Below are 57,671 nucleotides of genomic sequence, written 5' to 3'. Positions count from 1 at the left end.
GCTTTATCTGGGCGGCGCTGATCCTGTTCACCCTCGACGCGCTCTATACCCAGCGCAAGCTGCGCTGAGCCCGGCGCCGCCGGGTTACAGCCAGTTCTTGCGCTTGAAGTACAGGTAAGGGGCCAGGCCCGCCAGGATCATCAAGGTGATGGCGCCCGGGTAGCCGAACGACCATTTCAGTTCCGGCATGAATTCAAAGTTCATGCCGTAGCTGGAGGCCACCAGCGTAGGCGGCAGGAATACCACCGACACCACCGAGAAGATCTTGATGATGCGGTTCTGTTCGATGTTGATGAAACCCATCGCCGCCTGCATCAGGAAGTTCACCTTCTGGAACAGCGATTCGTTGTGCGGCAGCAGGGATTCGATGTCGCGCAGCACTTCACGCGCCTGCTCCAGCTGGCCGGTCGGCAAACGCGCCTTGCGCACCAGGAAGTTGAGCGCGCGCTGGGTATCCATCAGACACAAACGCACCTTCCAGCCGATATCTTCCAGCTCCGCCAGCGTCGACAGCGCGGCGTCGTATTCGTCGCCCTGATGCCCTTCCATGATCACCCGGCTAAGCTGTTCCAGATCGCTGTAGATGTTCTCTATCTCATCCGCCAGCTGTTCAATCTTGGTTTCGAACAAATCCAGCAGCAGTTCGTAGGCGTTGCCTTCGAGCATGGTCTGGTTGCGGGCGCGCATGCGGTACAGGCGAAACGCCGGCAGTTCGCGCTCGCGCAGGGTATACAGGCGGCCGTCGCGGATGGTGAAGGCCACCGTGGAGTTGCCGGCGTGGTCTTCCGCATCTTCGAAATAGAAGAAGGAGTGGATATGCAGACCGTCTTCGTCTTCGAAGAAACGGGCGGAGGCTTCGATGTCGTCCAGTTCGGGACGCGTCGCCAGGCTTTGTCCCAGCTCATTCTGCACGCGCTCACGCTCGCCCTCTTCCGGCTCGACCAGATCAACCCACAGCGATGACGTGAGATCATCCGAGTCGTCCAGTTCCAGACGGGACAAGCGGCGGTTATCTAATTTAAAAGCGCTCAGCATGTGCCAAAACTCCGTGAAGGTAACGGGTGCGGACAACGCGTTGAAGCACAGAAACAGAGGGGATGCGTATCACCGATTTGTTTCAGACCATGAAGAGATCTGACTCATAGCGACGCTTTGCGGGGTCGCCGACAACCACGAAGGCTATCAGCAAAAACGGAGAGCCTTAGAAGTTATACCTGCGGCGCAGGTCAGTGAGCCAGTATCTACTGGGTGTGTCCAAGGCGTCTGTCCTCAATGATAATAGTGCGCGCATGTTACGCCGAGAAGAAAAAGCCTGTCAACACGTTAGGCGGGATAATTGCGCAACAAATCATCACGATGATCAATGGCAGAAATGGCGCTTAAACCGTACTGAAAAAGTCGCGGCGATCGCTTACCACCTCCCAGAATGTTGCTAAGATGGCATCACCCTAATGGTACGACAAGCATGCGGATTTAAACGATGAAACAGATTACCGCCCATGAACTGACCGCGATGAGCGAACAGGCCGCCAGCGTGGCTCGCCTGCGCGCGCACCGCACCCTACATGAAGAGCTGAGCGACCCGGTGCAACGCCTGGCGATCGCCATGGAACCCGGCACCTATATCCGCCCGCACCGCCACCCGCAAACCTGGGAGCTGCTGACGCCGCTGCGCGGCCGTTTTGTCGTGCTGCAGTTCAATGATGACGGCGTCGTGACGCAGCGCACCCTGCTCGGCGAAGAAACCAAAGTGCTGGAGATGCCGGCCTTTACCTGGCATGCGGTGCTGTCGGTCGATGCCGGCGGCGTGGTGTTCGAAGTGAAGCAGGGGCCGTATCAGGCGCTGACCGAAGAAGACTGCATGCCGTGGGCGCCGCAGGAAGGCGGCGAAGGCACCGAAGCGGTGATGCGCTGGTACGCCACCGCACAGGTCGGCGACCGCTACCCTCACTGATGGTGAACGATTGCAGGGGCTTGCCCCTGCAACGCCTCTCTCGTTAGACCGTTTCCAAACGCGCGTAGGCCGCCACCAGCCATTTGATGCCCTCGCCCGGGAAGGCGATCTGCAGCCGGCTGTGCTCGCCGCTGCCCTCCAGATTGACGATGGTGCCTTCACCAAACTTGGGATGGCGCACGCGCTGGCCCAGCTTATAGCCGGTATCGTTCTCGCTGATCGGCGTACCCATGCGGCGGTGATTGACCGGGCGCGATACGCTGGCGCGCAGGCGCACTTCTTCCACGCACTCCTCCGGCAGTTCGCCGATAAAGCGCGACGGCCGATGGTAAACCTCTTTGCCGTACAGACGGCGCGTTTCGGCATAGGTCAGCGTCAGCTTCTGCATGGCGCGCGTTACGCCCACATAGGCCAGACGGCGCTCCTCCTCCAGACGGCCGCCTTCATCCAGCGACATCTGGCTCGGGAACATGCCCTCTTCCATGCCGACGATAAACACCAGCGGGAACTCCAGCCCCTTGGCCGAGTGCAGAGTCATCAGCTGCACCGCGTCCTGATAGGCGTCGGCCTGGCCTTCGCCCGCTTCCAGCGCCGCATGCGACAGGAACGCCTGCAGCGGCATCAGATCCTGATCTTCGTCCTGATAGCTGAACTGGCGCGTCGCCGTCACCAGTTCCTCGAGGTTTTCGATACGCGCCTGCCCCTTCTCGCCCTTCTCCTGTTCATACATGATGAACAGCCCGGAGTCGCGGATCACCCGGTCGGTCTGCACGTGCAGCGGCATGTCGGCGGTTTCATGGGCCAACGATTCCACCAGTTCGATGAAACGCTGCAGCGCCGACGCGGCGCGGCCGGCCAACACCTTGTCCTGCATCAGCTCGCGCGTCGCCTGCCACAGCGTCAGCTGGCGATCGCGCGCCGCCTGGCGCACCACGTCGAGGGTGCGATCGCCGATGCCGCGCGTCGGGGTGTTGACCACGCGCTCGAAGGCTGCGTCGTCGTTGCGGTTGGAAATGAGGCGCAGGTAAGCCAGCGCATCCTTGATTTCCTGGCGTTCGAAGAAACGCTGGCCGCCGTAGATGCGGTACGGCATCGCCGTCTGCAGCAGCGCCTCTTCCAGCACCCGCGACTGGGCGTTGCTGCGGTACAGGATGGCGCAGTCGTTCAGCGCGCCGCCGTTGTCTTGCCAGGTCTTGATGCGGTTGACCACGAAGCGCGCTTCGTCGAGTTCGTTGAAGGCGCAGTAGAGGGAAATCGGCTCGCCTTCACCGCCTTCGGTCCACAGGTTTTTGCCCATGCGCCCGTCGTTGTTGGCGATCAGGGTGTTGGCCGCTTTCAGGATGTTGCTGGTGGAACGGTAGTTCTGCTCCAGGCGGATGGTTTCCGCGCCGGGGAAATCCTTCAGGAAACGCTGGATGTTTTCCACCTGCGCGCCGCGCCAACCGTAGATTGACTGGTCATCGTCGCCGACGATCATCACGCTGCTGTTGCCGCCCGCCAGCAAGCGGATCCAGGCGTACTGGATGCTGTTGGTATCCTGGAATTCATCCACCAGCACGTTGGTGAAACGTTCGCGGTAGTGGTTGAGGATATGCGGCTTGTTCAGCCACAGCTCGTGCGCGCGCAGCAGCAGCTCGGCGAAATCCACCAGCCCCGCGCGATCGCAGGCTTCCTGATAGGCCTGGTAGATGCGCAGCCAGGTGGCCTCCACCGGGTTGTTGTAAGTTTCGACGTGCTGCGGGCGCAGGCCCTCATCTTTCTTGCCGTTGATGTACCACATCGCCTGACGCGGCGGCCACTGCTTCTCGTCAACGTTCAGCGCCTTGATGATGCGCTTGAGCAACCGCAGCTGGTCATCGCTGTCGAGGATCTGGAAATCCTGCGGCAGGTTGGCCTCCAGGTGATGGGCGCGCAACAGACGATGCGCCAGGCCGTGGAAGGTGCCGATCCACATGCCGCCCTGGCTGGTGCCGATCAGATGTTCGATACGGTGACGCATTTCCGCCGCCGCCTTGTTGGTGAAGGTCACCGCCATGATCGAATACGGCGAGCAGTTCTCCACCGACAGCAGCCAGGCGATGCGATGCACCAGCACCCGCGTCTTGCCGCTGCCCGCTCCGGCCAGAACCAACAGGTTGCTGCGCGGCGCCGCCACGGCTTCACGTTGTTTTTCATTCAGGCTGTCGAGCAGATCGGAGACGTCCATAGGCACCACTAATGGTTAAGGGAAAACCCGCCGGTGACGGGTTTTTCACTGGAAATTTATACAGAGTTCTGGCAGGGATTATAACAATGCTGTCAGCGATGCCAACTGCGAAATCTCAATATGCGGCAGCAGGCGGCTGTCGGCGGCCTGCATCAGGCTGCGTTGCCGATCGTTGATCCAACAGGCCTGTAGCCCCGCGCGCAGCGCACCGGCGACGTCGGTAGTCAGATCGTCGCCCACGTGCAGGATCTGCCCGGGCGCCACGCCCAGCCGTTCGACGGCCAGGTGATACATGTCCTGGTACGGTTTGGCGCGCCCGTCCGGCCCGGAGCGCAACACGAACTGGAAGTAACCGTCCAGGCCGCACTGCGCCGGATCGGCGTTGCCGTTGGTGATCGCCACCAGCGGGTAGCGCGCGGCCAGCGCCTTCAGCGTGGCGTGGGTCGCTTCCGGCACCTCGATGCGGCTGCGCCACAGCGCGAAGTTCTGCATCGCCGCATCGGCCCCGATTGCCGCTTCAGCGTCGCGCAGCCCCTGCCGGCTCAGCGCCAGATGAATGGCGCGCCAGCGCCACTGGGTGACGTCGTGGTAGATCTCCGGATCCTGCTCGCGCAGCTCCTGGCGCAGGCGGTGGAAATCCGCCGACTGGAAGCTGTTCAGACCGGGATGGTAGCTCTGCAGGAAGGCCACCGACTGCTGCTCGGTTTGCCGGATCACCGGACGGTTGTCATACAGCGTGTCGTCCAGATCGAAAGTCAGCGCCGCCAGCGGGCGCAGCGGGCGATAAAAATGCATCAGGATTTCCCCCGTTTGGCGCGCGGATGCGCGGCATCGTACACGTTCGCCAGATGTTGAAAGTCGAGGTGGGTATAAATCTGCGTGGTGGTCAGGTTGGCGTGGCCGAGCAGCTCTTGCACCGCGCGCAGATCGCCGCTGGACTCCAGCATATGGGTGGCGAAGGAGTGGCGCAGCTTGTGCGGGTGGATATGGCTGTTGACGCCCTGCTTCACGCCCCATTCGGCGAAGCGCTTTTGCACGTTGCGCGTCGAGATGCGTCGCCCCTGATTGGACAGAAACATCGCGTCATCCTGCGGCCCAAACAGATCGCGCATCGCCAGCCAATGTTCCAGCCAGGTGACGGCGGTGCGTCCGATCGGCAGTTTGCGTTCTTTGCTGCCTTTCCCCATCACCCACACCTCGCCGGCCGCCATATCGACATGGCGGCAATCCAGCCCCACCAGCTCGGAGAGGCGCAGGCCGGCGCCATACATCACCTCCAGCATGGCGCGATCGCGCACCGCCAGCGGATCGTTGAGATCGATCTCCAGCAGTTGGTTCATTTCATCGACGTCGATATTTTTCGGCAGATGGCGACCGCTGCGCGGCGTGCGGATGCCTTTGGCGGGGTTGGCGTGCAGCACGCCCTGGCTGACCAGCCAGTCGAGGAAACTGCGCAATGAAGAGAGCCGCAGCGCCAGGCTGGCGGACTGCAGACCGGCACGTTTGCTGCGCGCCGCCAGCATGCGCACCCGGGCGGCGTCCAGCGCCGCCCAGTCGGTGACGCCGATCTCCTGCGCCAGGAGCATCAGCGCCGTCAGCTGGCGTGAATAGCTGAGCTGCGTCAGCGGGCTGAGTTGCCGTTCTACCTTGAGATAACGCAGAAAAGCGTCCACCGGCTGCTGCAGGCTGGGCGCAATCGGCGTCATGCGCGTTCGATCCAGCGTTCCAGCAGTTCCGGCAGCATGCGCGCCAGTTGATTGAGCATTACCGTGCCCATGCCCTGCTGATAGTGTTGCGTATCGCGGCTGCTGAAGATCACCATGCCCAGCTCGCCATCGTCGCCCAGCATCGACAGCGCTACCGAACCAATCTGGCCGATCTGTTTGGCCTGCGGCAACAGCAGCAGCAGTTCGGGGCCGTTCAGGCCGCCGAGGTAGTGTTGTTCGCTGCCCAGCCGCTGGATGCGGAACGGCTCGAACGCCGAACGCGTCAGCGCCAGATGGGTGAAATCGGAAGGCGCGCCGATATTCCAGCGCTCGGCGAACAGACGCACCGTGGCGCCGGCCAAACCGAAGCCGCGCGCCCAGCGCTGCAGCCGGTTGAGCATGTCCTGCAAGCTGTCGGCGGTGGCCAGATCGGCCTGCAGGTGCAGCAGCCTGGCGAACAGCCCTTCGTTGGCGCTGGCCTGCTCCATCAGCAGCGTGATCTCTTCTTCCAGCCGTTCGATATGATTGCGCTGGCGGGCCAGATGCCATTCCACCAGCGAAACGGTGCCGCGCACCGGGTGAGGCACGCGCATCTGCTCAACCTGGCGCGCGTTGCGAATAAAGAAATCCGGGTTCTGCAGCAGGTACTGCATCACGGTGTCGTCATCCAGCGCCAGGCCGGCGACGCTCTGTTCTTCTACGCTTTTCATAGATGAATAAATCCGTCATAGACATGGGTTGCCGGACCGGTCATAAACAGCGGGTTGCCCGGCCCTTTCCAGCGAATATGCAGGCTGCCGCCCGGCAGCTCTACATGCACTTCTTCTGACAGCAATTCCTGTTGGATCCCCACCGCCACCGCCGCACAGGCGCCGCTGCCGCAGGCCTGCGTTTCACCGGCGCCGCGCTCATAAACGCGCAGCTTGATATGATCGCGGCTGACCACCTGCATAAAGCCGATGTTGGCCCGTTCCGGGAAGCGTTCATGCCCTTCCAGCACCGGCCCGAGCAGCTCCACCTTGGCGGTTTTTACGTCGTCCACCTGCAAAACACAATGCGGGTTGCCCATCGACACCACGCCGCACAACACGGTATGTTCCGCCGCGCGCATGATGTAGGTCTTTTCAGCCTTGGCGGCGCGGAACGGCACCGCCTGCGGGTCGAAATTCGGCTCACCCATGTTGACGCACACCAGATCGTCGTCGGTGACGCTGAGCACCATGCGCCCGGTTTGGGTGCTGACGCGGATATCGCGCTTGTTGGTCAGCCCTTTCAGCCGCACGAAACGCGCGAAGCAACGCGCGCCGTTGCCGCACTGCGCCACTTCGCTGCCGTCGGCGTTAAAAATTCGGTAGTGAAAATCCAGTTCGGGATCGTAAGGCGGTTCTACCACCAGCATCTGGTCAAAGCCGACGCCCAGGTGCCGATCGGCCAGCCGGCGGATCAGCTCAGGTGAAAAATAGACATTCTGTGTAACGGCATCGACCACCATAAAGTCGTTGCCCAGACCGTGCATTTTGGAGAACTGCATATCATACTCCGCTATCTGGACGCGCTATCCGTCTTGATTTTACGGCGGCGCTCGCCACCGCAAACAGGGTGTTACTGGTCAACCATCGACGGTTTTTGCTGAGAGCCAGACTGCTCCTGCTGGTTCTTTTGCACCTGATCGCCCGTTTGCACCGGCGGCTTGGCCGGTTTCTGGCCGGCGGAGTCGGCAGGCGGGAAGTAAAGCGGGCCTTTCAGACCACAGCCGGCGAGGCCGGTAACCAGAACTGCCATCAGCGCATAGCGTAGTTGTTTTTTCATTTGCATTAATGCCTGTAATTCATGCGTCCAAGGTCTCTATAATCGCAGGTGGATCATGAAAAGCAATAGGAATTGAATATGAACGACAGCGAGTTTCACCAGTTGGCCGACCAGCTGATGCTGAATATTGAAGAGACACTGGACGATTTTGACGGCGATGCGGACATCGATTACGAAACCCATGGCGGCGTGATGACGCTGAGCTTCGAAAACGGCACCAAAATCGTCATCAACCGCCAGGAGCCGCTGCACCAGGTGTGGCTCGCCACCAAGGCCGGCGGTTACCACTTCAACTACCGCGACGGAGTTTGGCTATGCGATCGCAGCGGGCAGCCGTTTTACCAACTGCTCAGCGAAGCGGCCAGCGCGCAGGCCGGCGAGGAACTGAGTTTTTCCTGAGGTTAAGCAGGGCTCGGCAACCGAGCCCTTGCGGCGTCAATGCAGCTGGAACTGCTGCTTCAGCGGCTGAGCGGCGCCGTCGGCCACCGTCACGCACAGGCTGGACAGCACGTTGCTGCGGAACGGGATCACCTGCGTGCGCCCGTCGAGCTGCACGATTTGATAGAACTGCGGCAGATTGAAGTTGATGAAGCTGGAGCCGTAGGTAAAGCGGTCGTGCGACGAGGAATAGAAGCGACTGACGTCGCGCACCAGCTCTTCTTTGCTGCCCTCGCAGTGGTGATACACCTCTACCCGGTTCGACTCATCCAGAATATAGATGTTGAAACCCTTGTCGTCCGAGGTGTCTTCGAAGAAGAACTGGATGATCCCCTCGCTGGCGAAACCATCCACCACCGGCGGCAGATGCACCTGATCGGTTTCCACCTTGATAGACAGGCCGTGCAGCTTGTTGTTGGAGATGGCGCCGTAAAACTCCACCGCATTCTCCAGCTTTTGCACCGACACGCTCAGGCGCTCGAAGAACAACCCCCAGGTCTGCCCGGCGACACGCACCGCCTTGAAGCGGCCGGGTTCCAGCCGGGTGCTGGACAGGCGCAGCTCGATGCACTCCGACACCAACTGCTGGATACGGGTGCGGATAAGGCCGCGCAGGTGCTGACTGTAGCAGAACACTTCCACCGACTCCGGCGGCGCGGCGTCCTGGTGCATTTTGCCGAGAATGGTTTTCAATGCTTCCAGCACCGACTGCTCGCCGCTGAAATGCAGGGTACGCACTTCGTTCCAGGAGTTGCGGTACAGCAGATCGATGCTGCCCACCAAACACTGCTGCTGCTGGCCGAAGCTGAACACGTCCAGCTTGCGGAAATCGAAGTGCACCACCTGATTGCGGAAGGCGGCGGTCGGATCGTTTTCCAGATTGACGATGATCGCCAGATGGCGGATCTCACACGGGCTGTACAGCGCTTTCGGCGTCGGCGCCGGCAGGCGCAGCGGGAAGTGATGGGAAACGTCGGCCACCAGCTCCTGCAGCTTGGCGGTGTCGCACAGGTTGCCGCTTTTAATGTGCAGGCGGGTCTGCGGCGTCAGCAGGCCGTTGAAATAGGCCCAGGCCACCAGCTTGTTCAGGTAGCGGTTATATTCCAGCGGCTGATGGCTGACGATCGAATCCATGGCCGGCGCCTGATTGTACAGGTACCAGCCGGTGCGGTTGGCGCGGCCAACCGGCACGTGAATAAAGGTTAAATCGTTTTCCGACAGGTCCGGTGAAATCTGCGGGTTCACCAGCGTCACCTTGCCGGGCAGCGCTTCGAACGCCGCATACAGTTTGCGGGTCAGCACGCCGATATCCTGCGGGCTGGCGCTGACGCTGAGGTTATTGCGGCGGGCGAAACGGATCAGGTTGCGGTAGCTCTGCATCATCGCATCGAGCAACTCGTTATGCGCTTCGCGCACCCGCTCGATCTTCCAGTTGGCGCGGTTGTCCAGCATCGCCAGACGCTCGTCGCTCCAGCCCCACTCGCTGACCAACTGGCTGAGGATCTCGCGCCGCCAGCCGACGCAGGCCTTGGCCAGCGACAGCTTTTCACACACTTTCAGGTAGAAACAGCGGCGGGCCAGATCGAGGCGGGTGGTGTCGTTGATGTCGGTCAGATAGCGAGTGACGCGCTCGAGCATCATGCAGTAGGCATCGAGCCCGAAGCTGACGATCTCGCCCTGGTGCAGGCGATGTTTGATGTCCGTCGCCAGCAGCTGGGTATTGGGGTATTCCCAGGAATAGGCTTCCAGCAGCAGGGTCTTCAGCACCGCCTTGTAAGGCGAATCGATGCTCTTGTACAGCTGCCACAGGCTGGCGCCGAAGTACTCTTCCGCCGACAGCGAACTCAGGCCGCCGAGATCCAGCCACTCGTTCGGCGTCAGCGCGCCCTGCGCGTACAGCGACAACACGTATTCATCGTAGTGCGCTTCTTCTTCGCCCGGCACCATGTTCCACAGGATACGTTTGCCGGCCAGGCGCACCGCGGTGCGGTAGAACTCGTCGAGCAACAGGATGTGCTGCGTCGAGCCGCAGTCTTCGCCGCCCAGGCTGCCACTTTCATTATGGCGGAAACGGTTTTCGTCGATCAGGAAGAAGCTGACTTCCACCCCCATCGAGGCGGCCCACTTCTCAAGCAGGCTGCATTTTTGCTGCAGGCGGGTGCGTTCTTCGTTGTCCAGCCAGGACTGGTGGCAGACCCAGATGTCGAGATCCGAGCTGCAGCTTTGGCCGATAGACGAGGTGCTGCCCATCGAATAGACGCCGGTGATCGGCAGCTCGCCGCTGGCCGGTTTGTCAAACGGGCTGCCCCATTTGTCTTCTAAATCGTTCAGGTATTCTTGTTGAGTTTCATCAGGCGTGTAGAGGCAAATGCCGTGGGGAACGTTACCGTTCAGGTAACCCGGCATCAGCGGGTGGTGGTGGTGCAGTAAGGTGGGCAGCAGACTGTATACCCGTTGAAACGCGGGCTTCATAGCCGCCAGGGCGCGATCGACGCGTAGCTGATTGATCGCATCCAGTCTCTGCTTCAATGTCTCGATGTAGAGGTACAAGACGTCTCGCCTGATTATCCCGGTGTTTAGAAAAAAACCCGTATTCCATAAGCGCCGTTAGTGTAAGAAGAATATTTGGCGACTTATTGCTGGAAACGTGATCAATTTAACACCTTGCTGATTGACCGTAAAGGAGGTAACGCTTCACAATTATTGTAGCGCTTCCCTAAACGATTTACCCGCAGTGTTAACTGCCCCAAAGCACATCACATGTCCCTTTGATTCCGTTGTCCTTTTTCCGCCTCCGGCTTCTTGCACTGACAGTATTGACTCTCAGTGGTAGGATGGATGGCGAAATATAAAAACGGTAACAAGCATGTTAGACAAAATTATTCGAATTGCCACCCGACAAAGCCCGCTTGCACTTTGGCAAGCACATTATGTGCAGCAACGTCTGATGGCCTGCCATCCCGGCCTGCAGGTCGAGTTGGTGCCGATGGTCACCCGCGGCGACGTTATTCTGGATACGCCGTTGGCGAAAGTCGGCGGTAAAGGCCTGTTTGTTAAAGAACTCGAGCTCGCGCTGCTGGAAGGCCGCGCCGACATCGCCGTGCATTCGATGAAAGACGTGCCGGTCGATTTTCCTGCCGGGCTCGGTTTGACCACCATTTGCGAACGCGAAGATCCGCGCGACGCTTTTGTTTCCAATCGTTTCGCCTCGCTCGATCAGCTGCCGCTGGGCAGCGTGGTCGGCACCTCCAGCCTGCGCCGTCAGTGCCAGCTGCGTGAACGCCGCCCGGATCTGATCGTGCGCGACCTGCGCGGCAACGTCGGCACTCGCCTGGCCAAGCTGGACAACGGCGACTACGACGCGATTATCCTGGCGGTGGCCGGCCTGAAGCGTTTAGGTCTGGAGCAACGCATCCGCAGCCCGCTGAGCGCCGAAGAGTGTCTGCCGGCGGTCGGCCAGGGTGCAGTCGGCATTGAATGCCGTCTCGACGACAGCGTCACCCGCGCGCTGCTGGCGCCGCTGAACCATGCGGCCACCGAAACCCGCGTGCGCGCCGAGCGGGCGATGAATACCCGCCTGGAAGGCGGCTGCCAGGTGCCGATCGGCAGTTATGCCGAACTGGATGGCGACAGCCTGTGGCTGCGCGCCCTGGTCGGCGCGCCGGACGGCAGCCAGATGGTGCGCGGCGAACGCCGCGGCCCGGCCGCCGAAGCCGAACGGATGGGCGTTGAGCTGGCGGAAGAGCTGCTGGCGCGCGGCGCGCGCGAGATCCTGCGCGAGGTTTATCAGGGAAATCCGCCGGCATGACGATCCTGGTAACCCGCCCATCGCCTTCGGGAGAGCAGTTAGTGAGCCGGCTGCGCGCACTCGGCCGGGTTGCCTATCATGCGCCGCTGATCGACTTCGCCCCCGGCGGCGATCTGCCGCAGCTGCCGCAGGCGTTGCAGCAGCTTAGCGCCGGCGATCTGGTGTTCGTGCTGTCGCAGCATTCGGTGAACTATGCCGATTCGGTTATCGGCCGCGCCGGGCTGAGCTGGCCCGCTCACCTGGCTTATTACGCCATCGGCCGCACCACCGGGCTGGCGCTGCACCGCATCAGCAGTTTGCCGGTGGAGTACCCGCGCGAACGCGAGATCAGCGAAACGCTGCTGCTGCTGCCGGCGCTGCAAAAGCTGGCGGGCAAACGCGCGCTGATTTTACGCGGCAACGGCGGCCGCGAACTGTTGGGGTCGACGCTGAGCGAGCGCGGCGCCGACGTCAGCTATTATGAATGCTATCAACGCAGCCCGGTGCACTATGACGGCAGCGAGCAAAGCGCCCACTGGCAACGCGCCGGTGTGGATACGCTGGTGGTGACCAGCGGTGAAATGTTACAACAGCTCTATACTTTAGTTCCTGATTACTATCGTTCTTCATGGCTGCTGCGTTGCCGCCTGGTAGTAGTGAGCGAACGCCTGGCTACCCTCGCCCGGGATTTGGGCTGGCGTACGATTCGGGTAGCTGACAACGCCGATAATGACGCGCTGATCCGCGCGCTACAATAATCTGACTATGGGATGTGCCACTATGACGGAACAAAATACCCCATCCGCCCCGGTTGAAGAGCCAACCACCGCGGTTGAGAGCTCCCAGCAGCCAGCCGCTGCCAGCCGCAAAGGCAAGAACACCGGCCCGGTGCTCGGCGCGATCGCTATCGTGCTGGTCATCGCCCTCGGCGCGGGCGGCTATTACCACACGCACAAGCAGGCGCAACAGCTGATCGCCGCCAATCAGGCGCTGCAACAGCAGCTTGAAGGCGTAAAGCAGAGCCAACAGCAGGAAAGAAATGCGCTGGAAGGCCTGCTGCAGCAGCAGGGTAAAACCCTGGACGCCGCCGATCGCGAGCAGGCGAATCTGGCGCGCCAACTGAGCGAGCTGCAGGAAAAAGTGGCGACCATCTCCGGCAGCGACGCCAAAACCTGGCTGCTGGCGCAGGCCGATTTCCTGGTGAAAATGGCCGGCCGCAAGCTGTGGAGCGATCAAGACTTGACCAGCGCCGCCGCGCTGCTGAAAAGCGCCGACGCCAGCCTGGCGGACATGAACGATCCGAGCCTGCTCGACGTGCGCCGCGCCATTACCGAAGACATCAGCACACTTTCCACGCTGACCCAGGTCGATTACGACGGCATCATCCTCAAGGTCAATCAGCTGTCCAATCAGGTGGATAACCTGCGCCTGGCGGACAACGACACCGACGAAGCGCCGATGGATCAAAACAGCAGCGAGCTCTCCGGCTCGATCGGCGAATGGCGGCAGAACCTGGCCAAGAGCTGGCGCAATTTCATGGCCGACTTCATCACCATCCGCCGCCGCGACACCAGCGCCGAACCGCTGCTGGCGCCGAACCAGGACATCTACCTGCGCGAGAACATCCGTTCGCGCCTGCTGGTGGCCGCACAGGCCATTCCGCGTCACCAGAACGAGACCTACAAGCAGTCGCTGGAAACCGTCTCCACCTGGGTGCGCGCCTATTTCGACACCACCGACCCGGCGACCAAGGCCTTCCTGGAAGAGCTGGACAACCTGAGCCAACAGTCGATCTCGATGGATGTGCCGGATCAGCTGAAGAGCCAGCCGCTGCTGGAAAAAGTGATGCAGACCCGGGTGCGCAACCTGATGACCCAGTCCCCTGCCGCTCACCAGGAGGGTTAAGCCATGTTACGCGTGCTATTTCTGTTCCTGGTGGTGATCGCCAGCGTGGTGCTCGGGCCGATGTTGGCCGGGCATCAGGGCTATGTGCTGATCCAGACCGATAACTACAATATTGAAACCAGCGTCACCGGCCTGGTGATCATGCTGGTGCTGCTGTTCGTGGTGCTGCTGGCGATCGAGTGGATCCTGCGCCGCATCTTCCGTACCGGCGCCCGCACGCGCGGTTGGTTTATCGGCCGCAAGCGCACCCGCGCGCGCCAGCAAACCAAAGCCGCGCTGATCAAACTGGCGGAAGGCGACTACAAGCAGGTTGAAAAGCTGATGACGCGCAACGCCGCCCACGCCGAACAGCCGGTGGTGAACTACCTGCTGGCCGCCGAGGCCGCACAACAACGCGGCGATGACTTCCGTACCAACCAATATCTGGAGCGCGCCGCTGAAGCCGCCGATACCGATCAGCTGCCGGTGGATATCACCCGGGTTCGCATCCAGCTGGCGCAGGGCGAGAACCATGCCGCGCGCCACGGCGTCGATCGCCTGCTGAACCAGGCGCCGCGCCATCCGGAAGTGTTGCGCCTGGCGGAACAAGCCTATCTGCGCACCGGCGCCTACGCGTCGCTGCTGGAAGTGCTGCCGTCGATGCGTAAAATCGAGCTGCACAGTGAAGAGCAGCTGCAGGCATTGCAGCAACAGGCTTATATCGGGCTGATGAATCAGGCGATGGCGGACGAAGGCAGCGAAGGCCTGAAGCGCTGGTGGAAAGATCAGAGCCGCAAGACGCGTCACGAAGTGCCGCTGCAAATCGCGATGGTGGAGCACCTGATCGAATGCAACGACCACGAACTGGCGCAGGAGATTGTGCTCGACAGCCTGAAGCGCCAATATGACGAGCGCCTGGTGCTGTTGCTGCCGCGGCTGAAGTCCGGCAACCCCGAGCAGTTGGAAAAAGCGCTGCGTCAGCAGATGAAGCAACACGGCGCGACGCCGCTGCTGAACAGCACGCTGGGGCAACTGCTGATGAAGCATGGCGAGTGGCAGCAAGCGGCCGACGCCTTCCGCGAAGCGTTGAAACAGCGCCCGGATGCTTACGACTACGCCTGGTTGGCCGATACGCTGGAAAAACTGCATCGTTCGGATGAAGCGGCGCAGATGCGACGTGAGGGACTGATGTTGACGCTGAAACAGAACGGCGGCGAATAATGCCCTGCCCAAGTGAGAAAAGCGCGGCTCCGATGCCGCGCTTTTTTTTGCCCAGGGTTTTCTGTGGCGCAAAAAAAAACACTTGCCGTATGGCAAGTGTATAAAGAAGCAATCAGGTCTAGGACAACAGGGGCGGTGCCTCACTCAACGTTTTGCCCTGAGCGTGATGACGGGTTAGTCATCGTTCTCGTGGGCGATAGGCACCCTAAATCGGCTCTGCGTCATTCCCAGGGTTTATGAAGCCGAAGGCGAAGGCGAACATAAGAGGTGGAATGAGCATCTACGCTATAGGTATTGCATTTGACGTGCCAACTTTCAGATCCAGGAAAGTCGCCATAAAAAATAGCATTCAATTTATTGAAAATATTGAATTTTTACTTACCCTCTAACTTTCTCTCAGCATGCCGTCCCCTGTCGTTCTTTACCCACGGCCGATCTGATGCTGTCGCCGCAAAACGACGACTTAAACCAAAGCCACTTTTAATGTTTAAAATCAATGGATTATTTGTCTCAAACTGGCGACAACTTCAAACCACATTGTCGCTGAAAACCTACACACGTGCCGGTTGAGACAAAATGCCAATGTTCAGATACGCAAAAACCCGTGTAATGCTGCACGGGTTGGTCGCTATGCGTTTCGTCGCAGCGGGAAGGACTTAACCTCATAAACGGCGGACGTAAAAAAACCGACTTACGTCGGTTTCTTTGAAAATGGTCAGCGAGAGAAAGATTACGCGCCCTGCGGGCCGTTGCTAAAGCAACGTCCTCTCGAACCTCCTGCGGAGGTGCTCATCCTCATAAACTGCAGACGAAAAAAAACCTGCTTTAAAAAGCAGGTTTTTCGAATGTGGTCGGCGAGAGAGGATTCGAACCTCCGACCCACTGGTCCCAAACCAGTTGCGCTACCAAGCTGCGCTACTCGCCGATTTGTGTTGCTCATACTACCCGATTTATCAGACCGTTGTCCATATAAATCTTATATTTATCAGATATTTTGCGTGGTGCGAAGAGAGGGACTTGAACCCTCACGTCCGTAAGAACACTAACACCTGAAGCTAGCGCGTCTACCAATTCCGCCACCTTCGCACTGTCACAAAATACTGCTAAATCTTCACTTCGCTTAGGAAGTGGGGTGGCTAATGGGACTCGAACCCACGACAACTGGAATCACAATCCAGGGCTCTACCAACTGAGCTATAGCCACCATTACTACTTCTTCTTACTCACGCGGTAATATTACCACCGCAGCTCCTGCGCACAAACTTAATGGCGCGCCCGACAGGATTCGAACCTGAGACCTCTGCCTCCGGAGGGCAGCGCTCTATCCAGCTGAGCTACGGGCGCGTAGCGCCGTTGCGGGAGGGGATACTACGGATTTACGCCAATCCTGTCTAGTGCTTTTTCGCAGAAATGTTGCGTTTGATTACGCTTTGCTCACTCCTGCGCAGGAAAGCGCACTCCGTAGCCCCTTTTCACCGTTTATTGCCGTGTTTCTACCCTATTTTCAGCCGGATGATGTTTCTTATGCATGCCGAAAGCGAAGTAGCACAGGCTGACGCCCGCTAAGAAAATCGCCCCGACCAGCAGGGAAATCCGCGTATCCGGGTTGATTCCCATGCCGACCAGCACGCAAACCAGAAAAGCGATGGTCAGATAGTTCACATACGGGAACATGATCGACTTAAAGCTGTGGTTTTTGATCGCTTCCTTATGGGCGCGGCGGAAATAGAGCTGGCTTATCAGCACCACGAACCACGGCACCATGCCCGGCAGCACGCTGGCGCTGTAGACATAGACGAACACCTGCTCCGGATTCGGGATAATGTAGTTCAGCGCGGAGCCCACCAGCAGGCAGCCGATGGTGACGGCGATGCAGTTGACCGGCACGCCGCTGGCGGAAAGCTTGGTCAGCGCCGCCGGCAGTTGGCGATTCTTGGCCAGGGCGTACAGCATGCGGCCACCGCTGTACATGCCGCTGTTGCAACCGGAAAGCGCGGCGGTCAGTACCACGAAGTTGATGATGCCGGCGGCGGCAACGATGCCGATCTTGGCGAAGGTCAGCACGAACGGGCTGCCGGTAGTGCCGATGCCGTTCCAAGGGAAAATGGTGACGATGACGAAGATCGCGCCAACATAGAAGATCAGGATGCGCCACAGGATATTGTTGATCGCGCGTTTCAGCGTCACCTGCGGGTTCTTGGCTTCCCCGGCGGTGATGCCCACCAGTTCAACCCCCTGATAGGACGCCACCACGATGCACAGCGCAAACAAGAAGCCTTTCCAGCCGCCGGCAAAGAAACCGCCGTGCGCCGTCAAATTGGCGAAACCGATAGGTTCACCGCCGTTGCCGAAGCCGAAGAAGATCACCCCCAGTCCCACCAGAATCATCACGATGATGGTGGTGACCTTGATCATGGCGAACCAGAACTCCAGCTCCCCATACAGGCGCACCGCCGCCAGGTTGGCCAGCGCCACCATCGCCACGGCAATCAGCGCCGGCACCCACTGCGGTATTTCCGGGAACCAGAACTGCACATACACCCCGATGGCGGTGATCTCAGAAATGCCGACGGCAATCCACATAAACCAGTAGCCCCAGGCGGTCAGATAACCGAAGTAGGGATTCATGTACTTATGCGCGTAAACGGCAAACGACCCGGCGACCGGCTCAAGGAACAGCATTTCTCCCATCGAACGCATAATGAAGAATACGAACAGCCCGGCGATGATGTAAGCCAGCAGCACCGATGGCCCCGCCCACTTCAGCGTACTGGCCGAGCCCATAAACAGGCCGACGCCGATGGTGCCCCCCAGAGCGATAAGCTCGATGTGCCGGGCCTCAAGACCCCGGTGTAGCCCTTGCGGTTTCTCTTTGTGTGCCATAAATCCTCAATAATTTTTCTCGGGTTGTGTTTGCCTGCCGGCCGCTGCCGGTCGTTATTGTCATTATTAAAAGAATAAGTCATCCCCTGCCGATCGGACTGGCATCAACGGGTAGTCGGAGCGAAGTTACCGTGAGAAGGACATCGTTCAGCGCTGTCGCATCAGGCTTCAGCGGCCAGGGATAATTTCCGGGCGGTATCGTTTCGCATTTCGCCGCTATAAGCAAACCGCAATTTAAAACTTTATGGAATAAATGCGGCGGCGTTTAGGGCCGAGGGTTATAGATATGCGGGAGAAACGCGCAAAAGCAGATTATTGGTACAGCAGTCCGGAGCGGAACAGCACTTTCCACCCCGGATGAGAGGTTACATCTTGCCGCTGTAGTAGTAGCCGACAAACTTCAACAGCTTCAACTGCCGGCCGATGCGGCTGGGTTGGCTGAGCAGGCGGTAGAGCCATTCCAGACCAAGGTTCTGCCACACCTTGGGCGCACGCTTCACATGCCCGGTAAAAACGTCGTAGGTGCCGCCCACGCCCATATACAGCGCCTGCGGATGCACCTTGCGGCAGTCGCGCATCAGGATCTCCTGCTTCGGCGATCCCATCGCCACCGTCACGATAGCGGCGCCGCTGGCACGAATACGCTCGAACAGCGCCTCTCGCTGATCCGGTTTGAAATAGCCGTCCTGGCTGCCCACCAGGTTGACATTCCACTGGCTGCGCAGCTTCTGCTCGGTTTCCGCCAAGACTTCCGGCTTGCCGCCGACCAAGAAGACCGGCGTGCCTTCGCGGCCGGCGCGCTGCATCAACGCTTCCCACAGATCGGCGCCCGCGACGCGCGACACATCCGCCGCCGGGTATTTGCGGCGAATCGAGCGCACCATGCTGATGCCGTCGGCGTACTTGTACTCCGCTTCATCCAGCAACGCATGCAGCGCCGGGTCCTCTTCCGCCTTCAGGATCTTTTCCGCATTCATCGCCACCAGTGTGCCCTGTTTGACCCGGCCGCCGTCGAACAGAAAGTCCATGCAATGCGCCATATCGCGAAAGCCCCACAGGCTGAAACCGCGCAGCTCATACTGCGGCACCGAAATCTTTGTTTCCATCGTTCTCATTACCCTTACAAAAGACCGTTGGCCCGAGGCGGAGACGCCAGCGCGCGGGCACGCGTCACTCTGGCCTTGATCAGCCCGGCGGTATCGAACAGCCAATACAGCAACTTCGCCAGCACCAGACAGGCGCCGAAAATAATGCAGAAGAACACCACGCGCGACACGAATGAGTCCACCCCTTCACGCGCCAACACGATCATGTTGAACACCGCGCCGAAGCAGAACCCCTGCAGAATGGCCGCCTTATAACGGTTCGGCTCTATTTTGCCCAGCTCATACAGCCAGTCGAACCACTTGATGATCATGCCCACCAGAATCGCGCCAAGCGGGATAAACATCGCGCCACCCATCACCACCAGCGAACCGATCAGCGTCGGCGAAATCGCCAGCCCGGAGTGGTTGTTCAGCACTTCCCAGGTGAAATAGTTGGCCGAGTTCAGCACCACGTCCGGCCGGCCCGGCCATAGCCAGGTTGGGATAAAGACGTAGAAATCACGCAAGATCGGCGCCAGACCCTGGAAATCGATCTTGTCGTAATTTTGCAGCAGCAGCGCCAGGTTTTCCCACGGCGAGAAGGTATCGCGGGTCAGGTAGAGGAAGGTATAAAACGCTTCCGCGCCGCTGACGTCCAGGCTATAGCGCTTCAACGCCAGCCAGAACATGCCGACCACGCCGAATATGCCCGCCGCTGCCAGCATCCACAGCGTGATCCAGCCGCGCACGATGCCGATAAACAGGAACAACGCGAAAGCGATGATGATATTGGCACGGGTGCCGCCGACGATCACGTAGGTCAGAATACCGAACGCCACCGTCGCCACCAGGAACAAAAACCAGGCACGCAGATCCTGCCGCAGGAAATAGACCACCAGCATCGCCGGAATGAAGAAGTAGAAGAACCGCTTGAGCGCCACGCCGGACACGTCGCTGGAGAAGATCTGACTGTAGGAATTGAGCTTGAACAGCAGGAAGCCGTTCTGCATGAAGAAGATCCCAACGGTACCGATCGCCACCAGCGCCAGCAGCACCCAGGTCATATGAGTCTCTACCCGGTTCATGGTAAACAGCGCCGCGCGCGGCTGAGTGCGGCGCTTGCGCAGCCGGGTCTTGTAGGTGACGTAATAGATGGCGTAAAACGCCGTCGCCGACAGCAGGGCGTACAGCAGAAACTCCACCGGCACCACCTCGACGTCAAACTGAAACACCAGCAGGCAGGTTAACGGGAAGCCGAAATAGAACGTCAGCAAATACAGCAGCGAGAAGAAGACGTTGAAGTTAAAACGCACGCGCCGAAACTCCTGGTAGGTCAGCGTCAGGATAAACGTCAGGCTGACCAGATAGACGACAAACAGGCCGCCGAATTGCGCCAACGTCATGAGTGCTCTCCCGCCGCCAACGCCAGGGCTTGCTGCCAGCCGTCAACATAGTTCGGATTGAAGAAGGCGATCGCCTGTTTATCCACCGCCGCCAGCTGACGCTGCGCTTCGCGCACCACCGCCTCGTCCAGCGAATCGCCGTAGAACAGCACCGGCAGGTGCTGTTCCGCCAAATCCTGCCAGAACGGGTTCTGCCGGCTGAGCACAAAAGGCACGCCGAACTGAATCAGTAGGCACAGGGTGCCAATCCCCTGCTGGCGATTGAAAATGAAATAGCCCAGATCGCAGGCGCGCAGGATGTTGAGGTAGTCCTCAAACGCTACCTGCTGCGTGAGCAGCTGCAGGTTTTTCTCGCCGAACAGCGGCAACCCGGCGGCGCGCACCTGCTCGATGTAAGCATCGTTGTTGGCCGGATAACCCATCGGCAGGATCACGCGCACGTCGGCGCCGAACTGCTGATGTATCGCCTGCAGCGCTTCGATATGCCGGTTGCTGCGATCGCCGGAGTTGCCCACCAGAATCGTCATCGGTCCGGCCAGGTTTTTCTCGACGTGAACGTCGGTCAGCGCCGGATCCATGCGGGTCGGGAAGTACAGCAGCGAGGCCGGCACCCGCGCATGGCGCTGCTGGTAGTGAATCACGTCGCCGCGAGTGGCAAACACATTCCCTACCCGCCCCTGCGCAATGCGGCGCAGCAGATAGAACAGCCGGAATTTCCAGCTGGTGGCGTCCTCATACAGATCGGCGCCCCAAATATGCCAACTGACCTGACGCGCCTTGATCTTGCCGCTCAGCAGCGCCAGCCATAACCCCGGGTTGAACTGACCGTGCAGGAAGAAGCGCGCATCGCGATCGGCCTGGGCGCGCGCGATCACCGCCGCAGCCAGGCTTTTCTTGTCCGCGTAGGGCTCAATGTTCAGGGCGGGGAAATCTCCCAATGCCGCCACATCCTTGGCCGCCACCATAAAATGCCGCGTCTGCTCAGCCGGCAGACGCGGCGCCAGCACGTCATTGAAGAAGCGCAGCACCGTCTGGTTATGATGCGGGATATCGGATCCCAGAACGTGAATCAGTGTGGTCATACTCGTCTACGATAGATAAGAAACACGCAGCTACAGAGCGTGAAATACACGATGTAGGTTGCCATATAGGCCTGAGCCGCCCCCAGCGCGCCGTGCAGCGGGATCAGCCAGTGTGAGAACAGCGTCAGCAGCAGAAACTGGCTGACTTCCGTCAGGATATAAAAGCGCAGCGACGCTTTGGCGATCACCAAATAGCCGAACACATAGGCCCCGACTTTCAGCACGTCGCCCACCAGTTGCCAGGCAAACAGATCGCGCATGGCGACGAACTTGTCCGAGAACAGCAGCCAGATGGCGAAATCACGCAGCAACCACACCGTAAAGCTCGCCGCCGCTACCGCCGGCAGCACGAATTTCAGCGAGCGCACGATCTCCCGCGAGATGGCGCCCTTGTCCGTCAACCGCGACAGCGTCGGCAGCAGATAGACGGTAAACGAGGCGGTGATGAACTGCAGATAGGCATCGGAAATGCTGCTGACGCCCTGCCAAATCCCCACCTCATCCCAGCCGTAATGCGCGGCCAGCAGGTTACGCATCATCACGTAAGCCACCGGCAACGTCACCGAGGTGATCAACGCCATGAGGGTGAATTTGCCGAGGTTGCCGGCCACGAGTTTGTCCCAACGCGGCGCCAGATAGCGCAGCGGCAGCGTTTTGCGCCGCCACAGCATCAGCCCGGCCGGCAACACCACCAACGCCGGCACCAGCGCCAGCCCCGCCAGCGCGCCTTCATAGCCCCCCAGCTTGAAGCACAGGTAATAAGCCACCACGCCAATCAGGCTGCCGCCGATCACCGCCAGCGCATTGCCCATCGCGTCGCGATAGCCTTTCAGCACCGCCATGAACAGGTTGGCGTAGGCGATGCCCATCTGAATGAAAGCGACGGCGCGCACCACATCGACGTAATCGGCATGCCCGAACAGCCCGATGCTGATCGGTTCGGCGGCGAACAAAAACACCAGCGCCAGCAAGGTCGAAAAACCCAGCACGATGCTCGACGCGGTGCCCACCGCCAGACGCAGACGCTGCGAGTCCTGGTGGTACTCCGCCACGTATTTGGTGATGCCGTTAAAAATGCCCGCGCCGGACAGCACGCCCAGCACGGTGATCAACTGGCGAAAGTTACCCGCCTGCCCCACGCCGCTGGGGCCAAACGCCACCGCTAGCAGTTTCACCACCAATAGTCCCACGCCAATTTTGATCAGCGTGGAGCCGGCGGTCCATATCGACGCTTTTGCCAACGACATATCAGGCGAAGAAGCTCAGGATGGTATTGATTACCGTACGTTGATTAGCATCGGACATATTGTAGAACAGCGGCAAACGCACCAGGCGCGCGCTTTCCTGGCTGGTATAGCGATCTTCACCGGCAAAGCGGCCAAACTGTTCGCCGGCCGGGCACGCATGCAGCGGGATATAGTGAAACACCGTCATGATCTCAGCTTCCTTCAGGTAGTCGATAAAGGCGGTGCGATCGTCGATATCACGCAGCTTAATATAGAACATGTGCGCATTGTGCTCGCAGTCCGCCGGCACAGTCGGCAACTCGATACGGCCGGCCTGCGCCAACGGCAGGAAGCTGTCGTAGTACTTCTGCCACAGAGCCAAACGGCGCTGGTTGATGCGTTCCGCCACTTCCAGCTGGCCCCACAGGTAGGCGGCCTGCAGGTCAGACATCAGATAGCTGGAACCGATGTCGCGCCAGGTATATTTGTCGACCTGGCCACGGAAGAACTGACTGCGGTTGGTGCCCTTCTCGCGGATGACTTCCGCCCGATCGATCAGGGCAGGATCGTTCACCAGCGTCGCGCCGCCTTCGCCGCCGGCGGTGTAGTTTTTGGTTTCATGGAAGCTGAAGCAGCCGATATGGCCGATGGTGCCCAATGCCTTGCCTTTGTAGGTCGACATCACGCCCTGCGCGGCGTCTTCCACCACGAAGAGGTTATATTTCTTCGCCAGCGCCATGATGGTATCCATCTCGCAGGCAACGCCAGCATAGTGCACCGGTACAATCGCGCGGGTTTTATCGGTGATCGCCGCTTCGATTTTGGTTTCGTCGATGTTCATGGTGTCCGGACGCAGGTCGACGAACACCACTTTAGCACCGCGCAGCACAAAGGCGTTGGCGGTGGAAACGAAGGTAAAGCTCGGCATGATCACTTCGTCACCCGGCTGGATATCCAGCAGGATGGCGGCCATTTCCAACGACGCGGTGCAGGAAGGCGTCAACAGCACTTTCGCGCTGCCGAAACGCTGTTCCATCCACTGCTGGCAGCGACGGGTAAAACCGCCGTCGCCGCACAACTTGCCGCTGCTCATCGCAGCCTGCATATATTCCAGTTCAGTGCCAACAACCGGTGGAGCGTTAAATGGAATCATGTCTACCTCTGTATAACCAGTACGCGGTGCTTTCAATCACGGCACCCTGTCGTTGATAGAGTCGTAATGCGGCGATATTGCCTACCTGGGTCGCAACCCGCAGGCGTTGCATCCCCTGCCGCCGACATTCGGCCAGCGCCGCCGCCATCAGTCTGGAGCCAATGCCCCGGCCTGATGCGCCGGGGTAGGCCGCCAGCAAGCCGATACGCATTTCCTGGCCGCCAATGTCGCGCAGGCTGACAAAGCCTTCAGGTTGCCCCTGGTTACCCAATACCAGCAAGCATTGATGATCGAAGGTGCCCAGCACCGCTTTTTCGATCCAGGCCGCATAGAATCGCCCGCTATCGGTGCGCTCGTACCACGGTGCGCGAAATCGGCTGGCGGCGAACACGTCACCGGCGGCAGCCCGCAACGACGGGATGTCCTCAGGCACGGCCATGCGCACCCCGGCCGCAGCGGTATCGACCGTCTCGTGTCCAGTTGCAATGTTCACGGCCAGATCCACTTCGCCTTCGACCAGCTGGAAGCCCAGCGCCGACAGTGCATCGGCCCACTCCAATCGGTAAGCGGGAATTTTAGCCTGCACCAACGCATAAGCGTCCAAATCAGCGTGGCTGACGGGGGCCGCAGAGTCATCGAAATGCAACTTGGCGCTTTTCAATTGGAAGAAGTCGCTCTCCCAATTCAGCGGTTCAATACTGGCGTGGACGCGCATGCAATAAATCCAGTAAGTATTTGCCGTAACCTGTTTTGGCCAGCGTCTGAGCCGCGCGTTTCACGCCCTCATCATCCAGCCAGCCATTGCGCCAGGCGATCTCTTCAAGACAGGCGATTTTAAAGCCCTGACGTTTCTCGACCGTTTGCACGAAGCTACTGGCTTCCAGCAGGCTGTCGTGAGTCCCGGTGTCCAGCCAGGCAAAACCGCGCCCCAGCAGCTCGACGGTCAGCTCGCCACGCTCCAGATACATCTGGTTGATGCTGGTGATCTCCAATTCTCCCCGAGCTGACGGCTTGATCTGCTTGGCGAACTCCACCACCTGAGCATCATAAAAATATAATCCGGTCACCGCCCAATTGGACTTCGGTTTAACCGGCTTTTCTTCGATCGACAGCGCGCGGAAGTGGTCGTCAAACTCCACCACGCCGAAACGCTCGGGATCCATCACCTGATAGCCAAATACAGTGGCACCGGCGGTGCGCGCCGCAACGCTTCTCAGCTTGGGGCTGAACCCCTGGCCAAAGTAAATATTATCGCCCAACACCAGGCAACTCGGCTCACCGGCCAAGAATTCTTCGCCAATCAGAAATGCCTGAGCCAGGCCATCGGGGTTAGGCTGCTCGGCATAACTGAGATTGACGCCAAACGCTTCGCCGCTGCCCAACAGACGCTTGAAAGAAGGCAGATCTTCCGGGGTGGAGATGATCAAAATGTCGCGGATCCCCGCCAACATCAGTACCGACAGCGGGTAATAGATCATCGGCTTGTCATAAATCGGCAGCAGTTGCTTGGACACGCCGCGCGTGATCGGATGCAGACGCGTACCGGAACCGCCAGCCAGCACAATACCTTTCATACTTACTCCAAAACCCGCCGCACCGCCGCAAAGCGACGCGGCGTTAAATTAATCTGACAACCCCAAACGCTCGCCGGCATAAGAACCGTCTTGCACCCGGCGCCACCAGGTTTCGTTAGCCAAATACCAGGCGACCGTCTTGCGAATGCCGCTTTCAAACGTTTCCTGCGGCCGCCAGCCCAACTCGCGATCGATTTTGCCGGCGTCGATGGCGTAACGCATATCGTGGCCTGGGCGATCCTTCACGTAAGTGATCAGATCGCGGTAGTGCGCCACGCCCTGCGGCTTGTTCGGCGCCAGTTCTTCCAGCAGATCGCAAATGGTCTGCACCACTTCAATATTCTTGCGTTCGTTATGGCCACCGATATTGTAGGTTTCGCCTACCACACCTTCGGTCACGACCTGATAAAGCGCGCGCGCGTGATCCTCGACATACAACCAGTCGCGCACCTGCGCGCCGTTGCCGTATACCGGCAGCGGTTTGCCGGCTAGCGCATTCAGGATCACCAACGGAATCAACTTCTCCGGGAAGTGATAAGGGCCGTAGTTGTTCGAACAGTTGGTCACGAGGGTCGGCAAACCGTAGGTGCGCAACCAGGCACGCACCAGATGATCGCTCGATGCCTTGGAGGCGGAATACGGACTGCTCGGCGCATATGGCGTGGTTTCGGTGAACAGATCGTCTGTGCCGTGCAGGTCGCCGTACACTTCGTCGGTGGAGATATGATGGAAACGGAAAGACTGCTTCTTCTCCGCCGCCAACGGCTGCCAGTAATGGCGCGCCGCTTCCAGCATCGTGTAAGTGCCAACCACGTTGGTCTCGATAAACGCCGCCGGGCCGTCGATAGAACGATCGACGTGGCTTTCCGCCGCCAGGTGCATCACCACGTCCGGCTGATAGCGGGCAAATACCCGATCCAGCTCGGCACGATCGCAGATGTCGACCTGCTCGAAAGCATAGCGCTCGCTGTCGGCCACCACCGCCAGCGACTCGAGGTTGCCGGCATAGGTCAGCTTATCCACTACCACCACGCTGTCGCCGGTGGCCTCGATGATGTGCCGCACCACTGCGGAACCAATGAAACCGGCGCCGCCGGTGACTAAGATACGCTTCAACGCCAGACTCCCTTGGTATCCACCACCCAGCTTTGCTTGATCTCTTCCGGCCGGATGGCCTTGAACTGTTGGTGATCGACCAACATCACAATCACATCGGCCTGCTGCAACGCCTCAGCGATTGGCGTCAACGTCACATGGCCCGCCAGCGACTTCGGCAACTGTTCGACGTTCGGTTCCACCGCCAGCGTTTCGCCGACGTGCCATTCGGCGATCAGGTGCGCCACTTCCACCGCCGGGCTTTCACGCAAATCGTCGATATTCGGTTTGAAGGCCAGGCCGAAGCAGGCGATTTTCACCTCGGACGCGCGCTTGTCGGTGGCGGCCAGGCAATCGGCCACCGCCGCTTTCACCCGGTCGACCACCCACAGCGGTTTGCCGTCGTTCACCAGGCGTGCGGTGTGGATCAGACGCGCCTGCTGCGGGTTTTGCGCCACGATAAACCACGGATCGACGGCGATGCAGTGACCGCCTACGCCCGGCCCCGGCTGCAGAATATTCACCCGCGGATGGCGGTTCGCCAGGCGGATCAGTTCCCAGACGTTGATCCCCTGTTCGGCGCAAATCAACGACAATTCGTTGGCAAAGGCGATATTCACGTCGCGGAAGCTGTTTTCCGTCAGCTTGCACATCTCGGCAGTGCGTGAGTTGGTGACTACGCATTCCCCCTCGAGGAAAATCTTGTACAGCGCGCTGGCTCGTTCCGAGCACTTCGGTGTCATGCCGCCGATCACGCGGTCGTTTTGAATCAGCTCGACCATCACCTGCCCCGGCAACACGCGCTCCGGACAGTAGGCGATATTCACGTCCGCCGCTTCGCCCGCTTGCTGCGGGAAGCTGAGATCGCTGCGCGCCTGCGCCAACCAGTCCGCCATTTGTTCAGTGGCGCCCACCGGCGAGGTGGACTCCAGGATCACCAGATCGCCTTTTTTCAGCACCGGCGCCAGCGATTTCGCCGCTGCTTCGACATAGGCCAGATCCGGCTCGTGATCGCCCTTGAACGGCGTAGGCACCGCGATCAGGAACGCATCGGCCGCCAGCGGTTTGGTCACCGCCCGCAGGAAACCGCCGTCGACGGCGTCCTTGACCACTTTGTCCAGATCCGGTTCGACGATATGGATCGCGCCGCGGTTAATGGTATCTACCGCATGTTGGTTAACATCTACGCCCACCACTTTTTTCTTGCGGGAAGCAAACGCCGCCGCCGTTGGCAAGCCGATATAACCCAGGCCGATAACCGAAATAGTGTCAAAACTCATAGTGTCACCTGATGATTCTTTAAAGCTTCGAGGATACGCTGACAGGCATGCCCGTCGCCGTATGGGTTATGCGCCCGGCTCATCGCGTGATATTCGCTTTCGTCCGTCAACAGCCGGGTCACCGCTTCAACAATTTTGGCCACATCGGTGCCGACCAGGCGCACCGTGCCTGCATCTACCGCCTCCGGGCGCTCGGTGGTGTCGCGCATCACCAGCACCGGCTTGCCTAACGAGGGCGCCTCTTCCTGAATGCCGCCGGAGTCAGTCAGGATCATGTAAGCGTGGGTCATCAAATAGACAAACGGCAAATAATCCTGCGGCTCGATCAGCATGACGTTGTCGATGCCTTTCAAAATGCGATTCACCGGCTCGCTGACATTCGGATTGAGATGCACCGGGTACACCACCTGCACTTCCGGGTGGCTGCGGGCGATCTCCGCCAGCGCACTGCAAATCCGCTCAAAACCGCCGCCAAAACTTTCCCGGCGATGGCCGGTGACCAGAATCAGTTTTTTGTCGGCATCGAGGAACGGGTAACGCTGCGCCAGGCTGGCGCGCAGCGCAGCATCGCTCATCACGCGATCGCGCACCCAGAACAGCGCGTCGATCACCGTATTGCCGGTCACAAAAATACGGTTGTCCGGCAGCAGCTCGCGCAGCAGGTTTTGGCGCGAGTTCTCGGTCGGCGCGAAGTGGTACATCGCCAGATGGCCGGTCAGTTTGCGGTTGGCCTCTTCCGGCCAAGGAGAATACAGATTGCCGGTACGCAGCCCGGCCTCGACATGCCCGACAGGGATGCGTTGATAGAACGCTGCCAGACTGGTCGCCAGCGTGGTGGTGGTATCGCCGTGCACCAGCACCACGTCCGGTTTGAAGTCTTCCAGCACTCCTTTCAGCCCTTCCAGGATGCGACAGGTGATTTCCGTTAGCCCCTGGCCGGGTTTCATGATGTTCAGGTCGTAATCCGGCGTGATCTCGAACAACCGCAATACCTGATCCAACATCTCACGATGCTGTGCCGTTACGCAGACTCTTGCTTCAAAGGCCTCATCCTGGGCCAGTGCATGTACCAGCGGTGCCATTTTAATGGCTTCAGGTCTGGTGCCGAAAACAGTCAACACTTTCACAGCGAATCTCTTTTGGTCGGTTAATCGCAGGCCCCGCCTGCGAATGGGGCGCTCACGCGCCCTGCATCAGATTATTATATTATTTTTTAACTACGCGGCCGACGCGCCAAGGCAACACCCGCGCCAACCAAAGCGCCCATCGCGCCCCACAGAATCAGCCAGAATACCCGGCGCGGGCTGTCGCGTTTTACCGGCTCTTCCGGCGTGCGCAAATAACGATAGGTCTGGAACTTCTCATCCAACGTCGGGCCAACGTTCAGCGTCGCCAACATTGCGCGATTCTGATCGTAATCCAGATCGTAGGTCGGGCCGGAGGCCTGCAGGCCTTCCAGACGCGCCTGCAGCATTGGCCGGCCCAGCAGGAACAGATCCGAATCCGGCAACTGTTCTGCCGGGGTGTCGGTTTGCGTGCGGCTGATCCCCTGGCTCTCGGCAATTTTCAACGCCTGCTGCGTGGTGTTCAGCTCGCGCTTGTAAACCGACTCCGCCACCGCTTCCTGACGCTTGACCTGCGCTTTCATCGAGGTAGTGCGAGCAGCCCACGCCCCCTGAATCTCTTCGTTCAGATGCAGAGCAGCGCGGTGGCTGGCGAAGGCCACGTATTGACGCAGCAGGCGGTTGGCGTCTGCGGCGGTTTCCGCCGTTAGCTTCACGCCATCGTTCGGGACTTTTTTGTCGTCGCGCGGCGTGAACAGAATGTTATTGATCAGCTCGTCGAGCAATGCCGCATCGGCGCGGGCATCCCCTTCCTGGCGCTGTTTGTAGTAATCGCTCTGCAGCCAGAAATCGCGACGCGTGTCGTAAGCCGCCAGCTGCATGATGAACTCATTGTACGCTTCATCCGCGATGCTCGGCTGATCGCCGGCCGTCGCCGGCAACGTGCGCACGTCCAGGTTGCGCAGGAACTGCTGCTGGGAATAGTAACCGCCCAGCGCATTCACCGTGGGTTTGTCGGTGATTGCGGTCGCGCTCCACTCTTGCTTAACCAGGTAAGAAACGATCAGCGCGACCGCCGCGAACAGCACCGCAATGCCGATAATCCACGGTTTGCCGCGCCACAGGGTGCAGCACAGGCCGCGGATATCGAGTTCGTTATCCACCGCCGGGGTATGCTTGTCAGACGTTGTTTCTGGATTCATCACAGCCAAAAAGCCTCTGGTTAAGATACTTGCTTGTTATCGCTCGAACGCCGCAGCCGGCGCTTGATACGCTTAATGTACCGCGCAACCCGCCAGGCGCGCTTGATGCAGTAACCGTACAGGAAGAAGGCAAGCAAGAATAATGCCAACATAACCCACTCAGGGATAAAAGTCAGGCGTTCGCCGATCACGCCCACCGCCGCCAGCAATGCGGCCGCCAGGGTGATCAACACGAAAGCCTGCCGCGGCGTAAAGCCGGCGCGCATGATCAGGTGGTGAATATGTTGACGATCGGGAGAGAAGGGGCTCATCCCCTTGCGTAAACGACGGTACATGATTGCTATCATGTCCATCAGCGGAATAGCGATGATCCACAGCGCGGTCACCGGGTTGATCGAGTGTGCCTTACCCTGCGAGCTTTGCAGCAGCAGCCAAATGGCGGTAAAGCCGATCAGGGTGCTGCCGGCGTCCCCCATAAACACCTTATAACGGCGGCCGAGGATGCCGAGGTTGAGCAAAATATAGGGAACGATGGTGGCGATCATCGCAAAGCACCAGAACGCCAGTTCATGATGGCCGCTCAGGTACAGCAGCAGGCCCAGCGCCCCGAAGGAAACGCACGACAAACCGCCCAGCAGGCCATCGATGCCGTCGACCATGTTGAAGGCGTTGATCGCCGCCCATACCGCGAACAGCGTCACCAGATAGCCGAACGGCCCCAGCAACATCTCCCAGTCACCCAGCACATGGCCGAAGCTGCGCAGATACAGACCGGCGAACACCATCATCGCGATGCCGACCAGCGCCTGCACCAGGGCGCGAATTTTAACGCTGATGTCGAAACGATCGTCGAGCGCGCCCACAAACACCAGAATGCCGGCGCAGGTGAGATAAAGCTTGGCGTGTGCGATGGGTTGTTCAGAGATCCAAAACGCGAAGCACAACCCGGCATAAACGGAAATACCGCCGACCAGCGGAATCAACCCCTGATGGCGTTTGCGATAATTGGGTTTATCTACCAGACCAATACGTTTTGCCGCCTTGCGGGCAACAAAGAGAAAAGCCAAAGAAAACAGGAAAACAAATAGAATTTCAGTACTCATAGTGAGTAAGTTCACAGTTAACAGATCTCTGTAGAAGATAAGGCAGCTTACCACGGGCAATAGCTTGTGCCATCGGCCCCCGCCACCTTTCGGTCATTTCCTATGACAACGGTGATTCATGCCTATTTTCTTCGCATCGGCTGACAAAACGACAGCAGCAAAGCCGACCGGCACCGGGCCGACCGACAAACAAGATGAATTCTCAATAAGTCGAGGAAACAACTTACTTTTCCATTACTGCTACTTATCGTATCCGCCAAAAGCGAAAAACGCCACGACTAGGCGTGGCGTTCAGCGAATTTTTTAACGAATTATGAGCGTTTCATCATATCGAAGAATTCATCGTTGGTTTTAGTCATCGCCAACTTATTAATGAGGAACTCCATCGCGTCAATCTCACCCATCGGGTGAATGATTTTGCGCAGGATCCACATTTTCTGCAGCTCTTCGGAAGTGGTGAGCAGCTCTTCTTTACGGGTACCGGAGCGGTTGTAATCGATCGCAGGGAATACGCGTTTCTCGGCGATTTTACGCGCCAGATGCAATTCCATGTTGCCGGTACCTTTAAATTCTTCGTAGATCACTTCGTCCATCTTCGAACCGGTATCAACCAGCGCGGTCGCGATGATGGTCAGGCTGCCGCCCTCTTCCACGTTACGCGCCGCACCGAAGAAACGCTTCGGACGATGCAGGGCGTTGGCGTCCACACCACCGGTCAGCACCTTGCCAGAGGCCGGCACCACGGTGTTGTAAGCACGCGCCAGACGGGTGATGGAGTCGAGCAGAATGATCACGTCTTTCTTGTGCTCAACCAGGCGCTTGGCCTTCTCGATCACCATTTCGGCCACTTGCACGTGACGCGAAGCCGGCTCGTCGAAGGTCGAGGCGATCACTTCGCCTTTCACCAGGCGCTGCATCTCGGTCACTTCTTCCGGACGTTCGTCGATCAGCAGCACCATCAGCACGCAGTCTGGGTGGTTGTAGGCGATGCTCTGCGCGATATTCTGCAGCAGCATGGTTTTACCGGCTTTCGGCGGTGCCACGATCAGGCCACGCTGGCCGCGGCCAATAGGCGCCGCCAGATCCAGTACGCGCGCCGTCAGGTCTTCGGTCGAGCCGTTGCCGCGCTCCATCCGCAGACGGGAATTGGCGTGCAGCGGCGTCAAGTTCTCGAACAGGATCTTGCTGCGGGCGTTTTCCGGCTTGTCGTAGTTGACTTCGTTGACTTTCAACAGGGCAAAATAGCGCTCGCCTTCTTTTGGCGGACGAATCTTACCGGAAATGGTGTCACCAGTGCGGAGGTTGAAGCGGCGGATTTGGCTAGGGGATACGTAGATGTCGTCGGGACCGGCGAGGTAGGAACTGTCTCCAGAGCGGAGGAAACCGAATCCATCCTGCAATATCTCGAGCACGCCGTCGCCGAAGATATCTTCTCCGCTTTTCGCATGTTGCTTCAGAATGGAGAAGATAATGTCCTGCTTGCGCATGCGGGCAAGGTTTTCCAGCCCCATATTTTCGCCGAGAGTAATCAGCTCAGAAACCGGCGTATTCTTTAATTCGGTAAGATTCATAGTGGTGGGTTCTTAAACTCGGGGTATGTCTCGAACTTGTATCGTGAATGGTATGGCAGCGAAATGCGTGCCTGTTTACTGGACGTTCGATCACCGGGCGCAGAGCCGTCGCGGTAAGAAATGGCTTACATCGGGCGCACGCATTGACGGTTGAAGATCGAAGGTACCTTAAAAATGATTTTTGCAAAACCGTTTGATTGCCAAAACACGGGCTGAGTTCAGTTTACTTTCAACGCCAGTGGTTCGACACAGAGTATAGCTTTAGATTCAAACTCTTTAGATTTAAAACTTCGGGCAAGTTCTATATGCAGTGTGGTTAAACTTAACACGCTTCTTGGCAGGCGTCTAGCGGTGAATTGAACATCACCGCCAGGCGCCTGATACTGGGCTTCCCGCCCGATTACAGATTCGCGTTCAGGAAATCTTTGAGCTGACCTTTGGACAACGCGCCAACCTTGGTCGCGGCCACTTCACCGTTCTTGAACAGCAACAGCGTAGGGATGCCACGGATACCGTACTTAGGCGCGGTAGCCGGGTTCTGATCGATATTCAGCTTGGTGATGGTCAGTTTGCCTTCGAACTCTTCGGCAATCTCATCCAGAATCGGAGCAATCATCTTGCACGGCCCACACCATTCAGCCCAGAAATCGACCAGGATCGGCCCTTCCGCTTTCAGCACGTCAGATTCGAAGCTGCTGTCAGTCAGGTGAATAATTTTATCGCTCATGTTCTACTCCACAGGATTATGTCTACCTTGTTGGTGTAGCATTAACCAACTCAAGGTGATTTTATTGCACCGCGTTTATTTCAACGGATGTGCTTTCGTAAAGCAATAGTTAGCTGATATTCTACCACACTATGAGCAAAACACACTTGACCGAACAGAAGTTTTCCGACTTCGCCCTGCACCCGTTAGTCCTTGAAGCCCTTGAGAAAAAAGGGTTTCACAATTGCACGCCCATCCAGGCGTTAGCATTGCCGCTCACGCTCTCCGGGCGTGACGTTGCAGGTCAGGCGCAAACCGGTACCGGAAAGACGCTGGCGTTTTTGGCGTCTACTTTTCACTATTTGCTGACTCACCCGGCGAAACAGGATCGCCAGACCAATCAGCCGCGCGCCTTGATCATGGCGCCTACGCGTGAACTGGCGGTGCAAATCCACTCCGATGCGGAAGCGCTCTCCCAGAGCACCGGCCTGAAACTGGGCCTGGCCTACGGCGGCGACGGCTACGACAAACAGCTGAAAGTGCTGGAAAGCGGCGTGGACATTCTGATTGGCACCACCGGCCGTTTAATCGATTACACCAAACAGAACTATGTCGATCTCGGCGCGATGCAGGTCGTCGTGCTGGATGAAGCCGATCGCATGTACGATCTTGGCTTTATCAAAGACATCCGTTGGCTGTTCCGCCGCATGCCTGCGGCCGATCAACGCCTGAACATGCTGTTCTCCGCTACCCTGTCCTATCGCGTACGCGAACTGGCCTTCGAGCAGATGAACAACGCCGAATATGTTGAAGTGGAACCGGAACAGAAAACCGGCCACCGCATTAAAGAAGAGCTGTTCTACCCGTCCAACGAAGAAAAAATGCGTCTGCTGCAGACGCTGATCGAAGAAGAGTGGCCGGATCGCGCCATCATCTTTGCCAACACCAAGCACCGCTGCGAAGACATCTGGGGCCATCTGGCCGCCGACGGTCACCGCGTGGGCCTGCTGACCGGTGACGTGGCGCAGAAAAAACGCCTGCGCATCCTCGACGACTTCACCAAAGGCAATCTCGATATTCTGGTCGCCACCGACGTCGCGGCGCGCGGTCTGCACATCCCTTCCGTCACGCACGTCTTCAACTACGACCTGCCTGACGACTGCGAAGACTACGTGCACCGCATCGGCCGTACCGGCCGCGCAGGCGCCAGCGGCCACTCCATCAGCCTGGCGTGTGAAGAGTATGCGCTCAACCTGCCGGCGATCGAGACCTATATCGACCACAGCATTCCGGTGAGCAAGTACAACAGCGATGCGCTGCTGACCGATTTGCCGGCGCCGAAGCGCCTGTCGCGCCCGCGCGGCGGCAACGGCCCACGTCGCAACTCCGCGCCTCGTCGCGGCGGCGCGCCGCGCAACAACCGTAAACGTTCGAGCTGATCGCCATGCTCAGTTCCAGCACGCTTTATGCTGCCATCGATCTCGGCTCCAACAGCTTCCACATGTTGGTAGTGCGCGAGGTGGCCGGCAGCATTCAGACTCTGGCGCGGATCAAGCGCAAAGTGCGCCTGGCGGCCGGGCTGGATCAGAACAATCACCTGTCGCATGAGGCCATGCAACGCGGCTGGCAGTGCCTGCGGCTGTTCTCGGAACGCCTGCAGGACATTCCGCGCGAGCAGATCCGCGTCGTCGCCACCGCCACGCTGCGTCTGGCGTCCAACGCCGATGAGTTCCTGCAGGCCGCCGAGCAAATCCTCGGCTGCCCGGTACAGGTGATCAGCGGCGAAGAAGAGGCACGGCTGATCTATCACGGCGTCGCGCACACCACCGGCGGGCCGGATCGTCGGCTGGTCGTCGACATCGGCGGCGGCAGCACCGAACTGGTCACCGGCACCGGCGCACAGGCAACGCAGCTGTATAGCCTGTCGATGGGCTGCGTCACCTGGCTGGAACGCTACTTCAGCGATCGCAACCTTGGGCAAGAAAACTTCGAGCGTGCCGAACAGGCCGCGCGCGACATGGTGCGGCCGATCGCACCGCAATTGCGCCAGCAAGGTTGGCAGATCTGCGTCGGCGCTTCCGGCACCGTGCAAGCGCTGCAGGAGATCATGGTGGCGCAGGGCATGGATGAGCGCATCACCCTGCCCAAACTGCGCCAGCTGAAACAGCGCGCCATTCAGTGCGGCAAGCTGGAAGAGCTGGAGATCGAAGGGTTGACGCTGGAGCGCGCGCTGGTGTTCCCGAGCGGCCTGTCCATCCTGTTGGCCATCTTCCAGGAGCTGGGCATCGAGAGCATGATGCTGGCCGGCGGGGCGCTGCGTGAAGGTCTGGTTTACGGCATGTTGCATCTGCCGGTGGAGCAGGATATTCGCATCCGCACCATCCGCAACCTGCAGCGCCGCTACCTGATCGACACCGAGCAGGCCGAACGCGTCAGCCAGCTCGCCGCCAACTTCTCCCAGCAGGTCGCCAACGAGTGGCAGCTGGATGCGCGATGTCGCGAGCTGTTGCACAGCGCCAGTCTGATTCACGAACTCGGCCTCAGCGTCGATTTCAAGCAGGCGCCGCAACACGCCGCCTACCTGATCCGCCACCTGGACTTACCCGGCTTTACCCCGGCGCAGAAAAAACTGCTGGCCACCCTGCTGCAAAATCAGAGCAACACCCTCGACCTGTCGCTGTTGAACCAGCAAAACGCCCTGCCGCCGCGCACTGCGCAGCGCCTGTGCCGCATTTTGCGCCTGGCGATCATCTTCGCCAGCCGCCGCCGCGACGACACGCTGCCGGCGGTGCGGTTACGCGCCAATCAGGACGATGAACTGACGGTGATCTTGCCGCCGGGTTGGCTGGAACAGCATCCGCTGCGCGCCGAGGCGCTGGAGCAGGAAAGCCACTGGCAGAGCTACGTCCACTGGACGCTGCGGTTGGAAGAACAACGTTGACATGACCAGGGCGCGATGAGCGCCCTTTCTTTTTAATTCCCGCCTTTGGCCTTGGCCAGCTGGGCGCGGATATTGGCCAGATGGCTCTGCCCCTTCTGCATCCGCTCCTGCGGGCTCACCACTTTGCGTTCGGTTTCCCACGCCAAATCGTCCTGCGGCAGCTCCAGCAGGAACCGGCTCGGCTCCGGCCGCACCAGCTCGCCGTACTGGCGGCGCTCGCGGCACAGGGTGAAAATCAGCTCTTTTTGCGCGCGGGTGATCCCTACATAGGCCAGACGCCGCTCTTCATCGACATTGTCTTCGTCGATGCTGCTCTGGTGCGGCAGCAGCCCCTCCTCCATGCCCACCAGGAATACGTAAGGGAACTCCAGTCCCTTTGAGGCGTGCAGCGTCATCAGCTGCACCTGATCCAGCTCCTCTTCACTTTCGCCGCGTTCCATCATGTCACGCAGGGTGAAGCGCGTCACGACCTGGGTCAGCGTCATCGGCTCGTCCAGATCGTTGCCTTCCAGCATTTCCGTCATCCAACCGAACAGCGTGTTGACGTTTTTCATCCGCATTTCGGCGGCCTTCGGGCTGGTCGAGGTTTCAAACAGCCAGCTCTCATAATCCACGCCGCGGATCAGATCGCGCACCGCCGCCACCGGCTCACGTTCCGCCTGCTGGGCGATGCCGCCCAGCCAATGGGTGAAGCGCTGCAGCGATTCCAGCCCGCGTCCGGTCAAGTGCTGGCTCAGCCCCAGATCGAAGCTGGCATGGAACAAACTTTTGTTGCGCTGGTTGGCCCACTCGCCAAGCTTCTGCAGCGTTGCCGGGCCGATCTCGCGCTTGGGGGTATTGACGATGCGCAGGAAGGCGCTGTCGTCTTCCGGGTTGGTCAGCACGCGCAGGTAAGCCAGCAGATCCTTGATCTCGGGGCGCGAGAAGAACGAGGTGCCGCCGGAAATCTTGTACGGGATACGGTTCTGCATCAGCATCTTTTCAAACACCCGCGACTGGTGGTTGCCGCGGTACAGGATCGCATAGTCGCCGTAATTGGTCTTTTTCACGAAGTGGTGGGCGATAAGCTCCCCCACCACCCGCTCGGCTTCGTGATCCTCATTGTTGGCGGTCACCACCTTCAGCTCTTCGCCATACCCCAGCTCAGAAAACAGCCGCTTTTCAAATACGTGCGGGTTATTGGCGATCAGAATGTTGGCCGCCTTCAGAATGCGCTCGCTGGAACGGTAGTTTTGCTCCAGCTTGATCACCTGCAGCGCCGGGAAATCTTCCTTCAGCAGCACCAGGTTCTGCGGCCGCGCGCCGCGCCAGGAGTAGATCGACTGGTCGTCGTCGCCCACCACGGTAAAGCGCGCGCGGTTGCCCACCAGCAGCTTCACCAGCTCGTACTGACTGGTGTTGGTATCCTGGTACTCATCCACCAGCAGATAGCGGATGCGCTGCTGCCAGCGTTCGCGCACCTCTTCGTTGCGTTGCAACAGCAGCGTCGGCAGCAGGATCAAGTCATCGAAGTCCAGCACATTGCACGCCCGCATATGGGCGTGGTAAAGACCGTAGCAGTGGGCGAACAGCTTGTCGCGTTCCGAGCGCGCCAACTCTGCCGCCCGCTGGGGATCGATCAGGTCGTTTTTCCAGTTGGAGATGGTCGAAATCAGCTGCGCCACCAGCGTTTTGTCGCTTTCCAGCCACTTTTCGGTCAGCTCTTTCAACAGCGCCAGCTGATCCTGATCGTCGAACAGCGAGAAGTTTGACTTCATCCCCAACGCCACGTATTCCCGCTTGATGATCTCCAGCCCCAGGGTATGGAAGGTGGAAATCATCAGCCCGCGCGCCTCTTTGCGACCCAGGGTTTGCGACACGCGCTCTTTCATCTCGCGCGCGGCCTTGTTGGTAAAGGTCACGGCGGCGATGTGCCGCGCCTGATAGCCGCAGTGGTGGATCAGGTGGGCTATCTTGTTGGTGATAACGCGCGTCTTGCCGGAACCGGCGCCGGCCAACACCAGGCAGGGCCCGGTAACGAATTCGACGGCTTGTTGTTGGCTGGGGTTTAATCGCATGGTGCTGGCTTGCTCAACTGTAAAACGTGGAAGGGAATTGTAGCAGAAAGCGCCGATGAGATTTAGCGGGTATAATCAGCGCAATTTTCGCATCGACAAAGGCAATACCATGGCAAAAACGGCGTGCGCCCTGCACATTCTGGTAGACAATGAAAAGCTGGCCAACGAGCTGCTGGCCAAGCTGAAGCGCGGCGTCAGCTTCGACACGCTGGCACGCAAATATTCGAGCTGCCCGTCAAAACGCAACGGCGGCTCGCTGGGCGAATTCAACAAGGGCGCGATGGTGCCGGCGTTCGATAAAGCGGTGTTCAGCATACCGCTGCTCAAACCTTACGGCCCGGTCAAAACCCAGTTCGGTTACCACATCATCAAGGTGCTGTACCGCAACTAGGGGGCCTGCGCCCCCTGCTGCGAATTACTGCGCGCCGGCGTCCGTCGTCGGCGCAGCCACCGCGGTGTCGGCCGGTTTGGCTTCTTCCGTCACCACCGCCGGCGCCGGCATCATGATGCCGTCATAGGTTTCCTGCAGCTGCTTCATGCTCATTTCCGGCTCGCCCTTCGGCTGCATCAGCACCAGCGTCGCCTCCTGAGACAGCTGCAGCTTCAGCGCCTGATTCAGCGTCTCCAGCGTCAGGCTGGCCAGGAATTCCTGGCGCAATTTCTGATACAGCTCCGGCGCGATATCCACCACCCCGCTCTGCTGCGAACGCAGGCGCTGGCTCATCAGCACATCGGTGTCGGTGCGGGCGTAGGTGGCGAACAGCTTGCTCAGCTGATCGTTTTTCTGCGCCAGCAGCGCATCGAATTCCTCTTTCGACAGACCGTTATCACGCACGTTGGCCAGCTCGCGGGCGATAAAGCCCAGGCTGCCGTTCAGATTGTTGTTCGGCGTATCCAGATGGATGGCGCACTGCCCCCGCTGGTACTGCACGCGGCAGTCAAAGCCCAGATGCAGGCTCTTCTGGTCGCTTTTTTCCAGCGTCTGCTGAAGATGCCAGAACAGCGCCTCGCGGGCGAGATCGCCACGCCAGTAACGGAGCAGGCTCTGCGAATCGCGAATCGGGTGCCACGGCGAATCCCACATGATCGACAGCGTATCCTGTTTCACCTGCTCGCTGATCAAGCTCACCGGCTGCTGCGGCAGCGGCGTCAGGGTCGGCATCGGGGCCGGGGTTTCACGTTTGCCCTGCAGCGGCGAGAACGCCTTGTTGATCTGCTCGCCCAGGCTGCGGCTGTCGACCTTGCCGACCACGAACAGCGTCATGGCGTCCGGGGTATACCACTGTTGATAGAATTTCTTCAGCTGCTCGAGATTGACCGGCCGTTTCGCCGGCTGCGCCGGATCGTGCGCCAGCAACGTCGAGCCTTTCAGGCGGTAACGCCACCAGGCATCTTGGGTATTGGGCGGGAAAGTGCCGACCGGATTGATGCTGGAATTCATCACCGCGTGCACCGTATGCTCGTCGATCGCCAGTTTGCCGGTGGTGTCCGCCAGCCAGGCCAGCGCTTCTTTCAGCAGGTCGGGCCGGTTGTTCGGCAGGCTGAGGTTATACATGGTGAAATCATACGAGATGATCGCCGGCGGCAGCGGCCGCTCGTTATCCACGCTCTGTTGCCACAGGGCGCGCAGCTGCGGCGCGGTAAAGCTTTCGCTGCGCGCCAACGCCAGCCGCGGCAGCAGATGGGCGAAACCGGTCTGCTGCGAAGACTCCACCAGAGAGCCGGTATTGACGATCAGCCGCAGTTCCACGCGGTCGCTTGGCCGCTGCGGCGTATCGAGAATCTGCCATGAAAACCCGTTGGCCAGCGCCCCCTGCTGCCAGGCAGGATCGGGTTGTAGTGCTTCAGCCTGCACGCTGCTACTGGCTGCCGCCAGTAGCAGCCCACCAACTATAAGATGAATTCTGGTGCCCTGCATGTGAACCCCTACTTAATGACTATCCAATTTCTTATGCAAATGCGTGTATTCCATTCAATGGAATCATAAAAATACGCCCTGAGTTTCACAGTGGGGCGGAAAGCAGAAAGTGTACCATCGTGTTAGACCGCGCGCCTTTGCGGATGTCACTCATTAGAGTGAAAAATAATAGATTGCGGGGTTTTTAATGCAAAAAATCGTTACGAGGCAGGGGAAGAAGCTCACCGGCCGCGGCTGCGGCCGGTGATTTACCGCCGAAATCAGGCGGAAGGCAGCGTTTTGTCCGCGCCGGTGTTTTTGTTGTTCAGGGTGTCTTTCAGCTGTTTCTCATCCAGCTGATTACACCATTTGGCCACGACCACGGTCGCCACGCCATTGCCCACCAGGTTGGTCAGCGCGCGGGCTTCCGACATAAAGCGGTCGATGCCGAGGATCAGCGCCAGGCCGGCCAGTGGCAGGTGGCCTACGGCGGAGATGGTGGCGGCCAACACGATAAAGCCGCTGCCGGTCACGCCCGCCGCCCCTTTGGAGGAGAGCAGCAACACCACCAGCAGGGTAATCTGATGCATGATATCCATGTGGGTGTTGGTCGCCTGAGCGATAAACACCGCAGCCATGGTCAGGTAGATAGAGGTGCCATCCAGGTTGAAGGAGTATCCGGTCGGGATCACCAGACCCACCACCGATTTCTTGCAGCCCAACTTCTCCATTTTATCCAGCATGCGCGGCAGCGCGGATTCGGACGACGAGGTTCCCAGCACGATCAGCAGCTCTTCTTTGATGTAGTTGACGAATTTGAAGATGCTGAAGCCGTTGGCGCGGGCGATGCTGCCCAACACCACCACCACGAACAGGATGCAGGTGATATAGAAGCACACGATCAGTTGGCCGAGTTGCACCAGCGTGCCGACGCCGTATTTACCGATGGTAAACGCCATGGCGCCGAAGGCCCCCAGCGGCGCCAGGCGCATGATCATGTTGATGATGCCGAAAATCACCCGCGAGAAGCTGTCGATCACGTTGTAGATCAGCTGCCCTTTGTCGCCCAGACGATGCAGGGCGAAGCCGAACAGTACCGCGAACAGCAGCACCTGAAGAATGTTGCCGCTGGCGAACGCGCCGATCACGCTGCCGGGGATGATGTCCAGCAGGAACGGAATGATGCCCTGCTGCTGCGCCTGCTCGGCGTAGACTGCCACCGCTTTGGCGTCCAGCGTGCCGGGATCGACGTTCATGCCGGCGCCCGGTTGCACCAGGTTGACGATCACCAGGCCGATAATCAGCGCGATGGTGCTGACGATTTCAAAATACAGCAGCGCGATGGCGCCGGTGCGCCCCACCGCCTTCATGCTTTCCATGCCGGCGATGCCGGTCACCACGGTGCAGAAGATCACCGGCGCGATGATCATCTTGATCAGTTTGACGAAGCCATCGCCCAGAGGTTTCATCTCGGCGCCGAGGTCAGGGTAGAAATGGCCAAGCAGGATACCCAGCGTGATCGCCGTCAGCACCTGAAAATAGAGGCTCTTAAAGATCGTTGTTTTCATATGAACATCCTATGGGGGGGAAGACACGCATCAGGCAGCAGTCTAAAAATCCAGCCTGTTCATCGCTTGCGCGGAAAATAACACCCACTTAACAACATGGAAATAATTTGTTGCACCCACCGTGTGGGGTTGATGTGAATTTAAGAGCTGAAACGCGTCAGTCGGGGTGCAAAGCTGAAAATTGCGTAAGCCTTTGTTTGCACTAACGCAAAAGAGGTAGGTAAAGAATGGCGATTTTCGGACGAGGAAAAGTACCGGAAAGGTATCGCGACGCTCACGGCGCCGCGCGGCAAAACTCGGCTTCGAACGCTTCGCGCGGCAGCGGCCGGGCGAACAGGAATCCTTGCCCACTGCGAATGCCGTGCTGCAGCAGCCAGTCGCGCTGTTCGGCGTTTTCCACGCCTTCGGCCATCACCGGCAACGCCAGCACTTCGGAGATCGAACTGACGATGCGCACCATCGCATCGTCGGCCGGCAGCCCCTGAATGAAACTGCGGTCGATCTTAATCAAATCGATCGGCAGGGATTTCAAGCGGTTGAGGTACTCCAGGCTGGAATAGCCCATGCCGAAGTCGTCCAGCGCGATCGACAGCCCCAGGTCGTGCAGCTCGCGCAGCAGCGCCAAGGCGCGATCGAGATCGTCGATGCGTACCGTCTCGGTGATCTCCAGCAGCAGCTTGCGCGGATCGATCCGATACTGCGCCAGCAGGTTTTTCAGATGCGGGACGAACGCTTCATCCTGCATCTGAATACCGGAAACGTTAACCGCCAGCGGCAGCGCAATGCCGCGCTGCTGCCAGTCCGCCAGGATACGGCAAGACTCTTCCAGCACCCAGTTGCCGAGAGGCACGATCACGCCCAGCTCTTCCGCGAGCGGGATAACGTCGGCCGGCAGGGTATAGCTGCCGTCATACTGCTGCCAACGCAGCAGCGCTTCGGCGCCGATCACCTCGTTGGACTGCATGTCGATCTGTGGCTGCAGGAACAGCGTGAAATGCCGCTGCTCGATGCCGTGCAGGATCTCGCTCTCCTGCGTCAGCCGCTTCTGCGTGCGTTCCGTCAGGCTGGGTTCGAAGAACAGGATCTGATTTTTTCCTTCGCGGTGCGCGGACATCATCGCCGAGGTGGCGCTGCGCAGCAGCTGCTCCGCGCTCTCCCCCTGATTGAGGTAGTGCGCGATGCCGATGCTGGCGTTGGGCCGCAGCGCCAGACCTTCCAGCGTCAACGGCGCATTGATCTCCGCCATGATGCGCCGCGCCAGCTGCATGGCGTGGAACGGCCGCTCAATGCCCTTGGCCAGAATGGCGAATTCGGTATTGCTCAGCTGTGCCAGCACGCCGTTTTCGTCGATGCAGCCGCGCAGCTTCTTCGCCAGCGCCAGCAGCAGTGCTTCACGCATCGCCGGGCTCATCACGCCAGACGCTTCATGCAGCGTCTCGATGCCGATCACCAGCAGGTTAAAACGCTCAGGGCGCAGACTGGAGGCGATATGCTGTTCCAGCAACGCGTTCAGCAATGCAGGATTCGGCAGTTCGGTCACCGGGTGGCGGGTACTCAGGCGGCTCATATCGGCATGCGCCTTGGCCAGCGTCTGTTGATTGCGGTTGTAATTGCGCACCAGCAGGCCGAGCTCGTCGTCCTGGTGCAGCGCCGGCAGCATCAGCTGGTGATAGGGCGCTTCGTCCTGCGAGATGTTCTCCAGCTCTTTGGCCATCGCGCGCAGCGGATGCACCATCAACCGGTTCATGCACCAGGTGATGGCCACCGACAGGATCAGCGCCAGCAGCAGATAGGTCGACAGCATGGTCGACAAAATGCTGAGGATAAACTGGTACATGCGGAACGAATCGGCCTGCAGCACCAGATAGGCCAGCGGCTGCTGGTTGGCGGGCACCCGCTCCAGCGAATAGAGCGGCACGGAAATTTGGATAGGCAGCTCAAACAGCCGGGCGATCAGCGTCGGCACCGGCCGCTCCGGCGGGAAATTGGCGTGCAGCGCCTGAAACTCGTTCGGCAACACGATATCCGCCCGGCTGAGAATGCCGACCGGCAACAGCGTGTTCAGCACCCTTTTGGCTTCCGGCACGTCCATGCGCAGCACCGCTTCCGCCAGCGGCTGGCGCACGGAATGAGCGATATTCTCCAGTTGCTGGGCGTAGTCATCCCTGCGCTGCTGCACAAAGTGGAATAACTGGATCACGATAAAAATGCAGATCGTGACCAGCGCCACGCCGGACACTGTCGCCATCTGCTTAATCGTTAACGAACGCCTGACCCGCAAACCTGCTCTCCGTGAAATCGGGCTGAAACAAAAAAGGGGGCTGACTCTCACCCGCCCCCTCGAACCGGGCTGAGTATACTCGATCATCGGCTGTTTTTATCTGGCTATGCCGCAGGCAAAACCAAGAAAATCGCGGGTTTCAGTCTTTTCCTAAAGCGAACAAACGCGACCCGGACACAGGGTAACAAAACTCCCCGGCGTCCGACACTCCGAATCTTTCCCCTTCCGGCTACTTGAAGTCGGCGTAAGGCGTCAGCGGCTGCGGCGGCAAATCGAGATCCCCTTGCCAGCCGGCCAGGGAATAACGCAGATAAATCAACGCGTGGCTCGGCGTATAGTCCTTCGCCTGTTGAATATCGATGCCGGCGCCGAGCGTCCAGTGCGAACTGAGACGGCGTTCGACGATCGCCCGCAGGGTATAACCGACGCCGCTCGAAGAGCTGCCGTCCTCGACGGCGAACTTATCGGGCAACGAATCCGGGATCAGCCCCTGCAGCGGATAGCGGCGCTGGCTGTCGGTTTTCGAATGGGACAGCGAAACCGAACCGCCCAGCTCCCACGACCAGTTCTCGGTGCGCTGGCGGTAGTTGACCGGCAGCGACAGCGACAGATATTGCTGCGGGCTGTAATAGCCGCCCTGCCCCAGCGAATAGCCGCTCAAATCCTTCTGGTAGTGCCACAGCATGGTATTAAGCCCGACGCTCAGGCGGCGATTGTCTTCGTTGATCAGCTTGTAGTAGTAACCGGCCATCAACCGCTGCCGCTGGTTGTCCGCCACGTTTTTGCCGGTAATCTGGTGCGCGCTGAGATCGGCCCAGACGCCGTTCGCCTCGCCGCGATCGTAGCTGGCGCTCAGGCTGACGCCGGTGGCGCGCACGCCGCCCCAGGTGATGCCGGTATTCGGGTCTTTGGCGCCGCCGAACGCCAGCAGCGAGCTGGAGATCGGCCGTCGCGAAGCTGCCAGCGTCCAACCAATGTGGTTCCAGTCGCCACTGTAGGCCAGGCCGCCGGTCCAGTCGACCACCTCAAAGCCCATCGGCGTCGTGCCGATGTCGGCGGCCCAGCGATCGTTTTTCCAGCCGGCCGCCACGCTGGTGCCGGTGGTTTTCTGGTGTTCATCGCCGCGGCACCCTTGCGTGTGGCAGGTGCCGAAGGTTTCGTAGTATTTGCCGCTGCCGTCGGTCGAAAAGCGGCCGGCATCCAGCAGCACGGTGTCGGTGCGCAAGAAGGCACGCCCGTCATACAGCGGCATGTCCACCTGCAGCATGGTGTCGTGCGCGTTGAAGTCGGAGATGCCGCCGGTGCCGCTTGAGCGCCAGTAATCGTGATCGAGCGTGACGTTCACGTCTTGCTGTCGATACAGATCCGCGGCGTCGGAGCGGATGCCGCGTTTCAGCCAGTCGTCGCTCGGATTATTGCGCGTCAAATAGGTGTAGCTGTCATTATCCTGCGGCAGCGTCGGCGTGATGCCGCTGGCCACCATCGCCTGGCGGTAATCCTGCTGCGCCCGCTCAGGCTGTTGCTGAGCCCGCTCCAGCCGGGCGGCGTCACGGTAAACCAGCGCCTTGGTCTGTCCGACGGGCTCCGAAGCCGCCGCCGTTTTCAGTCGGTCGAAGATAGCTTCGGCCTGCTGCGGATCGCCGACCGCCCCCCAGGCGTTGGCGACTCGCCGCTGGCTGTTGAGCGAAGCGTCCTGTGGCTGCGGTTCGGTTTTCAGCCGCTGACGCGCCGCGTCCAGATCCCCCTGCGCCACATAGGCTTCAATCTCGCCCAGCTGCGCATCCGGGTTATTCGGCTCACGCCGTTTCACCCGCTGATAGTCGTCCAGCGCCGCCGCATACTCCCCGCGCGCCAGCGCCCAGTCGGCCAGCAGCAAATCGATGCGCGTGTCCGCCGGCTGCCGGCGCAGATAGGCCTCCGCCGCCGGTTCGTCACCGGCCGCCCGCAGCCGTTCGGCATGCTCGATTACCGCCTGCATTTTCAGCCGCTGCGCCAGCTCGCGCATGTTGTCGTTCCACTGTGCCGCAGGCAGCGTATTGAGCTGCGCCAGCGCCTGCCTGTCGCGATCGCTGCCGGAAAGATAGAGCGCATAGGCGTAGGTCAGCTGCGGATTGGCATGTTGGCGCTGCGCCAGCTGCCGGAACAGAGCGTCTGCCTGCTGCGGCTGCCCGGCCTGACGCAGCGCCTGCGCATAGCGATAGGTCAGCCAGACGTCGTCGGGATCCATCGGCTGAGCGCGGCGATAGATTTCCGCCGCCTGCTGCCACTGCTGCTGTGCCGCCAGCGTCTCCGCCTGCTGCTTCAACATATCGAGCCGCAGTCCGTCGAGGGTGCTGCGCAGCTTGGCCTGTTGGCTGCGCGGCAGGCCGTTGAGGTAGGCCAGCGCTTTTTCCGGCGACTGGCGCTGATAGATATTCACCAGGCCGCGCAGCGCGCTGCCGTTGCCGGGATCGCGTCGCAACGCCTGCTGATAAAACCCTTCCGCCGCGGCGTCATCCTTGCTCGCCACCGCCACATCGCCCAGGCCGATAAACGCATCGCCGTCGCCGTCGTCGAGCTGGCGCGCCTGCTGATATTTCTGCCGGGCCAGCGCGAGATTGCCGGCCTTGAGCGCTTTGTCGCCCTCGTCGATCGCCAGCCAGTAGCCGGTGCTCTTGATCAGGCTCTGCCATTTGCCGCTGCCGTAGCCATTCCTGTCGGCCGCCAGCGCCTGGCGGAACAGCTTCAGCGCCTGCGGGCGGTTGCCGGCGCGCGAGTAGGCCTGGCCGAGCGCCCCCAGCACCTCGGCGTCGTTCGGCGCCGCCGCCAGCGCCTTTTGCAATTCCGGAATAGCCGCCCGGCTGCCGCCTTTATCCACCTGCGCCAGGCCGCGCACCCGCGCCTGATAGGCCGGATCGGCCAGCAGCTTCTGCTGTCTGGCCAGCTCTTCGCGGGCGCTGATCGCCTGATCGCCGATGTCGAATACGCCGAGGAAACGGTTGAGCGCCGCTACGCTCTGCGCGCTGACCGGCATCGCTTTGACCTTGTCCAGCCACAGATCGGCGGCGTCGCCGCGCCCGGCCGGATCGGCGGCGATCTTCTGCAGAAGTTCATAGGCCTGCGCGTCCTGGTTCTGACTGAACAGCATGCGCGCCAGCGACATGCGCAGCGCCACATTGCCTGAATATTGCTGATCCAGCGCCTGCAGTTGCTTTAACGCCTTCGCCTCCTGCCCCGGCAAACGCGCCACCAGCCGCCAGTATTCCACCGCCAGATCGAGCGTCGGCGGCTCGCCGTGAAACAGCGCATCGTACTGCGCCTTGGCTTCCGGCAACCGGCCGGCGGTCGCCATCAGGCGCGCCTGCTGCAGCTTCTGCCGGGTTTCCGGCTGGGTCAGCAGCATGTTCATTTGCGCCTGGCGATAAGCGCTGGACTGCGGCGCGAGAGTTTTCAGCTTGTCCAGCTGCTGCTGCGCCAGCGCCATGTTGCCCTGCCGCAGCGCCAAACGCATGCGCGCGGCGATCACGTCCGGGTTGTTCGGATCCATCAGCTCGAGCCGGTACAGCGACTGGCGCACCAGATCGTCCTTGTTGCCGGCCTCGCCAATGCGCACCTGTTCCAGCAGCCACTGTTCCGGGGCCACGGCCTCCGCAGCGCGCGCCTGCGGCAGCATCGCCAGGCTCAGCGGAATCAAATTCAGCCAGTTTATTTTGAAGTTGTGCATTGGCCGTCCCACGAGGGTTGCAATTCACCCTGACGATTAAAGCGATAACGTTGTTGATCCCATCCCTGACCGAACAGCGTCAGCGAAGCGCTGAAATAGGCGTCGTCACCCGGCGGATGCTCGCTGATGCGCTGCCGCTGCACCGCCAGCGCTTCAGCCTGCGTCGCCAGCATCGGCAGCATAGAAGCGGAGAAACCGACCGGGCCGTCGCCGGTGGTTTTGCCGCTGGCGGTATCGGTTTTCTCCGGCGGCACGCCCTGCTTGGCAGTGAGCTGCGCCATCGGCTGGAAGCGTTCAAGCAGCGCCGCCTTGTGCTCATCGTCGTCCGCCAGCATGCCGGCCCACAGATAAACCCGAATGGCGTCGTAGCTGCCGACGTTCGGCTTGACGGTGTCCGGCTGCCAACCGGCGCCGACCCGCCACACCACCCAATCCGGTGAGAAACCGTGCGGCGCGGTGTCCAGCCACAGCCGTTGATTGACCTCGCGCATCGCGCGCCATGGGCCGTTCAGCGCCGCAAAACGCGCCAACAGCTGCGGCGGCAGGTAGCTGGGATTCAGCCGCCAGCGATCTTCCGCCACGAACCCGACTTTGCCCGGTAGCAGCATCAGGCCCAGGCCGGGAATGTCGGCCACTTCCTCGCGGCCGATGCGTTGCAGCAGCAGCGTCCCCAGGGTTTGATAACGCCGGCTTTTCCACAGGCGGCCGGCTTCGAGCAGGTTGTAAGCGATCCACAGATCGGCGTCCGACGCCGAGTTGGCGTCCAGCACCTTCCACTGCTTATCGTCGCTCTCGCCCCACAGCCAGGCGGGCAAACGGGCGCTGAGATCGCCCGCCGCCAGATTGTTCTCCGTCCAGGTCAACAGCTGGTCGAAGGTCGGCCGGTCATTGGCCACCAGGGCGAAAAACAGGCCGTAACTCTGCCCCTCAGAGGTGGTGATTTTGTTCGGGCTGCTCGGGTCGATCACCCGCCCCTGCGGGCTGATGTAGAACTGCTTGTACTGTTGCCAGCCCGGCCATTCGCAGGCCGCCGCCGCGCTGAAAGCGCACAGCAGCAGCATGCCGAGCGACAGGCGTTGCAGCATCGCGTTCACCGCCGTCAATCCCGATCTTCAGGCGCCAGACGCCGCCGGCTGAAGGCCTTCAGGCCACGCCACAGCATCAGCCCCAGGATCACCACCAGCACCACCGCGAGCACCGCCAGCAGAACAGGGTGGGTGGAGAGGGCATACCACAGCCGCTCCCACCACGGCAGGTGGCCGACATAATAAACATCGCCGACGCGCAAGCTGTTGACCCCCGATTCGCGGATCACCGCCACCGAGCCGAACACCGCGGCACGTTTGCCGCTGTCCAGCAGGGCATTGTTCAGCAACTCATAGCCGCGCGGGCTGTCCGCCAGCAGCGCCACGATGCTGCGCTGATCGTTGAACGGCGATTGCACGCCGATGATCGCCGACATTGCGCCCTCGGAGCTGACGGTGGTCTTGCTGTCCGGCTTGGCGTCCTCGGCCAGCAATTCCGCGCTCGGCAACGGCGGTTGGCGCGTCGGCTGCTTCACCCAGCTTTGAGTGGCGTCCACCAGCAGGCTGATTTTCTTGTCGTCGCTCAGCGCCGGCGGAATGGTGCCGATCATCAGGATATCGTCGTCACGATCCTTGGCCTGCGACCAGTCGTCGCTCAGCGTAAAAGCCAGCGCCGGGTAGCCGGTTTGCGCGCCGATCACGCCTAGCGCGTTCAGCAGCGCGCTGACCTGCGCCGGCTGCGGTTTCTGGTTCACCAACACCAGCGTTTGCGACAGATCCGCCAGGCGGCTGAACGGGAAGCCGGCGTTGGCGAAGGCGCGCAAATCCGGCATCGCCATAAAGTGGCGATAGCCGGAGAAATCGATGGTGGACGCGCCGTCGATCACCGCGTGGTTTTGCGTGAAGGAGTAGGTTTCGCAGCGCCCTTCCGCGCCGCTGGCCAGCAGCGTGGTGTAGTCAAAGTCAAAGCGCAGCTGGTTGGTGGCGCCCAGCCGCAACGCCGGGATACTGACGTTCCTGTCGGAGTCGAGCAGCCCCTGCGTCAGCGGCAGGCGCAGCAGCTGCGCGCCCTGCTCGTGTTCCGGCACCAGCGAGTAAGCCTGCACGAACTGGTTGTTCAGGCTGACGCTCAGCCGCGAACCGTCCTGAATACGCGGCGCGGTATAACGGTATTTCAGGTGCATGTCGATGCCGGTGCTGCGGATCAGGAACAGATCCGGCGGCAGATTCATGGTCAGCGAAATCGGGCCGGGTTCGATGCCGCTGGTTTGCAGCTGTTCGGCATATTGCTGCAGCTCGGCGAAGGTCATCGGCCGATCGGTGCGCACCCAGTTCGGCGCGTCGTAAGGCTGGCGCGCCGCGAGCTGTTCCACCTTGTCCACCGTCACGTTCTGGCCGCGGAACAGGATGTTACCCTGCGCGATGCCCTTCACCGCGGTGATCAAATCGTTGTCGTCACGCCCCTGAATCAACAGCAGTTTGACGTACGGATTGTCGGGGTGGCTGATCATCTCCACCGTCGGGCCGTTGACCGCCGGATAATCGCGCAGGAAATCCGGGCGCTGCGAGTTGGTGGCGAACACCACCGCGTGCTGCGCCGGCAGCGCGTTATACAGCGTCGGGAAGGATTGCCCACGCCACTGCGCCTTGCTGCCGAACCAGGAGGCCAGAATACCCGCCGCGCGCTGCTGGGCGAGATCAGGCTGGCCGGCGAATACCATCGGCAGCGTCAGCGGCCGATTGTCGCGGCTGTCGAAGAACGGCTCAGGGAAGTGCGACAGCTCGTTTTTCACCGGCAGCGTCTGGAAACGCAGCTTCAGCGCGCTGGACTTGCTGACGTCGAGCCACAGCGAAGTGCTGGCCGGGTTTTCGCAGATGTTCTGATAATGGCCGACAAACACCAGCCGGACGCGGTTAAAATCGGTGATATAGCGCGGATCGATCGCCATCTGGATGCGATTGGGCTTGCCCAACTGCTCCTTGGCGATCGTGGTCACGCCCATCAATTCGTCGTTCAGATAGATTTTGACGTGCGACTCGACCGGGATCAGCGCCGGCGACGGCGTAAATTCCAGGTCGAGCATCGCCTGCGAGACCACCTCATCGCTGCGCACGCCGAATTCGATCTGCCCGTCCGGCCGGGTGCCGCGCAGAACAAAGGTGCCCGGCGGCGGCGCTATCTGCGCGAACGGCAGCGACACGTCGCGCACCGGCGCATTCGGATCCTGCGGCGCGGTCGCCGTATCGGCCGCCGCGGCGATCGGCGGCTGGGCCGCCACGGTCGGCGCGGTAGCGGTTTCGGCCTGCGACAGGGTGCTGATGCCTAAGGCCAGAGCAGTTAACCAGGTTATTTTTCGCGTCATCGTATCATCATCAATGTTGGAGCCTGTTCACCGGGCGAGTGAGCGGGCGGTTGAACTCGCAGCTAACCCACTGTTTCTTGTTGACCCAAGGTCGGATCCCTGCCGACGCCGCGCGGAATAAACGACACTACCCAGGCGGTCAGCGAAGTGACCCCGACCAGCAGGCCGCGCACCAGCGGCGGCGCGTAGTCCGCCATGCGCACATAGCCGCGGAAGCCCAACGCCAGCACGTCGCGCAGGCTTTCGATCGGCCGGTCTTCAGGGAACCCGTCCTGCCACAGCGCCCAGGTATCGGCGCGGGCGAAGGTGCACTGAATGAAATCGATGTGTTCACGGGTGGAGAGACTGACCAGACGCACCCCCACCTTGTTGCCGAAGGCGCGCGTCACCACACAGGGGAAGCTGTACTCCTGCTGGCCGCGCTTGAGCAACAGCGAGGCCTTGTCGCCATCTTTCAACGCGTTTTCCACTCGCATCTCAATGCCCACGCCGCCGTCGGAGTAATCGCGCAGCGTGCAGGGATAAAGGTGGCCATCGGCACGCGCGATCGCCGCCGGCATGGCGATCTCCACGCGGTGCGCCTGGCGCACCTGCTTGGCCTCCACCGCCACCGCCACCGCGCCGCCGAGAATGGTCATGTTGTACAGCACCCACACCAGGCTGATGATCACCGTCATCACCTCGTCCGTCGGGCCATAGGCCAGCCGCCAGGCGCCGAACGCCAGCCCAGCCAGGTTAAGCACCACCAGGAACATGTAAGGCCGGGTGATCACCCAGTCGACGTGCTCCTCCTCCACCAGCCCGCCCTTGGCGGTCACGTTGAATTTGCCCTTGTGCGGATTGAACAGCGCCACCGTTGTCGGCCGCGCGATATACCAGGCCAGCACCGTTTCATAGATTTCGCTCCAGAACGAATGGCGGTATTTTCCCTGGATGCGCGAGTTGGTCAGGCTGGCGTGGATCATGTGCGGCAGCACATAAAGCGCGATCGCCAGCGCCGGCGCGAAGATGATGTAGGCATGCAGCAGTAAAAACGCCAACGGCGCGGTGAGGAAGATCAGCCGCGGAATACCCGACAGGAAGTGCAGCATGGCGTTGGCGTAGCACAGACGCTGCGCCAGTTTCAGCCCTTTGCCCAGCAGCGGGTTATCGAGCCGGAAGATCTGCACCATGCCGCGCGCCCAGCGAATGCGCTGGCCGATATGCGCCGACAGGCTCTCGGTCGCCAGCCCGGCGGCCTGCGGAATGCGGATATAGGCCGAAGTGTGCCCGCGCCGGTGCAATCGCAGCGAGGTATGGGCGTCCTCGGTGACGGTTTCCACCGCGATGCCGCCGATCTCGTCCAGCGCACTGCGGCGCAGGATGGCGCAAGAGCCGCAGAAGAAAGTGGCGTCCCACATGTCGTTGCCGTCCTGCACCAGCCCGTAGAACAAAGTGCCTTCGTTGGGCGTCTGGCGGAAGCGGCCGAGGTTGCGCTCGAACGGATCCGGCGAGAAGAAGTGGTGCGGGGTCTGCAGCATCGCCAGCTTTTTGTCTTTGAAGAACCAGCCCATGGTCAGCTGCAGGAAGGAGCGCGTCGGCACGTGGTCGCAGTCGAAAATCGCCACAAACTCGCCGGTGGCCTGCTTCAGCGCATTGTTGATGTTGCCGGCCTTGGCGTGTTCGTGGGTCGGCCTGGCGATGTATTTCACCCCCACTTCGGCGGCGAACGCCCGGAATTCGGGGCGATTGCCGTCGTCGAGGATATAGATGTTCACTTTCTCTTTCGGCCAGTCGATGCCCAACGCCGCATAGAGGGTGGGCTTCACCACCCCGAGGTCTTCGTTGTAGGTCGGCACCATCAGATCGATGGTCGGCCAGGTGGCGCTGTCTTCGGGCAACGGCACCGGCTGGCGGTTAAGCGGCCAGATGGTCTGGAAATAGCCCAGCACCAGCACCACCCAGGCGTAGGTTTCCGCCACCAGCAGCAACAGGCCGCACACCAGGCTGAGCGGATCGTCCCAGTTCAGCGTGGCGGTATAACGCCACCACAGGTAACGACAGGACACGGTCAGCGACAGCACGATCAGCATCAGCGCAGGCAAACGCCCCGGCACCCGGCGCACCACCATCGCGATCCCCCACAGCAGCACGACGAACACGAACTGCGCCGACAGATCGAACGGCTGCGAAATGCACAGTATGGCGAGGATCGCCGCCAGCACGCCGACCAGAATAAACAGCGCGCGTCGCATGCCGCGGTTCATGCGGCCGAGGCGCTCTACCGAACGCTGTTCCACGCCGGCGTTTTTCAGCCGTTGCGGCAGGCTCTGCAGCCAATCGGCGTAGCGCTGCTGCAGCCGCCGCCACCCGGCGAAATAGTCGCGCGGCACCGGCGCGCGACCGCTGCGAAACAGCAGCAGCCACAGGCCCTGCAGCAGATAGCGCAGCGCATCCGCCGGGCGCGGGCGTTCGGCGGACAGATGCGGGAACCAGTAAGCGCGGCCGACGCGCACGCGCTGCCAGGCCGGTGACTCGAAGCGCAGCAGCATCCACCCCAGCGCCACCAGCAGCGTGGCGAAAAAGGCGGTCAGCGCCGACGCGCCGTTGCGGCGATAGCCGCGGTAGCGCGCCTGCACCGCCTGACGCACCGGCGGTACCAGCAGCAGGCTCAGCACCCGGCTCATGGCGCAACGCCCCGTTTGAGGTTGATCAGGCACCAGTTGGCCAGCGTCAGCACTTCTTCCGCCGCCAGGCTCTCGGGGCGATACTCGCCCAACGGCTGTTTGACCGCCAGCGCTTCCGCCAACGCTTCGTCGCGGTGGATCACCACCGGCAGCAGGCCGCTCAGGGTTTGCAGCCACAGCTGATGCAGATCCTGCTGCAGCTGGCTGGCGGAGGAGTAGTGATTGACCAGGAAATGGCAGTCATTCGGCAGCGTCTGTTGATGGAGCCGCACCTGACAGTTGGCATCGGGGTTCAACAGCACGAACACGCTGTCGGCGAGCTGCAGCGCCTGCTGCGCCAGCACGCCGTCCCCGACCGGGACATCCAGCAGGATCCAGCGCTGCGGATCGCCGGCGATCAGTTGGCGCAGGTTGTCGCGCCAGCGTTCCGGCTGTTGCCGACACTGGCGCTGCACTTCTAGCCGTTCCGCCCCATTCAGGCGGCCAAAAGGCAGAAAGTCGAGGTTTTCACAATAACGCAGCGCGCCTTCCTGCCAAAGGCCGCCATCCCGCTCCGCGCGGGCCCAGCCGCGCGCCAGCTCGAACGGGGTGTTGAAATGCAAGCGCAGCAGATTATCCGGCGTGAAGTCGATCGCCAGCACCGACTCGCCCAGCTGCTGCAACGCCCAGGCGAGCGCCGCCGTGACCGAGGTCGTCCCCATTCCACCCCGCAACCCTTGCAGCGCGAGCACCGGCATAGATCAGTGGCTCCCCGTGGTCTGCGCCAGTTCGGCCAACAGTGGCCAGCGCGTCATCATTTGCGTTAACCGCTCCTGCCGCGAAATATCGACATAGCGTAATTTCGGCAATGAAAAAGCCTGGCTGAGCGCCTGCAGGTCATCCTGGCTCTCCCCAGGCGCCGCTGCACGAAAATGGGTGGGTGCATTATTCATTCTTCCGCCTTGGCGAAAATAGGCTATGTTAATTAACTATAGCAACGATACAAAAAGAGAGAGGCAATAAGATGATTCTCAACAAATATTATTGCAGAGCGTCGGAGATTTGTTATTGCCAGCGTAAAAATGGCTATCTTTAAATATAAACGCCTTTAGTCGGCTTTCAACGAAAGTAGAACACATCCTATGGCGCACTCTTTTTCTCTAGGCATTCGGCAGATTTGGGAAGAGCTGTCGGTGATGCAGGCCCCCGGTCTTTATTGGATCAATATCGACAGGCAAAGCGACGCCGCGCTGCTGTGTCGCCAGGTCATCGCCGCTCAACCGGCCACCCACAAAGCCGCCCTGATCTGCAGCGGAGACAAACCCGAGCGCCTGCTGGCCGAGCTGGCTGCGCCCGCGTTGCAGAAGCTGCCGCTGTATCAATTACCGGAGAAAAAAGCCGCGCTGACACAGTTGAACGACGATCTGATGCGCGCCCTGCGGCCGCAAAATCGCTTACTTATCCTGCTGGCCCACGCCAGCCTGTGGCAAACCTTCACCACCGAAGAGCTGCGCGAGTGGACGCGCACCCTCGCCGCCTGGCTGCGGCGGCAGGGCTGTACGCTATTGATCCTCAGCCACGGCGGCGGCATCAATAAGCTCAAAGGGCAGCTCAGCGCACAGCACCGCATCCTGAACGGCCTGTCCAGCCTGCAATGGCAGCAGGACAGCGCGCAATACCTGGTGAACTGGTGGAGCACCGAAAACGGCATCAACGCCAACCAGCTGCTGACCTTGTATGCGGCGGAAGGCGGCTGGCAGGGCGAGGATGAAAATAGCCAACCCTCCCCCACCGCCTTACGCAGCGACGAAAGCCTGTATCTGGCCGAGCGCAGCATCCTGGAAGGCGCGCCGCCGCTGTCCGCCAACTGGCAACTGCTGGAGAGCAACGACGAACTGGCGCAGCACGGCATGCTGAGACTCTCGGCGACGTTGATTTTCGCGTTGTATCAAAGCGACCAAATCGATCATCTGGCGCACCAGATCCACACCCTGCGCCGCAGCCGCGGCAACGGCCTGAAAATCGCGGTGCGCGAGATGAGCGCCAGCCTGCGCTACAGCGACGAACGGCTGCTGCTGGCCTGCGGCGCCAACCTGATCGTGCCGCACGTCGCGCCGCTGTCGCGTTTTCTGACCATGCTCGAGGGCATCCAGGGGCAGCGCTTCTCACGGCATGTGCCCGCCGACATCGATGCGCTGCTGGCCGGGCTGCGTCCGCTGCAGCTCAAAGGCTACATGCGGCCGGAAGCGTTCAGCCAAGCGGTGCTTTCACTGATGAGCAACACGCTGCTGCCTGAGGACGGCAAAGGCGTGATGGTGGCGTTGCGCCCGGCCACCGGTCTGCGCGCCGAACAGGCGATGACCCTGTGCCACCTGCGGCGGTTCGGCGACGTGATGACCGTGGTGCAGGGGCGGCTGGTGCTGTTCCTTTCCACCTGCCGCATCAACGATCTGGATACCGCGCTGAAGTTCATCTTCCGCCTGCCGGTGGATGAAGCCTTCAGCAACCGGGTGGTGTGGCACCAGGACGTCGATATCATTTCGGAAATCAAACGCATGGCCCAGGGGCGCTGGCAGATTTCGGCCACCGGCACCGCCGGTGCCGCGCCGCGCCCCCGCGTGGCGGCGGCCGAGGTGCCCGCGGAACGGCGGCAGCCGGTCGCCTTAACGCTGCCGCTTGGCCCGCAGGAGGAACCGCATGCTGAACCTTAACGACATCGTGCAACTGATCCTGCTGTGCGCGCTGATCTTCATTCCGCTGGGCTACGCCTTTCACCGGCGTTTTCCGCATTTGCGTCAATACTGGCAAAACCTGTTGTTATCGCCGCGCTATTTGAAATCCGCCGGTTTATGGGTGCGCACAGGCTCCTCATCTCAGATTAAACGTAAGAAGCAGCCATGAATCCAAACTCGAAGACGCAATCCGATAACGCTCTGTGGCGCTACTGGCGCGGGCTGGGCGGCTGGAACCTCTACTTTCTGGCCAAATTCGCCCTGCTGTGGTTCGGCTACCTGAATTTCCACGCGCTGCCGAACCTGGTGTTCATGGCGTTTCTGCTGATGCCGATCCCTTCGCAACGCCTGCATCGCTGGCGCCATTACCTCGCTATCCCGATCGGCATCGCGCTGTTCTACCACGACACCTGGCTGCCGGGCATCAACAGCATCCTCAGCCAGGGCTCGCAGCTGGCCGGCTTCAGCGCCCAGTATCTGTTGGAGCTGATCAACCGCTTTATCAACTGGCAGATGATCGGCGCGGCCTTCGTGCTGTTTATCGCCTACCTGTTCGTCGCACAGTGGGTGCGCGTCACGGTGTTCACCGTGGCGGCGCTGGCGTGGCTCAATATCGTCAACATCGCCGGGCCGGCGGTTTCACTGCTGCCCGCCACTTCCACGGCTGCCGCCGGCGGCGCCAATACCCCGGCCACATCAGCGCCGGCGGCGGGGGACGCTGCGCCGGCAGACAGCCTGCCGCCGACCAGCGCCAACCTGACGGCCTACCTGAACCAGTTCTACGAGCGGGAAAAAGGCCGCGCCACCGCGTTCCCGGCCACTTTGCCCGCCGACGCCCAACCGTTCGATCTGCTGGTGATCAACATCTGTTCGCTGGCCTGGGCCGATATGGAGGCGGTCAACCTGCAGAATCATCCGCTGTGGTCGAAGTTGGACATCATGTTCGACAGCTTCAACTCGGCCACCGCCTACAGCGGCCCGGCGGCCATCCGCCTGCTGCGCGCCAGCTGCGGCCAGCTTTCGCATC

Annotated in this window: 46 protein-coding genes and 4 tRNA genes (2 of these 50 only partly in view); 13 read left to right on the top strand and 37 right to left on the bottom strand. The window is 60.5% G+C overall.

The genetic code is table 11. The features are described from left to right. Nucleotides 1–68 carry the final stretch of an EamA family transporter RarD gene (rarD, locus tag ACJ8OK_RS15145; RefSeq protein ID WP_033631492.1) on the top strand. 820 nt of this gene lie to the left of the window's left edge, so the window shows 68 of its 888 coding nt (coding positions 821–888); its start codon lies off the left edge, out of view; its stop codon occupies nucleotides 66–68. Nucleotides 69–84: 16 nt separating this feature from the next. Here the strand turns inward: rarD and corA are convergent, their stop codons facing one another. After that, nucleotides 85–1,035: a magnesium/cobalt transporter CorA gene (corA, locus tag ACJ8OK_RS15140; RefSeq protein WP_004934262.1), complete on the bottom strand. Its 951-nt coding sequence runs from the start codon at nucleotides 1,033–1,035 to the stop codon at nucleotides 85–87. Between the two features lie 445 nt (nucleotides 1,036–1,480). On the opposite strand from corA, the gene ACJ8OK_RS15135 reads away from it, so the two are divergent. Next, nucleotides 1,481–1,954 (top strand): WbuC family cupin fold metalloprotein, encoded by a 474-nt coding sequence (locus tag ACJ8OK_RS15135; RefSeq protein ID WP_004934257.1) that lies wholly within the window; start codon nucleotides 1,481–1,483, stop codon nucleotides 1,952–1,954. Between the two features lie 43 nt (nucleotides 1,955–1,997). Here ACJ8OK_RS15135 and uvrD read toward each other — a convergent pair whose 3' ends face one another. The 6 genes from uvrD to lptM form a co-directional block, all read right to left on the bottom strand. Continuing rightward, nucleotides 1,998–4,160, bottom strand: a complete 2,163-nt coding sequence (gene uvrD / locus ACJ8OK_RS15130; protein ID WP_015376268.1) for a DNA helicase II — start codon at nucleotides 4,158–4,160, stop codon at nucleotides 1,998–2,000. A gap of 78 nt (nucleotides 4,161–4,238) precedes the next feature. Beyond that, nucleotides 4,239–4,955, bottom strand: a complete 717-nt coding sequence (yigB, locus tag ACJ8OK_RS15125; RefSeq protein ID WP_049276920.1) for a 5-amino-6-(5-phospho-D-ribitylamino)uracil phosphatase YigB — start codon at nucleotides 4,953–4,955, stop codon at nucleotides 4,239–4,241. Next, the gene (gene xerC / locus ACJ8OK_RS15120; RefSeq protein WP_048326576.1) at nucleotides 4,955–5,866 is read right to left on the bottom strand and encodes a tyrosine recombinase XerC; all 912 of its coding nucleotides are present in this window, start codon (nucleotides 5,864–5,866) and stop codon (nucleotides 4,955–4,957) included. The genes yigB and xerC overlap by 1 nt, the downstream gene beginning before the upstream one ends. After that, nucleotides 5,863–6,576: a DUF484 domain-containing protein gene (locus tag ACJ8OK_RS15115; protein ID WP_004934247.1), complete on the bottom strand. Its 714-nt coding sequence runs from the start codon at nucleotides 6,574–6,576 to the stop codon at nucleotides 5,863–5,865. The genes xerC and ACJ8OK_RS15115 overlap by 4 nt, the downstream gene beginning before the upstream one ends. Further along, nucleotides 6,573–7,397 carry a diaminopimelate epimerase gene (gene dapF, locus ACJ8OK_RS15110; protein ID WP_004934244.1) on the bottom strand — a complete coding sequence of 275 codons (825 nt, stop codon included), beginning with the start codon at nucleotides 7,395–7,397 and terminating at the stop codon, nucleotides 6,573–6,575. The genes ACJ8OK_RS15115 and dapF overlap by 4 nt, the downstream gene beginning before the upstream one ends. Nucleotides 7,398–7,468: 71 nt before the next feature. Beyond that, complete coding sequence (gene lptM / locus ACJ8OK_RS15105; RefSeq protein WP_079007581.1) at nucleotides 7,469–7,675, bottom strand: LPS translocon maturation chaperone LptM; 207 nt, start codon at nucleotides 7,673–7,675, stop codon at nucleotides 7,469–7,471. Between the two features lie 78 nt (nucleotides 7,676–7,753). Here lptM and cyaY point away from each other — a divergent pair, with 78 nt between their 5' ends. Beyond that, a complete protein-coding gene (gene cyaY / locus ACJ8OK_RS15100; protein WP_033631487.1) occupies nucleotides 7,754–8,074 on the top strand; it encodes an iron donor protein CyaY in 321 nt (106 codons plus the stop codon). Between the two features lie 36 nt (nucleotides 8,075–8,110). On the opposite strand, the gene ACJ8OK_RS15095 is transcribed toward cyaY, so the two are convergent. Further along, the gene (locus ACJ8OK_RS15095) at nucleotides 8,111–10,663 is read right to left on the bottom strand and encodes a class I adenylate cyclase (protein ID WP_033631486.1); all 2,553 of its coding nucleotides are present in this window, start codon (nucleotides 10,661–10,663) and stop codon (nucleotides 8,111–8,113) included. Nucleotides 10,664–10,979: 316 nt separating this feature from the next. Between ACJ8OK_RS15095 and hemC the strand changes: the two genes are divergently transcribed. Genes hemC through hemY form a run of 4 tightly spaced genes read left to right on the top strand, consistent with a single transcriptional unit; the run spans nucleotide 10,980 to nucleotide 15,005 of the window. After that, a complete protein-coding gene (gene hemC / locus ACJ8OK_RS15090) occupies nucleotides 10,980–11,921 on the top strand; it encodes a hydroxymethylbilane synthase (RefSeq protein ID WP_033631485.1) in 942 nt (313 codons plus the stop codon). Continuing rightward, nucleotides 11,918–12,658, top strand: coding sequence for a uroporphyrinogen-III synthase (hemD, locus tag ACJ8OK_RS15085; RefSeq protein WP_260634039.1), 741 nt, complete (start codon nucleotides 11,918–11,920; stop codon nucleotides 12,656–12,658). The genes hemC and hemD overlap by 4 nt, the downstream gene beginning before the upstream one ends. Before the next feature lie 22 nt (nucleotides 12,659–12,680). After that, nucleotides 12,681–13,805 carry a uroporphyrinogen-III C-methyltransferase gene (gene hemX, locus ACJ8OK_RS15080; protein ID WP_437199381.1) on the top strand — a complete coding sequence of 375 codons (1,125 nt, stop codon included), beginning with the start codon at nucleotides 12,681–12,683 and terminating at the stop codon, nucleotides 13,803–13,805. 3 nt (nucleotides 13,806–13,808) lie between these two features. Beyond that, nucleotides 13,809–15,005, top strand: coding sequence for a protoheme IX biogenesis protein HemY (gene hemY / locus ACJ8OK_RS15075; RefSeq protein WP_033631483.1), 1,197 nt, complete (start codon nucleotides 13,809–13,811; stop codon nucleotides 15,003–15,005). A gap of 848 nt (nucleotides 15,006–15,853) precedes the next feature. On the opposite strand, the gene ACJ8OK_RS15070 is transcribed toward hemY, so the two are convergent. From ACJ8OK_RS15070 to trxA, 19 genes are all read right to left on the bottom strand, one after another. Continuing rightward, a tRNA-Pro gene (locus tag ACJ8OK_RS15070) sits at nucleotides 15,854–15,930 on the bottom strand. A gap of 74 nt (nucleotides 15,931–16,004) precedes the next feature. Further along, nucleotides 16,005–16,091 (bottom strand) — tRNA-Leu (locus ACJ8OK_RS15065). Between the two features lie 42 nt (nucleotides 16,092–16,133). Continuing rightward, nucleotides 16,134–16,209: transfer RNA gene (locus ACJ8OK_RS15060), tRNA-His, on the bottom strand. A 63-nt stretch (nucleotides 16,210–16,272) separates the two neighbouring features. After that, a tRNA-Arg gene (locus ACJ8OK_RS15055) sits at nucleotides 16,273–16,349 on the bottom strand. Between the two features lie 135 nt (nucleotides 16,350–16,484). Next, entirely contained in the window at nucleotides 16,485–17,888 is a 1,404-nt protein-coding gene (gene thrP, locus ACJ8OK_RS15050) for a bifunctional threonine/serine APC transporter ThrP (RefSeq protein ID WP_004934226.1), read from the bottom strand. Between the two features lie 365 nt (nucleotides 17,889–18,253). Next, the gene (gene wecG, locus ACJ8OK_RS15045) at nucleotides 18,254–18,994 is read right to left on the bottom strand and encodes a lipopolysaccharide N-acetylmannosaminouronosyltransferase (protein WP_004934224.1); all 741 of its coding nucleotides are present in this window, start codon (nucleotides 18,992–18,994) and stop codon (nucleotides 18,254–18,256) included. A 14-nt stretch (nucleotides 18,995–19,008) separates the two neighbouring features. Next, nucleotides 19,009–20,376: an ECA oligosaccharide polymerase gene (gene wzyE / locus ACJ8OK_RS15040; protein ID WP_260953188.1), complete on the bottom strand. Its 1,368-nt coding sequence runs from the start codon at nucleotides 20,374–20,376 to the stop codon at nucleotides 19,009–19,011. After that, a complete protein-coding gene (locus ACJ8OK_RS15035) occupies nucleotides 20,373–21,458 on the bottom strand; it encodes a TDP-N-acetylfucosamine:lipid II N-acetylfucosaminyltransferase (RefSeq protein ID WP_033649866.1) in 1,086 nt (361 codons plus the stop codon). Before ACJ8OK_RS15035 ends, wzyE begins: the two co-directional genes overlap by 4 nt. Further along, complete coding sequence (wzxE, locus tag ACJ8OK_RS15030; RefSeq protein WP_048326567.1) at nucleotides 21,455–22,705, bottom strand: lipid III flippase WzxE; 1,251 nt, start codon at nucleotides 22,703–22,705, stop codon at nucleotides 21,455–21,457. Before wzxE ends, ACJ8OK_RS15035 begins: the two co-directional genes overlap by 4 nt. Nucleotide 22,706: 1 nt before the next feature. Next, nucleotides 22,707–23,837, bottom strand: coding sequence for a dTDP-4-amino-4,6-dideoxygalactose transaminase (rffA, locus tag ACJ8OK_RS15025; RefSeq protein ID WP_048326565.1), 1,131 nt, complete (start codon nucleotides 23,835–23,837; stop codon nucleotides 22,707–22,709). Further along, complete coding sequence (gene rffC, locus ACJ8OK_RS15020; protein WP_082997369.1) at nucleotides 23,824–24,552, bottom strand: dTDP-4-amino-4,6-dideoxy-D-galactose acyltransferase; 729 nt, start codon at nucleotides 24,550–24,552, stop codon at nucleotides 23,824–23,826. The genes rffA and rffC overlap by 14 nt, the downstream gene beginning before the upstream one ends. Next, the gene (gene rfbA / locus ACJ8OK_RS15015; protein WP_033631476.1) at nucleotides 24,530–25,411 is read right to left on the bottom strand and encodes a glucose-1-phosphate thymidylyltransferase RfbA; all 882 of its coding nucleotides are present in this window, start codon (nucleotides 25,409–25,411) and stop codon (nucleotides 24,530–24,532) included. The genes rffC and rfbA overlap by 23 nt, the downstream gene beginning before the upstream one ends. A gap of 48 nt (nucleotides 25,412–25,459) precedes the next feature. Further along, nucleotides 25,460–26,527: a dTDP-glucose 4,6-dehydratase gene (rffG, locus tag ACJ8OK_RS15010; RefSeq protein ID WP_048326563.1), complete on the bottom strand. Its 1,068-nt coding sequence runs from the start codon at nucleotides 26,525–26,527 to the stop codon at nucleotides 25,460–25,462. Next, the gene (gene wecC, locus ACJ8OK_RS15005; RefSeq protein WP_015376252.1) at nucleotides 26,524–27,786 is read right to left on the bottom strand and encodes a UDP-N-acetyl-D-mannosamine dehydrogenase; all 1,263 of its coding nucleotides are present in this window, start codon (nucleotides 27,784–27,786) and stop codon (nucleotides 26,524–26,526) included. Before wecC ends, rffG begins: the two co-directional genes overlap by 4 nt. Beyond that, nucleotides 27,783–28,913 (bottom strand): non-hydrolyzing UDP-N-acetylglucosamine 2-epimerase, encoded by a 1,131-nt coding sequence (gene wecB / locus ACJ8OK_RS15000; RefSeq protein ID WP_004934198.1) that lies wholly within the window; start codon nucleotides 28,911–28,913, stop codon nucleotides 27,783–27,785. The genes wecC and wecB overlap by 4 nt, the downstream gene beginning before the upstream one ends. Nucleotides 28,914–28,999: 86 nt before the next feature. Further along, nucleotides 29,000–30,052, bottom strand: a complete 1,053-nt coding sequence (gene wzzE / locus ACJ8OK_RS14995; RefSeq protein WP_033631474.1) for an ECA polysaccharide chain length modulation protein — start codon at nucleotides 30,050–30,052, stop codon at nucleotides 29,000–29,002. 20 nt (nucleotides 30,053–30,072) lie between these two features. After that, the gene (gene wecA / locus ACJ8OK_RS14990) at nucleotides 30,073–31,170 is read right to left on the bottom strand and encodes a UDP-N-acetylglucosamine--undecaprenyl-phosphate N-acetylglucosaminephosphotransferase (protein WP_004934192.1); all 1,098 of its coding nucleotides are present in this window, start codon (nucleotides 31,168–31,170) and stop codon (nucleotides 30,073–30,075) included. A 296-nt stretch (nucleotides 31,171–31,466) separates the two neighbouring features. Continuing rightward, nucleotides 31,467–32,726 carry a transcription termination factor Rho gene (gene rho, locus ACJ8OK_RS14985; protein WP_004934188.1) on the bottom strand — a complete coding sequence of 420 codons (1,260 nt, stop codon included), beginning with the start codon at nucleotides 32,724–32,726 and terminating at the stop codon, nucleotides 31,467–31,469. Between the two features lie 400 nt (nucleotides 32,727–33,126). Further along, nucleotides 33,127–33,453: a thioredoxin TrxA gene (trxA, locus tag ACJ8OK_RS14980; RefSeq protein WP_135637704.1), complete on the bottom strand. Its 327-nt coding sequence runs from the start codon at nucleotides 33,451–33,453 to the stop codon at nucleotides 33,127–33,129. 131 nt (nucleotides 33,454–33,584) lie between these two features. Between trxA and rhlB the strand changes: the two genes are divergently transcribed. Both rhlB and ppx read left to right on the top strand, forming a co-directional pair. Then, nucleotides 33,585–34,871: an ATP-dependent RNA helicase RhlB gene (gene rhlB / locus ACJ8OK_RS14975; protein ID WP_015376249.1), complete on the top strand. Its 1,287-nt coding sequence runs from the start codon at nucleotides 33,585–33,587 to the stop codon at nucleotides 34,869–34,871. A 5-nt stretch (nucleotides 34,872–34,876) separates the two neighbouring features. Beyond that, nucleotides 34,877–36,373, top strand: a complete 1,497-nt coding sequence (gene ppx / locus ACJ8OK_RS14970) for an exopolyphosphatase (RefSeq protein ID WP_016929512.1) — start codon at nucleotides 34,877–34,879, stop codon at nucleotides 36,371–36,373. A 32-nt stretch (nucleotides 36,374–36,405) separates the two neighbouring features. Here ppx and rep read toward each other — a convergent pair whose 3' ends face one another. Next, on the bottom strand, nucleotides 36,406–38,430 hold the full coding sequence (gene rep / locus ACJ8OK_RS14965) for a DNA helicase Rep (protein ID WP_004934177.1): 2,025 nt from the start codon (nucleotides 38,428–38,430) through the stop codon (nucleotides 36,406–36,408). A gap of 109 nt (nucleotides 38,431–38,539) precedes the next feature. Here rep and ppiC point away from each other — a divergent pair, with 109 nt between their 5' ends. After that, nucleotides 38,540–38,821 carry a peptidylprolyl isomerase PpiC gene (gene ppiC, locus ACJ8OK_RS14960; protein WP_004934175.1) on the top strand — a complete coding sequence of 94 codons (282 nt, stop codon included), beginning with the start codon at nucleotides 38,540–38,542 and terminating at the stop codon, nucleotides 38,819–38,821. Between the two features lie 24 nt (nucleotides 38,822–38,845). Here ppiC and ACJ8OK_RS14955 read toward each other — a convergent pair whose 3' ends face one another. The 9 genes from ACJ8OK_RS14955 to bcsR all read right to left on the bottom strand — a co-directional run bounded on the left by ACJ8OK_RS14955 (nucleotide 38,846) and on the right by bcsR (nucleotide 54,865). Further along, nucleotides 38,846–40,348, bottom strand: coding sequence for a M16 family metallopeptidase (locus ACJ8OK_RS14955; RefSeq protein ID WP_033631470.1), 1,503 nt, complete (start codon nucleotides 40,346–40,348; stop codon nucleotides 38,846–38,848). 260 nt (nucleotides 40,349–40,608) lie between these two features. Beyond that, nucleotides 40,609–41,895 carry a dicarboxylate/amino acid:cation symporter gene (locus ACJ8OK_RS14950; protein ID WP_016929514.1) on the bottom strand — a complete coding sequence of 429 codons (1,287 nt, stop codon included), beginning with the start codon at nucleotides 41,893–41,895 and terminating at the stop codon, nucleotides 40,609–40,611. A gap of 274 nt (nucleotides 41,896–42,169) precedes the next feature. Beyond that, nucleotides 42,170–44,176: a biofilm formation regulator HmsP gene (gene hmsP, locus ACJ8OK_RS14945; RefSeq protein ID WP_048326554.1), complete on the bottom strand. Its 2,007-nt coding sequence runs from the start codon at nucleotides 44,174–44,176 to the stop codon at nucleotides 42,170–42,172. Nucleotides 44,177–44,405: 229 nt separating this feature from the next. After that, complete coding sequence (bcsC, locus tag ACJ8OK_RS14940; protein WP_135637703.1) at nucleotides 44,406–47,879, bottom strand: cellulose synthase complex outer membrane protein BcsC; 3,474 nt, start codon at nucleotides 47,877–47,879, stop codon at nucleotides 44,406–44,408. Further along, nucleotides 47,861–48,973 carry a cellulose synthase complex periplasmic endoglucanase BcsZ gene (gene bcsZ, locus ACJ8OK_RS14935; RefSeq protein ID WP_081877847.1) on the bottom strand — a complete coding sequence of 371 codons (1,113 nt, stop codon included), beginning with the start codon at nucleotides 48,971–48,973 and terminating at the stop codon, nucleotides 47,861–47,863. Before bcsZ ends, bcsC begins: the two co-directional genes overlap by 19 nt. A gap of 5 nt (nucleotides 48,974–48,978) precedes the next feature. After that, the gene (gene bcsB, locus ACJ8OK_RS14930) at nucleotides 48,979–51,267 is read right to left on the bottom strand and encodes a cellulose biosynthesis cyclic di-GMP-binding regulatory protein BcsB (RefSeq protein WP_442530661.1); all 2,289 of its coding nucleotides are present in this window, start codon (nucleotides 51,265–51,267) and stop codon (nucleotides 48,979–48,981) included. A 62-nt stretch (nucleotides 51,268–51,329) separates the two neighbouring features. Further along, a complete protein-coding gene (gene bcsA, locus ACJ8OK_RS14925; RefSeq protein WP_004934153.1) occupies nucleotides 51,330–53,933 on the bottom strand; it encodes a UDP-forming cellulose synthase catalytic subunit in 2,604 nt (867 codons plus the stop codon). Continuing rightward, on the bottom strand, nucleotides 53,930–54,670 hold the full coding sequence (gene bcsQ / locus ACJ8OK_RS14920; protein ID WP_099982138.1) for a cellulose biosynthesis protein BcsQ: 741 nt from the start codon (nucleotides 54,668–54,670) through the stop codon (nucleotides 53,930–53,932). Before bcsQ ends, bcsA begins: the two co-directional genes overlap by 4 nt. Nucleotides 54,671–54,673: 3 nt before the next feature. Then, nucleotides 54,674–54,865 (bottom strand): cellulose biosynthesis protein BcsR, encoded by a 192-nt coding sequence (gene bcsR / locus ACJ8OK_RS14915; protein WP_004934148.1) that lies wholly within the window; start codon nucleotides 54,863–54,865, stop codon nucleotides 54,674–54,676. A 189-nt stretch (nucleotides 54,866–55,054) separates the two neighbouring features. Here bcsR and bcsE point away from each other — a divergent pair, with 189 nt between their 5' ends. The 3 genes in view from bcsE to bcsG are tightly spaced (each overlapping or abutting the next) and all read left to right on the top strand, a layout consistent with a single transcriptional unit that may run on beyond the window. Beyond that, on the top strand, nucleotides 55,055–56,623 hold the full coding sequence (gene bcsE / locus ACJ8OK_RS14910; RefSeq protein WP_033631462.1) for a cellulose biosynthesis protein BcsE: 1,569 nt from the start codon (nucleotides 55,055–55,057) through the stop codon (nucleotides 56,621–56,623). After that, nucleotides 56,610–56,813, top strand: a complete 204-nt coding sequence (gene bcsF / locus ACJ8OK_RS14905; protein WP_004934139.1) for a cellulose biosynthesis protein BcsF — start codon at nucleotides 56,610–56,612, stop codon at nucleotides 56,811–56,813. The genes bcsE and bcsF overlap by 14 nt, the downstream gene beginning before the upstream one ends. After that, on the top strand, nucleotides 56,810–57,671 hold the 5' portion of the coding sequence (bcsG, locus tag ACJ8OK_RS14900; protein WP_135637701.1) for a cellulose biosynthesis protein BcsG. Its footprint extends 794 nt past the window's final position; the window shows 862 of its 1,656 coding nt (coding positions 1–862); it begins with the start codon at nucleotides 56,810–56,812; its stop codon lies off the right edge, out of view. The genes bcsF and bcsG overlap by 4 nt, the downstream gene beginning before the upstream one ends.

Origin of the sequence: Serratia sp. CY71090 (genome assembly GCF_052166845.1) — a bacterium.
Lineage (GTDB): Bacteria > Pseudomonadota > Gammaproteobacteria > Enterobacterales > Enterobacteriaceae > Serratia > Serratia nematodiphila.
This window is presented reverse-complemented; position numbering and strand designations above follow the sequence as displayed.

Coding starts and splice junctions, on each gene's coding strand:
- corA (WP_004934262.1), bottom strand. CDS start 1,035: ATGCTGAGCGCTTTTAAATTAGATAACCGCCGCTTGTCCCGTCTGGAA.
- ACJ8OK_RS15135 (WP_004934257.1), top strand. CDS start 1,481: ATGAAACAGATTACCGCCCATGAACTGACCGCGATGAGCGAACAGGCC.
- uvrD (WP_015376268.1), bottom strand. CDS start 4,160: ATGGACGTCTCCGATCTGCTCGACAGCCTGAATGAAAAACAACGTGAA.
- yigB (WP_049276920.1), bottom strand. CDS start 4,955: ATGCATTTTTATCGCCCGCTGCGCCCGCTGGCGGCGCTGACTTTCGAT.
- xerC (WP_048326576.1), bottom strand. CDS start 5,866: ATGACGCCGATTGCGCCCAGCCTGCAGCAGCCGGTGGACGCTTTTCTG.
- ACJ8OK_RS15115 (WP_004934247.1), bottom strand. CDS start 6,576: ATGAAAAGCGTAGAAGAACAGAGCGTCGCCGGCCTGGCGCTGGATGAC.
- dapF (WP_004934244.1), bottom strand. CDS start 7,397: ATGCAGTTCTCCAAAATGCACGGTCTGGGCAACGACTTTATGGTGGTC.
- lptM (WP_079007581.1), bottom strand. CDS start 7,675: ATGAAAAAACAACTACGCTATGCGCTGATGGCAGTTCTGGTTACCGGC.
- cyaY (WP_033631487.1), top strand. CDS start 7,754: ATGAACGACAGCGAGTTTCACCAGTTGGCCGACCAGCTGATGCTGAAT.
- hemC (WP_033631485.1), top strand. CDS start 10,980: ATGTTAGACAAAATTATTCGAATTGCCACCCGACAAAGCCCGCTTGCA.
- hemD (WP_260634039.1), top strand. CDS start 11,918: ATGACGATCCTGGTAACCCGCCCATCGCCTTCGGGAGAGCAGTTAGTG.
- hemX (WP_437199381.1), top strand. CDS start 12,681: ATGACGGAACAAAATACCCCATCCGCCCCGGTTGAAGAGCCAACCACC.
- hemY (WP_033631483.1), top strand. CDS start 13,809: ATGTTACGCGTGCTATTTCTGTTCCTGGTGGTGATCGCCAGCGTGGTG.
- thrP (WP_004934226.1), bottom strand. CDS start 17,888: ATGGCACACAAAGAGAAACCGCAAGGGCTACACCGGGGTCTTGAGGCC.
- wecG (WP_004934224.1), bottom strand. CDS start 18,994: ATGGAAACAAAGATTTCGGTGCCGCAGTATGAGCTGCGCGGTTTCAGC.
- wzyE (WP_260953188.1), bottom strand. CDS start 20,376: ATGACGTTGGCGCAATTCGGCGGCCTGTTTGTCGTCTATCTGGTCAGC.
- ACJ8OK_RS15035 (WP_033649866.1), bottom strand. CDS start 21,458: ATGACCACACTGATTCACGTTCTGGGATCCGATATCCCGCATCATAAC.
- wzxE (WP_048326567.1), bottom strand. CDS start 22,705: ATGTCGTTGGCAAAAGCGTCGATATGGACCGCCGGCTCCACGCTGATC.
- rffA (WP_048326565.1), bottom strand. CDS start 23,837: ATGATTCCATTTAACGCTCCACCGGTTGTTGGCACTGAACTGGAATAT.
- rffC (WP_082997369.1), bottom strand. CDS start 24,552: ATGCGCGTCCACGCCAGTATTGAACCGCTGAATTGGGAGAGCGACTTC.
- rfbA (WP_033631476.1), bottom strand. CDS start 25,411: ATGAAAGGTATTGTGCTGGCTGGCGGTTCCGGTACGCGTCTGCATCCG.
- wecC (WP_015376252.1), bottom strand. CDS start 27,786: ATGAGTTTTGACACTATTTCGGTTATCGGCCTGGGTTATATCGGCTTG.
- wzzE (WP_033631474.1), bottom strand. CDS start 30,052: ATGAATCCAGAAACAACGTCTGACAAGCATACCCCGGCGGTGGATAAC.
- rho (WP_004934188.1), bottom strand. CDS start 32,726: ATGAATCTTACCGAATTAAAGAATACGCCGGTTTCTGAGCTGATTACT.
- trxA (WP_135637704.1), bottom strand. CDS start 33,453: ATGAGCGATAAAATTATTCACCTGACTGACAGCAGCTTCGAATCTGAC.
- rhlB (WP_015376249.1), top strand. CDS start 33,585: ATGAGCAAAACACACTTGACCGAACAGAAGTTTTCCGACTTCGCCCTG.
- ppx (WP_016929512.1), top strand. CDS start 34,877: ATGCTCAGTTCCAGCACGCTTTATGCTGCCATCGATCTCGGCTCCAAC.
- rep (WP_004934177.1), bottom strand. CDS start 38,430: ATGCGATTAAACCCCAGCCAACAACAAGCCGTCGAATTCGTTACCGGG.
- ppiC (WP_004934175.1), top strand. CDS start 38,540: ATGGCAAAAACGGCGTGCGCCCTGCACATTCTGGTAGACAATGAAAAG.
- ACJ8OK_RS14955 (WP_033631470.1), bottom strand. CDS start 40,348: ATGCAGGGCACCAGAATTCATCTTATAGTTGGTGGGCTGCTACTGGCG.
- ACJ8OK_RS14950 (WP_016929514.1), bottom strand. CDS start 41,895: ATGAAAACAACGATCTTTAAGAGCCTCTATTTTCAGGTGCTGACGGCG.
- bcsC (WP_135637703.1), bottom strand. CDS start 47,879: ATGCACAACTTCAAAATAAACTGGCTGAATTTGATTCCGCTGAGCCTG.
- bcsB (WP_442530661.1), bottom strand. CDS start 51,267: ATGACGCGAAAAATAACCTGGTTAACTGCTCTGGCCTTAGGCATCAGC.
- bcsA (WP_004934153.1), bottom strand. CDS start 53,933: ATGAGCCGGGTGCTGAGCCTGCTGCTGGTACCGCCGGTGCGTCAGGCG.
- bcsQ (WP_099982138.1), bottom strand. CDS start 54,670: ATGCCGGTGCTCGCGCTGCAAGGGTTGCGGGGTGGAATGGGGACGACC.
- bcsR (WP_004934148.1), bottom strand. CDS start 54,865: ATGAATAATGCACCCACCCATTTTCGTGCAGCGGCGCCTGGGGAGAGC.
- bcsE (WP_033631462.1), top strand. CDS start 55,055: ATGGCGCACTCTTTTTCTCTAGGCATTCGGCAGATTTGGGAAGAGCTG.
- bcsF (WP_004934139.1), top strand. CDS start 56,610: ATGCTGAACCTTAACGACATCGTGCAACTGATCCTGCTGTGCGCGCTG.